The sequence below is a fragment of the uncultured Granulicatella sp. genome (genome assembly GCF_963521425.1).
GTDB lineage: Bacteria > Bacillota > Bacilli > Lactobacillales > Aerococcaceae > Granulicatella.
In genome coordinates this window covers 1-57,671 of record NZ_CAUQUN010000009.1, presented here as the reverse complement: position 1 = coordinate 57,671, position 57,671 = coordinate 1, and the positions used below count along the sequence as shown (strand labels likewise).

General features: G+C 31.1%; 50 protein-coding genes, 2 pseudogenes and 1 riboswitch (1 of these 53 running past the window's edge). Of the genes and pseudogenes, 44 read left to right on the top strand and 8 right to left on the bottom strand.

Annotation, left to right across the window (positions count from 1 at the left end; all coding sequences use genetic code 11):
* From RWO76_RS03790 to RWO76_RS03745, 10 genes are all read left to right on the top strand, one after another.
* Positions 1-1,278: the 3' portion of a nucleoside-diphosphate sugar epimerase/dehydratase gene (locus tag RWO76_RS03790; RefSeq protein WP_314354374.1), read on the top strand. Its footprint begins 528 nt before the window's first position; 1,278 of the gene's 1,806 nt are visible here — the last part of the coding sequence; its start codon lies beyond the left edge, outside the window; the stop codon is at positions 1,276-1,278.
* A gap of 61 nt (positions 1,279-1,339) precedes the next feature.
* Complete coding sequence (locus RWO76_RS03785) at positions 1,340-2,350, top strand: glycosyltransferase family 2 protein (RefSeq protein ID WP_314354373.1); 1,011 nt, start codon at positions 1,340-1,342, stop codon at positions 2,348-2,350.
* Positions 2,351-2,442: 92 nt separating this feature from the next.
* Positions 2,443-3,783, top strand: a complete 1,341-nt coding sequence (locus RWO76_RS03780) for an LCP family protein (RefSeq protein ID WP_314354372.1) — start codon at positions 2,443-2,445, stop codon at positions 3,781-3,783.
* 32 nt (positions 3,784-3,815) lie between these two features.
* Entirely contained in the window at positions 3,816-4,856 is a 1,041-nt protein-coding gene (locus RWO76_RS03775) for an LCP family protein (protein WP_314354371.1), read from the top strand.
* A 15-nt stretch (positions 4,857-4,871) separates the two neighbouring features.
* On the top strand, positions 4,872-5,579 hold the full coding sequence (locus tag RWO76_RS03770; protein ID WP_314354370.1) for a 2-C-methyl-D-erythritol 4-phosphate cytidylyltransferase: 708 nt from the start codon (positions 4,872-4,874) through the stop codon (positions 5,577-5,579).
* On the top strand, positions 5,580-6,608 hold the full coding sequence (locus tag RWO76_RS03765; RefSeq protein ID WP_314354369.1) for an alcohol dehydrogenase catalytic domain-containing protein: 1,029 nt from the start codon (positions 5,580-5,582) through the stop codon (positions 6,606-6,608).
* A 15-nt stretch (positions 6,609-6,623) separates the two neighbouring features.
* Complete coding sequence (locus tag RWO76_RS03760) at positions 6,624-7,457, top strand: phosphorylcholine transferase LicD (protein WP_314354368.1); 834 nt, start codon at positions 6,624-6,626, stop codon at positions 7,455-7,457.
* Positions 7,447-8,571, top strand: a complete 1,125-nt coding sequence (locus tag RWO76_RS03755; protein ID WP_314354367.1) for a glycosyltransferase — start codon at positions 7,447-7,449, stop codon at positions 8,569-8,571. Before RWO76_RS03760 ends, RWO76_RS03755 begins: the two co-directional genes overlap by 11 nt.
* Before the next feature lie 4 nt (positions 8,572-8,575).
* Positions 8,576-10,051, top strand: a complete 1,476-nt coding sequence (locus tag RWO76_RS03750; RefSeq protein WP_314354366.1) for an O-antigen polysaccharide polymerase Wzy family protein — start codon at positions 8,576-8,578, stop codon at positions 10,049-10,051.
* Positions 10,044-11,078 (top strand): prephenate dehydratase, encoded by a 1,035-nt coding sequence (locus RWO76_RS03745; protein WP_314354365.1) that lies wholly within the window; start codon positions 10,044-10,046, stop codon positions 11,076-11,078. Before RWO76_RS03750 ends, RWO76_RS03745 begins: the two co-directional genes overlap by 8 nt.
* A 195-nt stretch (positions 11,079-11,273) precedes the next feature.
* On the opposite strand, the gene RWO76_RS03740 is transcribed toward RWO76_RS03745, so the two are convergent.
* Both RWO76_RS03740 and RWO76_RS03735 read right to left on the bottom strand, forming a co-directional pair.
* A protein-coding gene (locus RWO76_RS03740) for an IS3 family transposase (protein WP_314354364.1) occupies positions 11,274-12,646 on the bottom strand; the annotation gives its coding sequence in 2 pieces (ribosomal slippage) (positions 11,274-12,205 and positions 12,205-12,646; 1,374 coding nt in all).
* Positions 12,647-12,717: 71 nt separating this feature from the next.
* A complete protein-coding gene (locus tag RWO76_RS03735) occupies positions 12,718-14,184 on the bottom strand; it encodes a M protein trans-acting positive regulator PRD domain-containing protein (RefSeq protein ID WP_314354363.1) in 1,467 nt (488 codons plus the stop codon).
* A 140-nt stretch (positions 14,185-14,324) separates the two neighbouring features.
* Between RWO76_RS03735 and RWO76_RS03730 the strand changes: the two genes are divergently transcribed.
* The 9 genes and pseudogenes from RWO76_RS03730 to RWO76_RS03690 all read left to right on the top strand — a co-directional run.
* On the top strand, positions 14,325-15,596 hold the full coding sequence (locus RWO76_RS03730) for an ABC transporter permease (RefSeq protein WP_314354362.1): 1,272 nt from the start codon (positions 14,325-14,327) through the stop codon (positions 15,594-15,596).
* Between the two features lie 10 nt (positions 15,597-15,606).
* Entirely contained in the window at positions 15,607-16,242 is a 636-nt protein-coding gene (locus RWO76_RS03725; RefSeq protein WP_314354361.1) for an ABC transporter ATP-binding protein, read from the top strand.
* 20 nt (positions 16,243-16,262) lie between these two features.
* On the top strand, positions 16,263-17,636 hold the full coding sequence (locus RWO76_RS03720; RefSeq protein WP_314354360.1) for an FtsX-like permease family protein: 1,374 nt from the start codon (positions 16,263-16,265) through the stop codon (positions 17,634-17,636).
* 183 nt (positions 17,637-17,819) lie between these two features.
* Positions 17,820-18,476 carry a response regulator transcription factor gene (locus RWO76_RS03715; protein WP_314354359.1) on the top strand — a complete coding sequence of 219 codons (657 nt, stop codon included), beginning with the start codon at positions 17,820-17,822 and terminating at the stop codon, positions 18,474-18,476.
* Positions 18,473-19,780: a HAMP domain-containing sensor histidine kinase gene (locus tag RWO76_RS03710; RefSeq protein ID WP_314354358.1), complete on the top strand. Its 1,308-nt coding sequence runs from the start codon at positions 18,473-18,475 to the stop codon at positions 19,778-19,780. The genes RWO76_RS03715 and RWO76_RS03710 overlap by 4 nt, the downstream gene beginning before the upstream one ends.
* Before the next feature lie 110 nt (positions 19,781-19,890).
* On the top strand, positions 19,891-22,506 hold the full coding sequence (locus RWO76_RS03705) for a helicase C-terminal domain-containing protein (RefSeq protein WP_314354357.1): 2,616 nt from the start codon (positions 19,891-19,893) through the stop codon (positions 22,504-22,506).
* A gap of 246 nt (positions 22,507-22,752) precedes the next feature.
* Positions 22,753-24,171 carry a glycogen synthase GlgA gene (gene glgA, locus RWO76_RS03700; protein ID WP_314354356.1) on the top strand — a complete coding sequence of 473 codons (1,419 nt, stop codon included), beginning with the start codon at positions 22,753-22,755 and terminating at the stop codon, positions 24,169-24,171.
* Positions 24,172-24,191: 20 nt separating this feature from the next.
* Positions 24,192-26,585, top strand: a complete 2,394-nt coding sequence (locus tag RWO76_RS03695) for a glycogen/starch/alpha-glucan phosphorylase (RefSeq protein ID WP_314354355.1) — start codon at positions 24,192-24,194, stop codon at positions 26,583-26,585.
* Positions 26,586-27,256: 671 nt separating this feature from the next.
* Positions 27,257-27,472 (top strand): annotated as a pseudogene (locus RWO76_RS03690) (transposase); the annotation flags it as partial.
* A 42-nt stretch (positions 27,473-27,514) separates the two neighbouring features.
* On the opposite strand, the gene RWO76_RS03685 reads toward RWO76_RS03690, so the two are convergent.
* Positions 27,515-30,019: a transglycosylase domain-containing protein gene (locus RWO76_RS03685; RefSeq protein ID WP_314354354.1), complete on the bottom strand. Its 2,505-nt coding sequence runs from the start codon at positions 30,017-30,019 to the stop codon at positions 27,515-27,517.
* A gap of 225 nt (positions 30,020-30,244) precedes the next feature.
* Here RWO76_RS03685 and rpsP point away from each other — a divergent pair, with 225 nt between their 5' ends.
* The 6 genes from rpsP (at position 30,245) to rplS (ending at position 33,027) form a co-directional block, all read left to right on the top strand.
* A complete protein-coding gene (gene rpsP / locus RWO76_RS03680) occupies positions 30,245-30,517 on the top strand; it encodes a 30S ribosomal protein S16 (protein ID WP_006702874.1) in 273 nt (90 codons plus the stop codon).
* 39 nt (positions 30,518-30,556) lie between these two features.
* On the top strand, positions 30,557-30,802 hold the full coding sequence (locus tag RWO76_RS03675) for a KH domain-containing protein (protein ID WP_314354353.1): 246 nt from the start codon (positions 30,557-30,559) through the stop codon (positions 30,800-30,802).
* Positions 30,803-30,939: 137 nt separating this feature from the next.
* Entirely contained in the window at positions 30,940-31,455 is a 516-nt protein-coding gene (gene rimM, locus RWO76_RS03670; protein ID WP_314354352.1) for a ribosome maturation factor RimM, read from the top strand.
* A 1-nt stretch (position 31,456) separates the two neighbouring features.
* Positions 31,457-32,218, top strand: coding sequence for a tRNA (guanosine(37)-N1)-methyltransferase TrmD (gene trmD / locus RWO76_RS03665; RefSeq protein ID WP_314354381.1), 762 nt, complete (start codon positions 31,457-31,459; stop codon positions 32,216-32,218).
* Between the two features lie 44 nt (positions 32,219-32,262).
* A complete protein-coding gene (locus RWO76_RS08815; protein ID WP_399543079.1) occupies positions 32,263-32,400 on the top strand; it encodes an ArsR family transcriptional regulator in 138 nt (45 codons plus the stop codon).
* Positions 32,401-32,679: 279 nt separating this feature from the next.
* Positions 32,680-33,027, top strand: coding sequence for a 50S ribosomal protein L19 (gene rplS, locus RWO76_RS03655; RefSeq protein WP_314354351.1), 348 nt, complete (start codon positions 32,680-32,682; stop codon positions 33,025-33,027).
* Positions 33,028-33,075: 48 nt separating this feature from the next.
* Here rplS and RWO76_RS03650 read toward each other — a convergent pair whose 3' ends face one another.
* The gene (locus RWO76_RS03650; RefSeq protein ID WP_314354350.1) at positions 33,076-33,339 is read right to left on the bottom strand and encodes an NINE protein; all 264 of its coding nucleotides are present in this window, start codon (positions 33,337-33,339) and stop codon (positions 33,076-33,078) included.
* Positions 33,340-33,463: 124 nt separating this feature from the next.
* Positions 33,464-34,288: a hypothetical protein gene (locus RWO76_RS03645; protein ID WP_314354349.1), complete on the bottom strand. Its 825-nt coding sequence runs from the start codon at positions 34,286-34,288 to the stop codon at positions 33,464-33,466.
* A 164-nt stretch (positions 34,289-34,452) separates the two neighbouring features.
* Positions 34,453-34,529: riboswitch (SMK box riboswitch) on the top strand.
* On the opposite strand from RWO76_RS03645, the gene metK reads away from it, so the two are divergent.
* Entirely contained in the window at positions 34,527-35,696 is a 1,170-nt protein-coding gene (gene metK, locus RWO76_RS03640; protein ID WP_314354348.1) for a methionine adenosyltransferase, read from the top strand. It overlaps the preceding riboswitch by 3 nt.
* Positions 35,697-35,739: 43 nt before the next feature.
* On the opposite strand, the gene RWO76_RS03635 is transcribed toward metK, so the two are convergent.
* Positions 35,740-35,883 (bottom strand): DUF4044 domain-containing protein, encoded by a 144-nt coding sequence (locus RWO76_RS03635; protein ID WP_314354347.1) that lies wholly within the window; start codon positions 35,881-35,883, stop codon positions 35,740-35,742.
* A 167-nt stretch (positions 35,884-36,050) separates the two neighbouring features.
* Here RWO76_RS03635 and gndA point away from each other — a divergent pair, with 167 nt between their 5' ends.
* Positions 36,051-37,484 (top strand): NADP-dependent phosphogluconate dehydrogenase, encoded by a 1,434-nt coding sequence (gene gndA, locus RWO76_RS03630; protein WP_314354346.1) that lies wholly within the window; start codon positions 36,051-36,053, stop codon positions 37,482-37,484.
* 433 nt (positions 37,485-37,917) lie between these two features.
* Here the strand turns inward: gndA and RWO76_RS03625 are convergent, their stop codons facing one another.
* Complete coding sequence (locus RWO76_RS03625; RefSeq protein ID WP_314354345.1) at positions 37,918-38,136, bottom strand: YjzD family protein; 219 nt, start codon at positions 38,134-38,136, stop codon at positions 37,918-37,920.
* Between the two features lie 135 nt (positions 38,137-38,271).
* On the opposite strand from RWO76_RS03625, the gene dnaE reads away from it, so the two are divergent.
* The 3 genes and pseudogenes from dnaE to pyk all read left to right on the top strand — a co-directional run.
* Positions 38,272-41,610, top strand: a complete 3,339-nt coding sequence (dnaE, locus tag RWO76_RS03620; protein ID WP_314354344.1) for a DNA polymerase III subunit alpha — start codon at positions 38,272-38,274, stop codon at positions 41,608-41,610.
* A gap of 102 nt (positions 41,611-41,712) precedes the next feature.
* Positions 41,713-42,678 carry a 6-phosphofructokinase gene (gene pfkA, locus RWO76_RS03615; protein ID WP_314354343.1) on the top strand — a complete coding sequence of 322 codons (966 nt, stop codon included), beginning with the start codon at positions 41,713-41,715 and terminating at the stop codon, positions 42,676-42,678.
* A gap of 17 nt (positions 42,679-42,695) precedes the next feature.
* Positions 42,696-44,105, top strand: a pseudogene (pyk, locus tag RWO76_RS03610) (pyruvate kinase); the annotation flags it as partial.
* Positions 44,106-44,485: 380 nt separating this feature from the next.
* Here the strand turns inward: pyk and lexA are convergent.
* Positions 44,486-45,109: a transcriptional repressor LexA gene (lexA, locus tag RWO76_RS03605; RefSeq protein WP_314354342.1), complete on the bottom strand. Its 624-nt coding sequence runs from the start codon at positions 45,107-45,109 to the stop codon at positions 44,486-44,488.
* 149 nt (positions 45,110-45,258) lie between these two features.
* Between lexA and RWO76_RS03600 the strand changes: the two genes are divergently transcribed.
* The 14 genes from RWO76_RS03600 to RWO76_RS03535 form a co-directional block, all read left to right on the top strand.
* The gene (locus RWO76_RS03600) at positions 45,259-45,507 is read left to right on the top strand and encodes a DUF896 family protein (protein ID WP_314354341.1); all 249 of its coding nucleotides are present in this window, start codon (positions 45,259-45,261) and stop codon (positions 45,505-45,507) included.
* Between the two features lie 54 nt (positions 45,508-45,561).
* Positions 45,562-47,562 carry a transketolase gene (gene tkt / locus RWO76_RS03595; protein WP_314354340.1) on the top strand — a complete coding sequence of 667 codons (2,001 nt, stop codon included), beginning with the start codon at positions 45,562-45,564 and terminating at the stop codon, positions 47,560-47,562.
* Between the two features lie 379 nt (positions 47,563-47,941).
* Positions 47,942-48,676, top strand: a complete 735-nt coding sequence (locus RWO76_RS03590) for a CpsB/CapC family capsule biosynthesis tyrosine phosphatase (RefSeq protein ID WP_314354339.1) — start codon at positions 47,942-47,944, stop codon at positions 48,674-48,676.
* Positions 48,677-48,754: 78 nt separating this feature from the next.
* Positions 48,755-49,336, top strand: coding sequence for a sugar transferase (locus RWO76_RS03585; RefSeq protein WP_314354338.1), 582 nt, complete (start codon positions 48,755-48,757; stop codon positions 49,334-49,336).
* A 25-nt stretch (positions 49,337-49,361) separates the two neighbouring features.
* Entirely contained in the window at positions 49,362-50,048 is a 687-nt protein-coding gene (locus tag RWO76_RS03580) for a chain-length determining protein (protein WP_314354337.1), read from the top strand.
* Positions 50,049-50,052: 4 nt separating this feature from the next.
* Positions 50,053-50,715, top strand: a complete 663-nt coding sequence (locus RWO76_RS03575; protein ID WP_314354336.1) for a CpsD/CapB family tyrosine-protein kinase — start codon at positions 50,053-50,055, stop codon at positions 50,713-50,715.
* Between the two features lie 39 nt (positions 50,716-50,754).
* Entirely contained in the window at positions 50,755-51,855 is a 1,101-nt protein-coding gene (locus tag RWO76_RS03570; protein WP_314354335.1) for an EpsG family protein, read from the top strand.
* Between the two features lie 14 nt (positions 51,856-51,869).
* Entirely contained in the window at positions 51,870-52,706 is an 837-nt protein-coding gene (locus RWO76_RS03565; protein WP_314354334.1) for a glycosyltransferase, read from the top strand.
* A gap of 34 nt (positions 52,707-52,740) precedes the next feature.
* Complete coding sequence (gene tagD / locus RWO76_RS03560; protein ID WP_314354333.1) at positions 52,741-53,136, top strand: glycerol-3-phosphate cytidylyltransferase; 396 nt, start codon at positions 52,741-52,743, stop codon at positions 53,134-53,136.
* A gap of 4 nt (positions 53,137-53,140) precedes the next feature.
* Positions 53,141-54,217: a glycosyltransferase gene (locus tag RWO76_RS03555; protein WP_314354332.1), complete on the top strand. Its 1,077-nt coding sequence runs from the start codon at positions 53,141-53,143 to the stop codon at positions 54,215-54,217.
* Position 54,218: 1 nt separating this feature from the next.
* On the top strand, positions 54,219-55,328 hold the full coding sequence (locus RWO76_RS03550) for a CDP-glycerol glycerophosphotransferase family protein (RefSeq protein WP_314354331.1): 1,110 nt from the start codon (positions 54,219-54,221) through the stop codon (positions 55,326-55,328).
* A 14-nt stretch (positions 55,329-55,342) separates the two neighbouring features.
* Positions 55,343-56,323 (top strand): glycosyltransferase family 2 protein, encoded by a 981-nt coding sequence (locus tag RWO76_RS03545; protein WP_314354330.1) that lies wholly within the window; start codon positions 55,343-55,345, stop codon positions 56,321-56,323.
* A gap of 25 nt (positions 56,324-56,348) precedes the next feature.
* Positions 56,349-57,356 (top strand): glycosyltransferase family 2 protein, encoded by a 1,008-nt coding sequence (locus RWO76_RS03540; RefSeq protein ID WP_314354380.1) that lies wholly within the window; start codon positions 56,349-56,351, stop codon positions 57,354-57,356.
* 55 nt (positions 57,357-57,411) lie between these two features.
* Positions 57,412-57,671 (top strand): glycosyltransferase (locus RWO76_RS03535; RefSeq protein ID WP_314354329.1); only part of this gene is annotated, 260 nt, incomplete at its 3' end.

The window sequence follows — 57,671 nt, the reverse complement described above, 5'->3', positions numbered from 1 at the left end:
AAACAAAGAAAAGATATTTACGGTGTTCGTATTTTAGGAACTACAAAAGATATCGAAAAAATTGTTCAACAAATGGGCATTACAAAAGTGGTTATTGCGATGCCTTCATTACCAAATAAAAAACTAAATGAAGTTTATGATTTAGCTCGTAAAACTGGAGCAGAATGTGTAATTCTTCCAAATATTGATGAAGTTATGTCCGGAAATTTACATGTACAACAATTAAGGAATGTTGAAATTGAAGATTTACTTGGACGAGATCCAGTTGAATTGGATCAAACGTTAATTGAAAAACAATTACGTGGAAAACGAATTTTAGTAACTGGAGCAGGTGGATCAATCGGTTCTGAAATTTGTAGACAAGTTTCTTCATTCCGTCCAAAAGAATTAATTATTTTAGGACATGGAGAAAATAGTATTTATCAATTAAATATGGAATTACTTGGAAAATATGCAGAACATTTTAGAATTACGCCTGTCATTGCGGATGTTCAAGATAGAAAACGTATTTTCGAAGTGATGGAAAAATACCGTCCAGATGTTGTGTATCATGCTGCTGCACATAAACATGTACCTCTAATGGAAATTAATCCAAGAGAAGCAGTAAAAAATAATATCTTAGGAACACGAAATGTTGCAGAAGCTGCTAATCATGCTAAAGTAAAAACATTTGTAATGATTTCTACGGATAAAGCTGTTAATCCACCAAATATTATGGGGGCAACAAAACGATTATGTGAAATGATTGTTCAAGATATGGCAACAAAGAGTGAATCAACGAAATATGTAGCCGTACGTTTCGGAAATGTATTAGGATCAAGAGGTTCTGTTATTCCATTATTTAAGAAACAAATTGCAAAAGGTGGGCCAATTACAGTAACTCATCCAGATATCGTTCGTTACTTTATGACGATTCCAGAAGCAGCACAATTAGTAATTCAAGCTGGATCTCTTGCACGTGGAGGAGAAATTTTCGTATTAGATATGGGCAAACCAGTTCGTATTGTTGATTTAGCGAAAAATCTAATCCGTTTATCAGGTTACAGTGAAGATGATATTGAAATTAAATTTACTGGATTACGTCCTGGTGAGAAAATGTATGAAGAGTTATTGAATGAGGGGGAAATTAATCCAAAACAAATTTTCCCTAAAATTCATATTGGAATTGCAGATAATTCAAAAATTGATCGTGTATATGACTTTATTGAAAAATTTGAAAATTATTCAGAACAAGAATTACATGATGAATTGATTGATATTGCGAATAAAAAGAAATAAAATAGAGAAGGCTGGAAAATGATCCAGCCTTCTTTTCATAAACACAGATTAAGGAGAAATTATGTTAGTTTCAGTATCAATTAGCGCTTATAACGAAGAAAATTATTTACCAGCAATTTTTGAAAGTTTAGTACATCAAACTTATCCACATAAACAAATTGAAATTATTTTAATTAATGCGATGTCAACAGACGGAACAAGAAAATTAATGAATGAATTTCAAGAAAAGTATCAACATGAATTTTATGCAATTAAGATTTTTGATAATCCAAAGAAAACATTAAATACAGGTTTAAATTTAGGGTTTAAACATTCCGATGGAGATTGTTATTTAAAAATTGATGCTCATTCTCATATTCCAGAAGATTTCATTGAAAATAATGTAGATGTGATTGAAAGAGGAGAAAGAGTTTGTGGGGGAAGAAGACCAACGATTGTTGAAACAGATGATGAGTTAGCAAAAACATTACATATTGTAGAAGAATCTGCATTAGGTAGTAGCATCGCTAATTATCGTAAAGGTGATAAGAGTCGATATGTCGATTCTGTATTCCAAGGTATGTATCATAAAGAAGTAATTGAAAAGGTTGGATATTTTGACGAAAAATTAGTTCGTACGGAAGATAATGAGTTTCATTATCGTATTCGTAAAAATGGATTTAAAATTTGGTATGATACTTCGATTGAATCTTTCCAATATATACGTCCAACCTACTCAAAAATGTTAAAACAAAAATATGGAAATGGTTATTGGATTGGATTAACAAGCCATGTTTGCCGTGAATGTTTATCTTTATTCCATTTTGTACCTGGGATTTTTGTAAGTACCTTATTAGCAACTATTTTAGTTGCAGGGATTTCAGTATTGCCATTCTTCCTATTAGTGAGTATTTATTTATTATCGATTATCGGATTATCGATTTTTGAAATTTCGACACATTCGTTTCATATCACTCGAATATTGATTCCAATTATGATGATTTCAGTTCATATTTTTTATGGAATAGGAACAATTCGTGGATGGATAGAAGGATTTTGGTGGAAGAAAACATATTATGAGAATAATGAGTAGAAATAATGTTAAAAAGTATTAAATCTTCACTCATGAAACAGAAAAATTATGATATAATAAATTGATTGTAAATATAAGAGAGGTTGAAAAAATTGAGCAGATTAGAAAATCATATTCATGAGAAAATTTTAAAAAATAAAAGAAAAAAATGGATAATTTTTATTATAATAATAGCCATCATTCTTTTAACAAGTATTGGACTCTTTATTCGTGCCAGATTGGCAAAAACTGAAAGTACAATACATCAAAAAGTAGAGACGGTTAATTTACGAGATAAAGAAATTCAGGATACAGATAGTTTTTCAGTGCTTTTATTAGGAATTGATAATGGTGCATATGGTCGTGGAACAGAAGTTGGTCGTAGTGATACGATGTTAATTGTAACGGTAAATGAAAAATTAGGAAAGACAACAATAGTAAGTATTCCGCGTGATTCATATACAGAAATAATTGGTTATGGAACAAATGATAAGATAAATCATGCTTATGCATTTGGAAAAGAAACTATGTCCATTAATAGTGTTCAAAATATGCTAAATATCCCAATAGATTATTATGTAACAGTTGATATGGGAGGATTAATAGGATTAGTTGATGCAGTAGGTGGATTAGATATTACTCCAATTTTAACTTTCACATATGAAGATGAATCATTTACTGAAGGAGTCGACAGACACGTAGATGGAGAAGCTGCTTTAAGATATGCAAGAATGCGTTATGATGATCCAGAAGGAGATATGGGACGTCAAAAACGTCAACAGTACGTGATTCAGAAATTATTAGAAAAATTATTAAATATTACTTCTGTAACACGCTATGAAGAAATTTTAAAAACTTTAGAAAAATCAGTTCGAACAAACTTTACTATAGATAAATTACTATCTATTAAAAATAATTATTCTAATGCACTAGCTAATTTTGAAAGTGATACAATTAGTGGATCTGGTACGATGATTGATGGCATATATTACTTTGTTGTTCCTGAGGAAGAAAAAATTCGTATTTCTAATGTTTTACGTGAAAGTCTAGAGTTAGAAAAAGTAGATACTCTAAAACATATTGAAACTAAGGAAAAACAAACAGTTCCTGATATTAAGAATCATCAACCGTCTAATTCTTCATTCTATCAAGAAGAAATTAAAGATAATTATGTTGAACCTGCATATGTACCACCGGTACAAAACACACAAAAAGCAGCTCCGGTAACTCCAGTAGTTCCAGTGACTCCAACACAATCAAATTCAACAACAACTGTTCAGAAAAATGATGATAAAAAAGTTGAAACTACAGTAAGTGCTCAAACTACTCAACCAACTACTGTAGCACCAACTAGAACTCAACAAAATTCTGCAGCAACAACACCTGCAACAAGTAATACAACAGTTGCTCCTAAGCAGGCTGCTCCTGAAGTGAAAAATAAAAATAATCAATAAGCAAAATATTTTAAAGAATTTGAGGAAATAAAATGGTAGAAAATACTGATTTTGGTCTTCGTTCTAAAAGAAGACAAAAAAAGAAAAAAGGTAAATTATTATTTACTTTTATATTAATTGCTGCATTATTAGTTGGAGCTTCAATAATTTTTGCAGATAAATTAAATTTATTTCATCATACGATTCATCAAATTACTCATGATGTTGGGAATCGTACAGAAGAAGAAGCAAATGAAATTATCGAAAATGCTAAACCAATTAATATTTTGTTATTAGGGATTGATAATGGTGCTTATGGAAGAACAGAAGAAGATGGTAGAAGTGACACTATGCTTTTATTAACTGCAAATCCTAGTGAAAAGAAAGCACAGTTATTAAGTATTCCTCGGGATACGTACACAGAAATTGTTGGCTTAAATACTTATGATAAAATCAATCATGCATATGCATATGGACATGCTAAAATGGCTATTAATTCTGTTGAGAAATTATTTGATACAACAATAGATTTTTATATGGAAATTAATATGTCAGGGTTAATGGAATTTGTAGATGCAGTAGGTGGGATTGAAGTAACAAGTCCTTTAACATTTACTTATGAAGAGCGTTCTTTTGTGGAAGGAAAAACGGAACTACTGGATGGAGAAAGTGCTTTACGTTTTGCAAGAATGCGTTATGATGATCCTGAAGGTGACTATGGACGTCAAAAACGTCAAAGAATAGTCATTGAACAATTAGTGGGAAAATTAATGTCTTTTAAATCAATTACGAATTTTGAAAAAATTATGAATGCTGTAAAAAATAATGTAAAAACAGATATTCCAATTGGAAAAATTATGGCATTAAAAAACACTTATGGACCATCGTTTGAACATTTAGAACAAGCTTTTATGGAAGAGCGTTCATTATTATTACCGAATTCTATTGGAGAAGAAATTTACTACTCTTATGCAACAGATGAAGAGTTACTAGAAAAATCAAATTTAATTCGTAAATATTTAGGACAAAAAACTGTGACAACTTATCCATTATTGCAACAAAGAGAGAACTTATTACATTTAACTACACCATAGAAAGAAGGAAAATAAATGATCTACGCTGGAATACTAGCTGGGGGAACAGGAACTCGTATGGGGATTCAAGATATGCCTAAACAGTTTTTAACATTAGGAAAAAAACCAATTATTATGCATACCGTTGAGAAATTCCTATTTGTTCCAGATATTGATATTATTTATGTAGCAGTTCATCCAAATTGGATGACTTATTTTGAAGATTTAATTCATAAATATGTTCCAACACAAAAAGAAAAAATTCGTGTTGTTTCTGGTGGAAAAGATAGAAACGATAGTATTATGAATATTATTCATGATATTCAAGAAAAATCTGATGAAACGACAGATGATATTTTAATTACTCATGATGCAGTTCGACCATTTGTTTCATATCGAATGATTCAAGAAAATATTGCTGCAATGAAAGAGTATGATGTAGCAGATACAGTAGTTCTTGCAAATGATACAATTGTTGAATCTGTAGATGGAAAAGTTATTTCATCTATTCCAAATCGTACACATATGTATCAAGGACAAACACCACAAACGTTTAAAATTCAAGCATTTGTAAATATTTATGAATCAATGGAAGAAGATGTGAAACAAATTTTAACAGATGCTTGTAAAGTATTTGTATTAAATAATACTCCTGTTGGATTAGTTCAAGGGGAATATTCAAATATTAAAATTACTACAGTAACGGATTTAAAAATTGCTGAAGCAATGTTGGGAGAGATCTAAGTGATTAATCGAGTATATCAATTGATTCGTCCGCATTATTTTTCTGTAAAATATGAAGACGTTGAAATGGAACAAGAAGATACAGTAGTTGTTCGACCAAATTATATTGCACTTTGCCATGCAGACCAACGATATTTTCAAGGAACACGACCACCTAAAATTTTACAAAAGAAATTGCCGATGGCGTTAATTCATGAATGTTGTGGGATTGTTGTTAGTGATGCTTCCGGAACGTATAAAGCTGGAGATAAGGTTGTCATGATTCCAAACCAACCTCCAAAAGAATTTGAAGAGGGAACAGAATTTTATGAAAACTATGTGACAGGTGGTTATTTCCGTTCAAGTGGACATGATGGATTTATGAGAGAATTTGTCACAATTCCTAAAAATCGTGTGGTTAAATATGAAACAATTCCATCAAAAGTAGCTGCGATTACAGAATTTGTTTCCGTTGGGATTCATGGAATTACAAGAATGAAACAAGTAGCACATTCAAGAAGAGATCGTATTGTGGTATGGGGTTCTGGAAGTCTAGCTTATGTTGTTGCAACTCTTGCAAAAGAGAAGTTTCCTAATTCAACGATTATTGTAGTTGGGAAAAATCATGATAAATTACGTTTGTTCTCTTTTGCAGATGAAGTGTATGATGTGAGTGAAATTGAAGATGGTTTCACGTTTGATCATGCTTTTGAATGTGTTGGTGGAACGGGAACTCAAGAAGCTTATCGAGATATTATTAAACATATTAAACCTCAAGGTGCAGTTGTCATGATGGGGGTTAGTGAATTTGAAGTTCCATTAAATACTAGGGATATTTTAGAAAAAGGATTAACTTGGGTCGGTAGTTCACGCTCAGGACGTGAAGATTTTGAAGGAGCGGTTCAAATGATGGAACGTCCTCAAGTACACTCAAGATTGAATTTAATTATTCATGAATCAAATAAAATTCAAGATATCCAAGACATTTATCATTTCTTTGAGGAAGATACTGTTACACCATTTAAGACAGTTGCAAAATGGGATATTTAATAATGAGGTGAAATCATGGAACCACTTCAAGAGAAGTGTTTAGAAATGGCAGAGTATTTCGTTCAATTTTGTAAAGAAAATGATTTACTTTGTTACTTATGTGGTGGAGGAGCAATTGGAACTCTACGACATAAAGGATTTATTCCTTGGGATGATGACTTAGATTTCTTCATGCCAAGAAAAGATTATGAAAAATTGGCTCAGTTATGGCCACAAAAAGCTGATAGTCGTTATCAGCTATCTAAAAGCAATGAAAATTATATTGATCGTAATTTATTTATTACGATAAGAGATACTCAAACGACATGTATCAAACCCTATCAACAAGATTTGGATATTCCACATGGATTAGCACTAGATGTGCTTCCATTAGATTATTATCCAGCTAATGAGCTATCACGAAAAAAACAAGTGATAGCTGCTTTAGTCTATTCATTATTTTGTGCCCAAACTATTCCAGAAAAGCATGGTGGGATTATGAAGTGGGGAAGTCAAGCTTTATTAAAGCTTATTCCTTCTAAAAAACTTCGTTATAAAATTTGGAAAAAAGCTGAAGCTGAAATGACAAAATATACAAAAGAAGAAAGTGATGGGATTACTGAACTTTGTTCTGGGCCATACTATATGAAGAAAAAGTATCCAATTTCAAGTTTTGAGGACGCTTTATGGCTTCCTTTTGAAGAAACGAAATTACCAATTCCAATTGGATATGATGCATATTTAAAAACTGCTTTTGGAGATTATATGACACCACCACCAGTAGAAAAACAAGTAGCTCATCATGATGCAGTTCTTGTAGATTTAGAGAAGAGCTATACACATTATAAAGGTGAATATTATGGCAGATAAGAAAAAAGTACTTTTTTTCATGTGGTCATTCTCATTAGGAGGAGGCGCTGAAAAAATTTTATCTACTATTGTATCAAATTTAGATTTAGATAAATATCAAATCGATATTTTAGAAATGGAACATTTTGATAAAGGATATGAAGCTGTTCCGGAAGGGGTACGAATTTTAAAACCGTACAAAAAGAAAAAATATGGACGATTAGTAGAAGCAATTTTATGGCGTTTAAGAATCTATTTCCCATATTTAGTTAGAAAATGGTTGATCAAAGATAACTATGATATTGAAGTATCCTTTACAATTATGAATCCAGCTTTTCCTTTTTCTAAAAGAAAAGAAGTAAAAAAAATTGCTTGGATTCATGGAAGTATCGAAGCATTTTTAGAAGAAAATCAAGCTCACTATCGTAATAACCATTTTAAACAATTAAGTAGTGCTGATAAAATTATTGCTATTTCTAAAAAAACAAGAGAATCGATTGAAACAGTTTATCCAATGTTTAAAAATAAAATTCAAACGATTTATAATGGGTATGATTTTACCTCTCTTTTGGAAAAATCACAAGAAGTTGCCCCAGTTACCTTGGAACAAAATAGCATTTGTGTCATAGGGCGTTTAGAAGATTTAAAAGGTACTGATCGTGTGTTAGAAGTCTTTAATACATTACAACAAGAATTGCCTGATGTTCATTTATACTATATTGGAAGTGGAGAGCAGGAAAAATTCTTAAAAGAAGAAGTAGAACGTCTTCAATTGCAGAATAAGGTTCATTTTCTAGGCTATCAAAAAAATCCTTATTCTATTTTGAAACAAGCTAAAGTTCTATTGTCATTATCGAAACAAGAAGGTTTTTCAGGAGCTGTTGTCGAAGCAGTGACTCTAGGAATTCCTTTTGTTTCTAGCAATGTAGGTGGATCAGAAGAACTATCTGCTGAAGGACAATTTGGAGAAGTTATTGAGTCTAATCAGGAAGCTATCAATGCTCTAAAGGGATATATTTCTGGAGATAAGAGAATTTCTGAATCCTATTCAAAATTTATTAAAATATTTACTGTTGAAAAACAGCTACAACAAATAGAGGATTTATTTCAATCATCTAAAGAAGAAAGGAGTTAGATAGATGCCGGATTCTTTAAGAAAACTTCATGCAGTAATCACAACTCTTTGCTATGGTATATCCATCGTTTTTTATTTGATTTATTTAAATAATCATCATTTAGAGACTTTATTATATACTGTTGTAATGGTTTTTATTGCTCATACGTTATTTTGTTTTCATCATTTAAAATATCAATTAATTCATGCCTTGTTTTATATGACAATTTTTATTTTTTTATTTTCAAGACCATTAATTGATTATTTAAGAATTGGAAGTTTTGAGACTTACCAACAAGACGCCTATGTATTTACTTTTAATATTATTTTAGTATCTTTACTAGGATTATGGTTAGGTGGAATGATAGGTGTTAGATATTTTATTCGGAAAAAAGAAAATCCTGTTGATGAAACTTCTTATAATCGATTAGTTTTACAAGTTCGAAGAGTTTCAATAGCGGTATTTTGGATAACATATCCTTTTTATGTATTAAGATTACTGGAACGCTTAATATTTAGATTACAAACTACATATTATGGCTATTATGCGAATTTTACAAGTAAATTACCATACTTTACTTATATATTGTCTGCCTTTATGTTTTATGCACTATGTGTCTATTTAGCAACGAAGCCTTCTAAAAAGTCATCTATATTTATACTTAGTTTATATGTTGCATCAAATCTTATTCATTTGGTAATAGGCACGAGAAATCCGTTTATTTTAAGTTTATTATTTGCTTTTGTTTATTTCTTTATGCGTCATTACTCTGATAAAAAAGAAATTTGGCTTGGACGTAGAGAAAAAATTGCATTAGGAGTTGGTACTCCCGTTTTAATGCTTGCGATGGGAGCCATGAACTATATTCGAGATGGAGCACAGTTGAAGTTCGATAGTATCTTTGCCTTATTAGTCGATTTTATTTATAAACAAGGAACGAGTTTTGGAGTTTTAGCGAGAGGTTATTTATATCGAAGTAGTTTACCTATACGAGAAATGAGAAATTTTACATTTGGTCCAATTATTGATTATTTTTATAGAGGAAATATTGGAATCAATTTATTAGGGACTACTGCTTTTAAAACTACAACGAATAGTATTGAACTGGCTTTAGAAAGTAATAGTTATGCCCATAATATTTCATATCTTGTTTTAAAACAGGAATATTTAGATGGTCATGGTATTGGAAGTAGTTATATGATGGAAATCTATACAGATTATGGTTTCATAGGATTATTTATTACAAGTTGTATTTTAGGGTTTATTTTTATTGCTTTAATAAATTCTGCTTATCGAAAAACATTACTTGGATTTACCATATCGTTACTAGTTCTTGGAAATTTATTTTTTATGGCGAGAAGTAGTTTCTCAGAAAGTTTTTTTAGTTTGTTTACTATGCAATTTTGGGTAGTCATAATTTTGATTTTTTTAATTTCTTATTTGATGAAGAAACCGATCTATCATACAACATTAGCAAAGGATGGTTATATACATGTTTGAAAATTATTCATTAGCTGATTTATTAGCTAATTTAAAGAAAAAGAAAAAATGGAATGCAATTGCAGTGATTGTCTTATTTCTCTTAATAGCATTACCAATGAGTTATAAAGCGATTACTTCAAAATCAGTTGTAAAAAATAGTACAAGTTACTCAAGTTATCTGATTTATAAAATTAATGCACCTGAAAAAGAATTTAATATAGAAGCAAATAATAATAAAAATCAATTTAGTTACTTCTATTCAAAATTAATTAGTTCAAATATGAATGGCGCGTATTTATTTAATGATTCAACGGATCAAGAAGTTTCAAAAATTGCTGGAGAAATCGCTAGTAATACGACTCAATTAAGAAATTCAGATACAGATTTTTGGGATAAGAAAATTATTGTAACTTCATTAGGTGATTATACAGGAGTATCAGTTAAAGCTCTAACAACAAGTCCAGCTTTAAATCAATTAATTGAGAGAAAAGTTGATGCTTTAATGAATAGTTATAAAGATGTATTCAAAGATGTTACAATTAATAAATTGGAAACAGTTAATTCTCAAGAAGTCGGTGGAAGTGAAACAACAGTATCAAATTTCAATCTTAAACAATTAGTATTAAGAAATGTTGTTGTTTTTATTTTAGCAGGATTCATTGTTGTCTTCATTAACTTTGTTTGGTATTTATTCAATCCAACAATGAATCGCGTAGGAGATTTTAAAAAATACGATATTCATCAAGTGTTTGAAATTGAAAATACAGAAGTATTACGCCAATTAATTCGCTATAAAAAAGAAAGTCTTGGAGAGTTTGCCGTTGTAACTTCAAGTAAAGTTATCGCAAAAGAATTGGAACAAAAAATTCAAGATGTTACGATTGAATATGTAGAAGCTTCTAATTTTGAAAGAATTTGTCAATTGGATGCATATTTATTCGTTGAAGAATTTGGTAAGACACGATATGTTGATTTCGAGAAAAAATTACAAGAATTGCATAATTTTGATAAAAAAATTATTGGTGTAGCTGTATTTCCACTATAAAGAAACATAAAAAGAAATTCCCCTGTCAGAATTACTGACTGAAGTGACCCCAAAAAGTTAGACTTTTTTTGAGACGACTTTAGTCGTCTCTTTTTGATTGATAAAATGTATGAATAACCCCCTAGGGGGTTCGCGCCAAAATTTTTGGCGCGTTTTTTTTTGATATATCATTAAACGTTCAAATAGATTTTGTAGTTAAGCAATACTAGCAGAGTTTGAATGATACATCCTGTATTTTACAGGACTCAGTCCGTTCAGTTTGATTTTTATACGTTTATTGTTGTAATAATCAATATAATTAATAATGGCTTTCTCTAATTCGTCAAGAGACTTAAATTCCTTTTCAAATCCATAAAACATTTCTGATTTCAAAATACCAAAGAAAGATTCCATCATACCGTTATCTGCACTGTTTCCTTTACGTGACATAGACGGCTTTATATCTTTACTTTCTAAAAATCGATGATAAGAATCATTCTGGTATTGCCAACCTTGGTCACTGTGGAGAATAGTATTTTCGTATTTGTCATCTGTAAATGCCTCGTTTAACATTACCTTTAGTTGATGTAAGTTAGGTGAACGAGAAAGATTGTACGCAATAATTTCACTGTTAAATCCATCTAAGACTGGTGATAAATATAGTTTCTGTTCACTACTTGGAATGGCAAACTCCGTTACATCTGTATAGCATTTTTCCATTGGTTTAGATCCTTCAAAATTACGTTGAATCAGATTATCTGATTTCTTTCCAACATCTCCTTGGTATGAATAATATTTGCGTTTACGACGAATACGGGCAATTAAACCAAGTACTTTCATTAAGCGTTGTACCTTCTTATGATTCACTTTAAAGCCACGATTTCTTAATTCTAAATGAATTCTACGGTAACCATAATTTTCCTTATGTTCGGTAAAAATGGCTTGTATTTCATCTTTAAGTTGTTGATTCTTATCTGGTTGGTTGATTTGTTTTAAATGATAATAGTATGTTGAACGAGCTAATTTAATCACCTTAAGAAGAATATCTAATGAAAACTCACTGATTAATTCTTGAACAATTTCAGTTTTTCTTCTTTCTCTTTTTCCTCCTTTTCCTCCTTCAATCGTAGTTCCCTCAACTTTTTTAGAACAGCAATTTCCGCCTTTAAGTATAGATTTTCTAATTCAAGACGTTCTAATTCTGTCATTTCTTCTTGTTTTTTCTTTGGCTTACGTCCCATTGAATTTGGTCTCCCTCTTGTTTTCTCAACAATAGTATACCCATTTTTCTTATATTGTGCTAGCCAATTCGAAAGTAAGCCACGATTCGGAAGTGCATACTCAATACATACACTTAATTGTGAACGACCTTCTAGAAGAACTTTATTCATTATTTCCTGCTTTAGTTTTGGTGAATAGTAACGATTTTTTTCTTTTTTAACAATTTCTATTCCATATTGATCAATTAATCGAACTAAGTATTTAATATTAGAATCGGCGATATTGTATTTCTTTGAAAGATTCTTTAAGCTTTCACCTTGTTTTCTTAGTTGATAAATTTCTATTTTATCTTCATAAGTTAATTTCATAAAAAACACCCCAAAAGTTAGATTTTTATGTCTAACTTTTGGGGTGCAGTACAGACAGGGGAATTTTTAGATTAAAATGAGTTGGAAAGTTTATTTAAATGGTTTACTAATTCCATAATCGTTAAATCATTATGGCAAATAAACTCTTTATTTAGGCCTTCAATGTAAAAGTTTGCAACAATAATGTCAAAATCAGTTTTATTTAAAATTTCAGTTGATAGATCAACCTTAGTCCAAGTTTCAAATATAAAGCGATTATTGCAATAATAAGAAAGAATATTCTTTAATGTAATTGGATGTGCATGGTCAAAATTACTAATAACTAATACTTTTACTGGTGGACGATTTAGTAATAATTGTACTGCAGTATCCTCACCATGAGTAAAAAGAGTATAGATTAAATGATTAATATGTTCAGGAGTATGAGTTCGGTTCATGGCTTTTAAATATTGAAGTAATTCTTCTTTCATTATTTCAAAAGCTTTAGAAAAATGTTTCTCAAAATTTAAAATTGTGCGTTGTTTTTGATTAAATAGTAGAGGGTCAGTAAAAATTTCCTGACGTTCTAAATGCACTGTATTATGCATATGCCAAATTAATTCATTACGATTATTGAAATGAATTTGCAGTTTATTTTCAATTTTTGTTAGCATTTGATCTAATAAATTACTTGAATTTTTAGCGTACGTATCTTCTCCTAAAGAATTAGAAAATTCTTCTGGGCTTAAAAATATGGTGTCTTGAATAAAAGAAATAAAGATTTGTGCTAGTAATTCTGGAGTCAAATTTAATTGAAATTTCTCTGAAAAATAAGCTAGTTTTTCTTCTATATCTGGTAACTGAGCAAATGGTGGGAATATTTCTTCAAAGAAATTCTCCGGAATAGGTACATAATGTTTATTTTTCACACGATAAATTCCAATCATAACCATCCATTTATACATATGGAATATCGCAAATCCCATTGGATAATTTGTTGGTGTATAAAAATATTTTGCAAATTCATCTAAATCATTTTCATTAAAGTCTATAAATGGCCAATACAAAAAATTATATCTCTCAGAAAAGTATTGAGCAAAAAAATAACGTATGTCAATTTCGTTTCCGGTAATTGAAACAGGTGATAACTGTATATTTATTTTAAACTTAGTTTCAATTGCCTTTTCCATTTTATTGACAATTCTATATAAATTAGTAGGAGTTGTATAAAAAGCATTACTAATTTCAGCGATACTTTCTCCTTCATGAAAAAAAATATATTCTAATAGAGTGAAATTTTGTGAGTTTGCAAAGAAATATCTATAGATATCTTCAATACTTGTTTCTTTAGCAGAATAAATTCGAATACCATTTGTGGAAGATTGGATATCAATATTTGGAAAAGCTTCTCTTAATTCAGCAATATCTTGTTTTAAAATACGCTCCGTACACATAAATTTCTCAGATAAAATCTTAATATGTGTCCATTTTCGAGTGGTAATTAAAAATTCCATTAATTCCAACTGTCTTTTTTCTTTGGAGGATAGTAATAGTCTCATATTGTCTCCTTACAATGTTTTTCATAAATGTATCATAGATAGTGAAAAAAATAAAGAATTCACTATTTACATTTCATATACATTTCATAAATGCTCTTTATAATAAGTTACAGATAAGAAATGAGAGAGGAGTTATTCCTTTGATAAAAAATGCAGTACTTTATGTTTTCAGAAAGAAAAAGAAAAGTATGATACTAATTATGATATTTAGTGTCATTTTATCTTGTATATTTGCTTGTATGAGGTTATTATCTACGACTTCCATAGTGCAGCAACAACTAAAACAAACGACCACTTCTTCATTTGAATTTAGAAAAAAAGATGGAACAAATTTTTCATTTAAACAAGTGGAAGAAATAAAAAAAGTTGCAGATAATGAGTCTTTAGAAAAACATTATCAAACAATTGCAAAATTAGAAAATCACTCAGTGGTAACTGGAGAAGAAAAAATTCAACGAGATGATATTGATGAAGACATGAAAAATGTTGTTTCGCTCAATTCTAGTAGCCAAGCGAATCGAGAAAAACTATTCTCAAGTGGAGTTTTCTCATTGTTAAAGGGAAAAATGATAGAAGCAACGGATGTTCATAAAATTATGATTCATGAAGAATTAGCTTCTAAAAATCAATTAAATCTTGGAGATACGATAACTCTTGATGTAATCCAACAAGAAACTGGAGAGAAGAAAAAAGTAGACTATGAAATTGTTGGAATTTTTTCTGGGAAAAAGCAAGAAACATATACAGGATTAACTTCTGATTTTAGTGAAAATACCGTTTTTACAGATTATGAATCATTTCGAAATGCATTTTCTAGTGGGGCGGAAGAAATTGTGACAGGATTAAATCTCTATGCTTCTTCTAGCGAAGAATTACTAAAAATGAAACAAGCAATAGAAGCTTTACCATTCAATTGGGAAGAGTTTGTAATCGAGGATCAAAAGCAAGATTTCGATGATATTTTAGAAAGTATTACAGGTCTTCAAAGTATGGTTCAGTGGATGACAGTAGGCATATTAATTGCTGGAGCGGTTGTTCTATCTTTAATGTTAATGCTAAGTGTTCGAGAAAGAATTTATGAAATTGGTATTTTATTATCGATTGGAATTCATAAAGCTTGGATTATTGGAAAATTCTTTGTTGAATTATTTTTATTGACGATTCCAGCTATTTTTGTTTCGCTTGGAGTAGGACCTATTATGGTGCATCAATTAATGAATGGATTTATATCGATGGATCAGGAACAATCTCCTTTAGGAAACATTATTTCAAAAGGAGCACAACAGGCAGTAATTAGCGTTTTTAGTCAAAGTTATGCATTATTAGCAATGGTGATTGTATTCTCACTTGCTGTAACATTAGGAATCTTTTTAATGAAAAAACCAAAAGAAATATTATCAAAAATGAGTTAGGAGAATGAACATGAGTGTATTATCAATGAATAAAGTGAGTTATCAATATAAGGAAGCACGTCAAAATGTGTTATCACAAATTGATCAAGAATTTGAAGCAGGAAAATTTTACGCGATTATTGGGAAATCGGGTTCTGGAAAATCAACATTATTATCTTTATTAGCAGCACTAGATAATCCAACAAGTGGAAAGATTTTATTTGAAGGAGAAGATATTCAAGAAAAAGGGGATAGTTATCATCGTAAACATCATATTTCCTTAGTATTCCAAAATTATAATTTAATTGATTATTTAACTCCGTTGGAAAATATTCGATTAGTTAATCCTACAGCTACAAAAGAAATTTTATTACAATTAGGATTGGAAGAAAGTCATGTAAATCGTAATGTTTTAAAATTATCAGGAGGACAACAACAAAGGGTAGCGATTGCTCGTGCGTTGGTTTCAGAGGCTCCAATTATTTTAGCGGATGAACCAACAGGAAATTTAGATGAACATACAGCTGGAGAAATTATTGATGTGCTTAAAGCATTAGCGAAAGAAAGACAAAAATGTGTTATTGTTGTCACACATAGTAAAGAAGTAGCAAATGCTGCAGATACTATATTAGAATTACGTGAAACAAAACTTCACGAAGTGAAATAAGTAGAGGGAGATAGAATAGGATGAAAAATGCATTTGCTTATATTTCAAGAAAAATCTTCAAATCATTCGTATTATTTGCTGTTGTACTATCCATGGCGACATTAAGTATGATTGGTTTATCAATGAAAGATGCAACAAATCAAGCTTCAAAAGAAGTATTTAAAAATATTACGAATAGTTTTTCAATGGAAATTAATCGTCGTGTGAATCAAGGAACACCTCGAGGTGGAGGAAACATTAAAGGAGAAGATATTAAAAAAATCTCTGAATCTCCAGATATTGAAGGAACTGTTAAACGTATTAATAGTGTAGCTGATTTAGCAGACTACGATATTATTGAAACAAAAGAAACTCAAGGAGTGTTAACACCTGATCGTATTAAGAAGTTTAAACGTGCGGTTATGTTAACTGGGGTTAACGATTCTGCGAAAGAAAATAAATTTGTTTCTGGCGCCTATCAATTGGTGGAAGGAAGTCCATTAGTAGAAAGCGATAAAAATAAAATTTTAATGCATAAAGATTTAGCTGAAAAAAATAACTTAAAAGTAGGCGATAAAATTACATTAAAATCAAATATTTATGATGCTGATAATGAAAAAGGCGCAAATGAAACAGTAGAAGTTGAAATTAAAGGACTGTTTGATGGTCATAATAAAACGAGAGTTACAGCAGCACAAGAATTATATGAAAATACTTTAGTAACCGATATTCATACAGCAGCTAAAGTTTATGGAAATACGGAAGATACAGCAGTGTATCAAGATGCGACATTTTTTGTAAAAGGAAATAAAAATCTTGATACAGTGATTAAAGATTTAGGGAAATTAGCGATTAATTGGAAATCTTATAATTTAGTGAAAAGTTCTTCTAACTTCCCAGCCCTACAACAATCAATTTCTGGGATGTATTCAATCGCAAATAAATTATTTATTGGATCTATTGCATTTGCAGGAATTACAGTAGCATTATTACTATTCTTATGGATGAATGCTCGTCAAAGAGAGATTGGTGTTCTATTATCGATTGGATTGTCAAAAATGGAAATCTTTGGACAATTTGTATGGGAGTTATTGTTCATTAGTTTACCAGCCTTTGTAGGTGCGACAGGAGTTGCTATTTTGACTGGAAAAACAGTTGGAAATCAATTGTTATCAAGTGTTACTTCAAGTATTACAAAGCAAATGGGAAAACAAGCAGCCTCAACGGGTCTAGGTGGCGGAGCTGAAGTAGATGGCTTTAATAAGACATTAACTTCGTTAGAAATGGTGATTCAACCAACAAATGTACTTTATGTAGTTGGTTTTATGATTGTGGTATTAGGCATTGCGTTAACCATTGCAAGTGTGAAGACATTTAGTAAAAATCCTAAAGAATTATTAATGGATGTGGAATAGAAGTTCAAACAAAGGGAGATAATGATGAACCTCTAGGAATCATAAACTGTAATCAAAAATGAAATAGATGAATAAAAGGAGCAGACATAGAATAAAAAAGATTCTAAGTCTGCTTATTTTTTATAAATGACAAGGACAGAAATAAGAAAATCATTTATAATTGAATAGAGAGGAGATGAACCTATGAGAATTTTAATGGTTGAAGATGAAGCACCAATTCGTGAAGGAGTCTGTGATTATTTAAGTGAATGTAATTATGAGATGATTGCTGCAAGTGATGGACAAGAAGCGATGGAATTATTTGATACTAATGAAGTTCATTTAGTGCTATTAGATATTCAATTACCGAAAAAAAATGGATTAGAAGTGCTAGAATATATTCGAAGAAAAAGTTCAATACCTGCATTAATGTTAACCGCTTTTAGTGATGAAGAATACCAATTAAAAGCTTTTAGTCAATTAGCAGATGGATATATTGAAAAACCATTTTCCTTACCTATTTTAAAAGCAAGAATTGATGCTTTAATGAAACGATATTATCCAGACACAGAAGTGTTTACGTATCAAAATACGAGTGTGAATTTCTCTAGTTATACAGCAACTCTTTCTGGTGAAAAAGTAGATATGAATGCTAAAGAAGTTGAAATTTTAAAATGTTTAGTTGATCATGAAGGACAAGCATTAAGTAGGCAACAAATTATTGATCAAGTTTGGAAAGAAACAGACGAAATTCCTTTTGATCGAGTGATTGATGTTTATATGAAGGAATTACGTAAAAAATTAGCATTAGATTGTATTATTACAATTCGTAATGTGGGATATAAATTGGAGAGACTATGAAATCATTAAAAATATTTCCAAAAATTTTAGCGACAACTTTTTTTATTTTAAGCATGTTAGTCATCGGTATTCATGTTTCGATTTATTTTATTTTTCCTAAGACTTATCTAGAAACGAAACAACAGGAGCTAAGTATCAAAGCAGACCAAATTTCGTCCAATTTAAACTTAAAAGAAGAAAGTCAAATTATGGATTTTGTGGACTTGTATTCTAAAGGAAATGATATTACTTTGATGGCAGGAGTAGGAACTGCTTCAAATGAAATTGAAATTAGTCAAGGAATACCAGCTGATTTTTCAAGTCATACAAATTCTTTAGTTATTGAAGAGCGACAAATTCAAACGAAAAATGGAGAAAATTTAAACTTACAATTTATTACAACGACTGATTTACAAAAAGAAGCTGTTTCTTTAAGTTGGAAATTTTTACCGTATACCTTGTTAGTATCCTTCGTGATGTCACTGATGATAGCTTGGATTTATGCAAAAATGTTAACGAAACAAGTTCAACAGATGAAAAAAATGATGAGAAAAATGAAACAATTAGATCGTCATGCTTTGTTAGAAGTTCAGTCGACCGATGAGATTGGTGAATTAAAATCACAAATTAATCAATTGTATATTAATTTATTACATGTGATTGATGATGTAGAAGAAAAGAATGAAATGATTCTTCAATTAGAAAAAATCAAATACGAATTTTTCCGTGGACGTTCACATGATTTAAAAACCCCTTTAGCGAGTTTAAAAATTATTTTAGAAAATATGAAATATCATGTTGGGAAATATAAAAATCGTGATTATTATATTGATGAATGTATTCAAATTGTCGATGGACTGACCGTTAAAGTAGTGGATTTATTAAGAGAATCTAAGGAAGCTCTAGGAGAAAAAGCAAAATGGATTTCTATAGAAGAAGAAATTCAAAAAGTGACTCAGGATCATCATTGGATTGCGATGAAGAGAAATTTAACGATTCATAGTCATATTGTTCCAAAGCAATTATTAATCGGACAGGAAGCTTTTAAAATGGTACTATCCAATATTTTTAGTAATGCGTATCAATATGCTAAAAGAGGATCTGTCATTCGAATAGTTTCGGATGAGAATTATTTCATAATTCAAAATGAAGTGAATGATGCCATAGAAGAAATGAATGACTTATTAGAAGAAAATCAAAAGAAAACGGGAATTGGTTTGTTAGTTGTTCAAAATTTATTAGAACATTATGGTTTTAGTTATCAGCTAGAAAAGGATAAAAAGCAAGTAACGGTTACAATAGAGTTTCCAAAAAATATGAAGTGAAAGAAGAAGTACATTTCCAAATAGAAGGAAGTGTACTTCTTTTTATGAGAATAGTTGCGTTTCCTTAAAAGAGTTAGTAAACTAATTTTATGAGAAAAGTAGGTGAGAGAATGAAAACGAGTTATGCAGTAGTCGATTTAGAAACAACAGGTCCTAAATTTGAAGAAGGTGGAAGGATTTTCCAATTTGGCTGTTCTATTATTGAACAGGGACAAATTGTTACTCAAGTAGATTTGTATATTAATCCAGAGACAACGATTCCTTATGAGATTCAACAATTAACAGGAGTCGATAAGAAAGAAGTGAAGCAAGCACCGTATTTTGATGAAATTGCCTCAACTATTTTTCAATTATTAGAAGGAAAAACATTTGTAGCGCATAATATTAGTTTTGATTATTCCTACTTAGTAGAAAGTTTTAGAGAATTAGCAGGAATTGAATGGAGTGCTCCCTGTGTAGATACTGTTCAATTAGCGCAAATTTGTTATCCGACGATTGAGAGTTATCGTCTGCAAGATTTAACGGAATTATTAGAGATTCCACATCAGCAAATTCATTCAGCAGGAAGCGATGCGTATGCAACTGCTCAATTGTTTTTAAACTGTTTAGAGGAATTAGAACAATTGCCTGCCCCTACTTTACAGCAAATGTCATTATTTGCGGATAGTTTAATGGCTGAAACAGGGCAAGTGATTCATGATTGTTGTCAAAATGCTTCATTATCTCCAAAAGAATTTATGTTTATAGAAGGATTTGCATTGAATCCTATTGTTGAAAAAGAGGAAGTTGAGAGTCAGCCACAAAAATGGAATGCATTGGAACTTTATCGTCAATTAGTAGAAAAACAGGTGATTGAATATCAACCTTTACAAGTTCAATTAATCGAATTTATGTTAGAACGATTGAATTACGGACATTCGATTAGTTGGGTAGAAGCGGAACCTGGACTGGGGAAAACGTTAGCCTATTTACTAGTATCTTTACAAGTACAGTCACAAAATCATCCGATATGGATTACAACTTCGACGATTTTACTACAACAACAATTAGTAGAACAGGAAATCAAACCATTAGAAGAAAGTTTAGGAATCTCACTTCCAATTGCAACTGTCAAAGGACAAGAGCATTATCTTTCATTGTCAGGACTAGCTGAAGTGTTAGAAAAATATGAACAATACCAAAATCAGAAAAGTGCTTTAACAGTGATTGGTTTATTAAAATGGTTAGCACATACAACTTCAGGAGATTTATCTGAATGTAATTCGTTATTTTACCATCGTGAAATATGGGAGAAAATTACTAGAAAAGAAAGACAGTTTTCTAAAATGGATTTCTATCGTAGAGCAATACGACATGCGAGAAATACTAAACTTGTTATTACAAACCAAGCGTTTTTAGTGCAATATTTAAAACAAGCTCCTCAAAGAGACCATTTTGATAAACCAATTGTGATAATGGATGAAGTACAACAATTGGAGCATGTTTTAGAAAGCCAAGAACAAAAATTATTGGAATTTGATGCATTATGGCAAATACAAATGGAGTGGAACGAATACCATTTAGAAAGTTATTTAGAAATGTCGAGTACTCAAGAGCACCAATCCAGACAAATCAATAGGAGATTACTTGAGATTTGTGACTTATATGAAGAATGGATGCAAATGATTCGAAAAGAAAGTTATCCTACTTCAGTGATATTGCTTTCTGCAGAAGAATGGGAGAAGAGTATTCATCATCAAACATTAGCAGCGGTAAAATCAGCTTGTATAGATTTGTTAAAACTAACATTTGATTTTAAAGGGAATGATGAACTGGTTCAAAAAACTCATGCTTGTTTACAAAAAATTGTACAAGAAATGGTTCTCTTATTAAAACAAGAAGAGGGATATGTAGCAGTTTCATATGTATTGAAAAAAGGACAATATAGTTTACAGCTAGAAAGTATGAAATCTGCTTTAAAAATGTGGAAAGAAATTCAACCCTATATTCATCAGTATATTGGGATTTCTGCAACCATTCCAATCTTCACGCCACTATTTCATTCAATAATAAAACAAGAAGATGGGTTATTTTTACCAAAAACTTATCAAAATTTCGAACATCATATATTTATCCCTACGGATTTACCAACTCCTTCTATCATTGTGACCCCTGAAAGAGTGGATTTATTGGCGAACCAATTAGTAGATATTTATCAAAGAAAACAAGGAAGATGCCTAGTATTAGTTCATTCAATTGAAATGCTAGAGGAATTGGAGCAAGTATTATTGGAACATCCAGATATTCCTTTATTAGTTCAACGAACCAATCAGTCGAGCAGAAAGGTTCAGCGGAAATTTCAACAACAAGAATCTGTCTTATTATTAGGCGTGTATAGTTTTTGGGAAGGCTTTGATAGTGGGGAGGTATCCATTGATCAATTAATTATTCCAAAATTACCTTTTCCAAATCCAACACAATTACAGCAAAGAGTCATTGCTGAGGAAATGAAATTACAAAATCGTCATTATTTCCAAGATTATGCCTTGGAAAAAATGTTACAACAATTTTATCAAGGGTTAGGAAGAATGAACCGTCCTCATCAAGAGAAGGCAGAAATATGGATTTTAGATACACGTTCTATCAATTCTCCTTATGCGAATCGAGTGATGCAATGTATTCCAAATCGAGTAAAGGTTTATTCTCAAACTTTTAGAAAATTAATTCATAAAACAATTAAAGAATAGAAAAACAAAAAACGGCAGTCAAAATGAAGTGATCCTAAAAAGTTAGATTTTTTATGTCTAACTTTTGGGATGCAGTAAAAACGGCTGTCGTTTTTATCGTTCATGTAAAGTTCATTAAAAAGTTAAAAACAAAACAATATTATAGTTTAATTTGTGATAAATAAGAGTATAATAGGAAATAATCAGTGAATTTTATTTCAAACTGATGAGAAGCAAGTTCCTATTAACCTAAAAAGGAGAATGATAATGAAAGTTCTATTTATCGCTGCAGAAGCATCCCCTTTTGTAAAAATTGGCGGATTAGGAGATGTGATTGGATCACTTCCTAAAGCATTAAAAGCCGAAGGAGTAGAAGCAAGAGTAGTGTTACCACTTTACTCAAGTATCAATCGTGAAAAATTTCCTTTACTATATAAAAAACATATTTTTGTGCAATTAGGCTGGAGACATGCTTATTGTGGTATTTTTGAGTGTAATATTGATGGAATTACTTATTATTTCATTGATAATGAACAGTATTTTAATCGCTCAATGGTTTATGGACAAGAAGATGATGGTGAACGTTTTGCATTCTTTTCAAAAGCTGCATTAGAAATTTTACCTCATATTGATTATCGACCTAATATTATTAATGCGAATGATTGGCATACAGCACTATCCATTATTTATTTAGATGATTTCAAATCACGAGGGATGGAATTTTATCAAGGAATACAAACAGTATTTTCAATTCATAATATTGAATTTCAAGGAAAATTTAATCCGTATATTATGGGAGATTTATTTGGATTAGATAATAAGTATTTTGACGCATTGATTTATAATGGTGATTTGAATTTATTAAAAGGAGCCATTCAATTAGCAAATCGTGTGAATACAGTCAGTCAAACTTATGCAAAAGAAATTTTAAATCCATATTTTTCATACGGTTTGGATAAAATTTTGCAAGTGGAGCAAGGAAAATTAGTAGGAATTGTGAATGGATTAGATACAGATACATTTAATCCAGAAACTGATGTTCATTTAGAAAAAAATTATTCGTTGTCCTCTATTACTAAAAAAGTAGAAAATAAATTAGCCTTTCAAAGACAAATGGACTTAGAAGAAAATCCTCATAAGATGATGGTAGGAATGGTTACAAGATTAACGCATCAAAAAGGAATTGATTTAGTATTAGATGTAGCAGACCAATTGCTAGACTTAGGGATTCAATTGGTGGTTTTAGGAACAGGTGATGCACACTATGAATCAGCCTTACGCTCATTAGAATATCGTAGACATGATGTTGTTAGAAGTTTAATCATGTTCTCAAGTGAAATGTCTTCGAAAGTCTATGCTTCTTGTGATGCCTTTTTAATGCCTTCTAAGACTGAACCATGTGGGTTATCACAACTAATTTCTATGCGTTATGGAACAGTTCCAATTGTTCATCGTGTAGGTGGATTATACGATACTGTTCAACCATTTGATGGAGTTCATGGAACAGGATTTACATTTGAAAGTTTTAATTCTGGAGATTTATTAGATGCAGTAAGACGGACAAAAGAAGTTTATGATTACCAAAAAGAAAACTGGGCTTCGATTGTATCTCAAGCAATGAGTAAAGATGTTAGTTGGAATCAGTCCGCGAAGCAATATGTTTCATTATATCAATCAATTTTATAAAAAGGGTTAAGGTGATTTTTGTGAATTCATTAAATTTTCAACAACGTATGGAACAAACATTACAAATTCAATTTGGTGTAACCATAGATCATGCTAGTAAACGTCAAGTATACGAAGCAATGATGAGAAGTGTTCGTGAGATTTTATCTCAAAAGAAATTCGGATATGAACAAGAATTGAAAAAACGTAGAGTGAAACGTGCGTATTATATGTCTATGGAATTTCTAGTTGGAAGAACTTTAAGAAATAATTTATTTAATTTAGGAATTGAACATGAAATTGAAACATATTTAAGTAAACATCATATTTCTTTAGAGGAAATTTATCAAATTGAACCTGATCCAGGGCTTGGAAATGGTGGTTTAGGTCGTCTAGCTTCTTGTTATTTAGATGCACTAACAAGTCAAAATTATCCAGTAACAGGATTTTCAATTTTATATGAATATGGGATTTTCAAACAAGTCATTAATAATGGATGGCAACAAGAGTTTCCGGACCATTGGTTAGATTTAGGAAAATATGGCTTAGTTTATCGTAGTGATGAAGAAGTAGAAGTTCGTTTCTATGGAAATATTAAAGAAGAAATGACACCAGAAGGATTCCGTGTGACTCATGAAAATTATACGGCTATTCAAGCTGAACCATATGATTTATTAATTTCAGGGTATGATACTGATACAGTTAATACACTACGATTATGGGAAGCAAAAGCCAAAACAGGATTTAATATGAAATTATTTGAACGTGGAGAATATTCTCGATCTTCAGAAGCAGAAGCGATTGCATCTTCTATTTCTAAATTATTATATCCAGCTGATAGTACAAGAGAAGGAAAAGAATTACGTATTAAACAACAATATTTCTTCATTAGTGCATCTCTACAACAATTAGTAAAAAATCATTATCATGAATTTGGAACATTAGAAAACTTCTATGAATATAATGCTCTACACATTAATGATACTCACCCAGCTATGGCAGTAGCAGAATTTATGAGATTATTAATTGATGAATATCATTACTCTTGGGAAAAATCCTGGGAAATTACAACGAAAACATTTGCTTATACGAATCATACCATTATGTCTGAAGCGTTGGAAAAATGGGCAGTGGATTTATTCCAACCAATTCTTCCAAGAATTTATTCTATTATAGAAGAAATTAATCGTCGCTTCTGTCAATGGGTGATTGATATGGGCTATGAAATGACATTACCCGAAACAGCTATTATTTATGATGGTATGATTAAGATGGCGAACTTATCTATTGTGGGTAGCCATTATGTCAATGGGGTATCGAAATTGCACAGTGATATTTTAGTGGACTCTACTTTCCGTGCCTTTTACTCTTTATATCCGGATAAATTTGGCAATGTGACAAATGGTATTGCTCATAGAAGATGGTTAGGACAAGCAAATCCTGAGTTAACGAATTATTTAGAATCATTAATTGGTATTGATTTTGTAAAAGATTTATCTAAAATTTCTAAATTATTAGAGTATAAAGAGGATGAGAAAGTTCTATATGCATTAAAGAATATTAAACATCAGAAGAAACAACAATTAGCAGCTTATATTCAAGATACATTAGGAATTACGGTAAATCCAAATTCTATTTTTGATGTACAAGTGAAGAGACTTCATGAATATAAACGTCAATTATTAAATGCTTTGCATATTGTTTATTTATATCAAGCCATTAAATATCAAGGATTAAGACCAACTCCAAGAACCTTTATTTTTGCTGCTAAAGCTTCATCAGGTTATGATATGGCAAAAAATATTATTAAATTTATCCATTCAATCTCTCAATTAATTGAATGTGATGAATTAGTAAGAGAATATATTAAAGTAGTCTTTATTCCAGATTACAAAGTAAGTCTTGCAGAAATTATTTTACCTGCAGCAGATGTCAGTGAACAAATTTCTCAAGCAGGTAAAGAGGCAAGTGGTACTGGTAATATGAAATTGATGTTAAATGGAGCCATTACATTAGGAACATTAGACGGTGCCAATGTTGAAATTTTAGAAGCGGTTGGTGAAGAAAATATTGTTATTTTCGGATTAAAAACAGAAGAAGTAAATCAATTAGTTGCAGAAGGGTATAAACCTTGGGAATGGTATAATCGTTCTGAAAGAGTGAAACAAACACTTGATTTTATTCGTACGATGACTGTTGGAGGTATGAATTTTAATTTCTTAGTAGATTATTTATTAAATGATGACCCATTTATGTGTTTAGCAGATTTTGAATCTTATATTCATGCGCAACAACAAATTGAAGTAGCTTATAATGATGAAAAACAATGGCAAAAGATGAGTTTAGTGAATACTGCAAAAGCTGGTATTTTCTCAGCAGATCGTGCTGTAAAAGAATATGCGGATAGAATTTGGCATATTCACCAAGTGAAATAGGCGAAATGGACTTCTTTGAAGTACCAATAGACGTCAGCAGATTCAAAAAGCGGTTCTATAATTTATAGGGTTGATGGAGAAAATCCACCAACCCTATTTTAGTGTATATAAAAAGGACTTCATTCCTTATATAAAAATCGTTCAAAATATTTAAGATATGACTACTATACAAGAAGTTTTGTTACAAATAAAAGATAAAAATGTAAAATGGGAAAATACTATGGAGGAAGTGGATTTAAAAAAGAATAAAATTAAAGTCAAAGGTTGCGAAACAGTTTATCATTAAAAAATGAATGTTTCCATTTATACTGTTTTTAGAGTTGTCAATGAAACGGCTAAATATTTTAGAATTAGTCCTTTAAACAAGTTGCCTGAACATATGTCTTGGGATAAATTTAAATACGTGTTAAAGTTACTGGAAACTCATATTAAAAACTCGAGATGAATCCATTCTTATTACTATAACTATTACAGATTATTTGATTGATTAACAAATTCTTAAGGTATTGTAGATTATTTTATTATAAGAAGTATCTTGAATTAAGCTAGGATAAGAAATAGCACATCAATTAAGAGAAGCTTTTAAGAAGAGAAATTTCATTGAATTCAAAGAAGAATTAATGAGTGTACAACCAAAATATCTGTCTGATGGATTAAATCGTGTTCTATAAACATTTAAGAAATTTTTACCGTATATTCAATATACATGTGAGTATCCATCACTTTCAAATGGAACTATTGAAGGGATTAACAACAAGATAAAAGTACTTAAAAGAAATGCCTTTGGCTACAGCAGTTTTACTCATTTTAGAAATAGAATTCTACTAATGTCTAAACTATTTACTCCAACAACTAAAAAAGGAATTAAGCAACCTGACGCTGCTTAATTCCTTCACTAAAATTGTTTCATCAATTCTATTTAAAAAGCTTTAATTTCTTGATTTTGTTGTCTGTGTAGAAGAAGTTGGTTTCTGTTCTTCAGAAGTCAATTTTTTCTTATCCTCTTCTTGTTTTGCTTTCTTTTTCTCAAGTTCTTCAACACTTAGGCCATTCCAATATCTATCTAATTCATTATTAGTAGCTCCAATAGCAAAATGATAAGTTGGATCAATTGGTCCAAAATCCTTTTTAAATAAGTCAGTTGTTGTGTTTCCATTAATAAAATAACTTTTTCCATTATAAGTGGCTGTTCCTGATTTTGTTCCAGTTGCTGATACAACAGAGTCTTGATAAACAGATGAAGGTTGATCGAATTTTGCATTTTGGTTAAATAAATTTGGTTTTGCATTGTATACAGCATTCATGAGGAGTGTCCAATTTCTTAAACTTCTCATTGTTGGATGTCCATAACCGTCAGCTTCCGTAATAGAGTATCGAGCACTATAAAAATTATCATATCCAATCCATGAACCAAGTGTTACCTCTGGAGTATATCCAACAAACCAATTATCTACTTCAAATTCAGAAGTTCCAGTTTTACCTGCTATATCTGCATTAAAATTCAAGTTTGCTTTAATATTATAGAAATATGTTGCAGAAGCAACCTTACGCAAAATATCGGTTGTTAAATAAGCAGTTGCTGGAGAGAAGACTTCACTAGTGACATCTTCATGCTGATATACGGCTTTTCCATGAATATCTTCAATTTTTTCAATTAAATATGCTTCGTGATGTACACCACCGTTTGCTAGAGTAGAAAAAGCACTTGTTTGTTCCATTACAGTAGGTCCAGTTTTTGTACCACCAATGGACAAGGCAATATTTTGATATTCTTCTTCACCAATTCCTTTTATTCCCATTTTCTTTAAATATTCCCCAGCATTTATTCCTTTAGAAAGCATTGTTTGGAAAATTTTAATAGTTGGATTATTTAAAGAAAATTCTAATGAATGACGAGCTGTTAAGAAATTATTAGAAATTTTATTTCCATAATTGGTAGGTTCCCAATAGGTTCCATTTTGCTGTAAAATACTAATTTTTGTGTCTGGAATAATACTAGCTGGATAAATAATATTATTTTCCATTGCTGGAGCATAAACAAGTAGAGGTTTAATCGTTGAACCAGGAGATCGATGTGTTGTAAAAGCATGGTCTACTTGGTTAACTTGGAAATCTCTGCCTGCAACAAATCCTAAAATTCTTCCAGTCTTATTTTCGATTAATACAGCACCATTTTGTGCCATATCAGTTTGTTTTTTTGATTCTCCTGTATTTTGATCGATATAAGGGGTTTGGTAAGTTGGTCCAATTTTACTTCCGTTAGCAGCAGTAGAATCTTGCATGGCTTCATAAATACCTTTGTCAATAGTAGAAGTGATTTTGTAACCACCTGTAGCTAATTCACCATTTGCACGATCGTAATATCGATTGAACAATTCTGTATCTTTTTTTAATTGATCATAAGTTAAATGATCTTTTTCAGCCATCTTTTTCATTAAAATTTTTGTAGCTTCACGATTGACTGCTTGATATAAATATGATTGGCGTTGTGTTGAAATTTCTTCAGGCGCTAAGAAGTCTTGAGTAATATTATAAGCTAACGCATCTTCATATTGTTGTTTTGTAATTTTCTTTTCACGATACATACTGAATAAAACAGTTTTCATACGAGTAAGCCCAGCAGAAACATCCTCTTTAAGGGTAGCGTAGTTCGTGTAGGGAGTATATGAAATTGGATTTTGGGGCATCCCTACTAAGTATGCTGCTTGAGGTAATGTTAAGTCTTTTGCAGATACTCCAAACACTCCTTGTGCAGCCTCTTCAATCCCTGAAATATTTAATCCATTATGGTTTCGTCCGAAAGGAGAAACATTTAAGTAAGCTTCTAAAATTTGTTCTTTTGAAAAATATTTTTCTAAACGAAGAGCGTATAAAATTTCATTAGCTTTACGTTTAAAAGTTACTTCACTTGTTAAAATTTGTTGCTTGATTAATTGTTGAGTTAAGGTAGACCCACCAGAAACTCCTGCATTAGAAGATACTGCTTCTTGGAGAAGTGCACGGACTAGAGCTTTAGGAACAATTCCATTATGCTGATAGAAATAACTATCTTCTGTCGCAACAATTCCATCTTTTACAAACGGAGAAATGTTATCTAGTGTAGTTACTAAACGAACTTCATCGCTTGTAACATCAGAAATCTTTTCTCCATTTTGATAGTAAAAACTAGAAACTAAGTTTAAATTCGTAATCGCATCTGACATTTCTTCTTGGGTTAATGGTTTTTCATTGGCCGTCAAGCTTGCAAAATATCCTAATCCAATTCCTGTTCCAAAAATTCCTAATAATATAAATCCACATAAAAGAATGAATAATAAATTTTTAATCACAGAAAAACTGACATTGAAAATAAATCGTAAGTGCTTTTGCAAAGGTTGATTCCAAAAAGCCAAGAATTCTTTGAAAAATTCTCGAATGTTATTCGGATTTAGCATATTTTCAACTCTTTTCTTTTTAAGTATAATATCAGCCATATTATAACAAATAATCTATTAAAACGCTAATTTCTTAATGAAATAAGGCATTTTAAAGAGAAAAGAAGTAGATATTAAATCTTTAAAATAAAAAAAGTTAGGGTGTAAAGAAAAAATACTTTACAACTGATTTCTTTTCTGATAATATATCTAACTGTGAGATGAAAACATGGAGGTGTAAAAATAATGGCAGTTAAAATTCGTTTAAAACGTATGGGATCTAAGAAAAATCCTTTCTACCGTGTAGTAGTTGCAGATTCACGTTCTCCACGTGATGGACGTTTCATTGAAACAGTTGGTACTTACAACCCAGTTGCAAACCCAGCACAAGTTTCAATCAACGAAGAATTAGCATTAAAATGGTTAGCTAACGGAGCTCAACCTTCAGATACTGTTCGTAACTTATTATCACAACAAGGTATCATGAAGAAATTCCACGAATCAAAGTTTTCTAAGTAATTTTTCTCATCGAGATAATTCGGTAAAGAGGTGAAAAGAATGCCTGATATTCGTGAATTAATTTTAGCGATTGTTCAACCATTGGTTGATTTTCCTGATGATGTAACCATTGAAGTTTCAGAATCAGATGAGTTTTTAGAATACACATTACGTGTGAATTCTGAAGATATTGGACGTGTAATTGGAAAACAAGGACGTGTTGCTCGTGCAATTCGTACAATTGTTTATAGTGTTCGCACTAGAAACCAAAAACGTGTTCGCTTAAGCATTGAAAACAATGACTAGAAAAAAGTTCAACAATTTCTATTAGGAGTTGTTGAACTTTTTGTTTATAAGTTTCATTAAAAATGGATTTTGTTTGCAATTTTGTTCAATTCTCACGTATGATAACAGTAATGAATTGTGAGGAGGAAGTAGAAGAGATGTCACAATATTTTAAAGTAGGAAAAATTGTAAATACACAAGGATTGAAAGGGGAAGTTCGTGTAATTTCTACAACGGATTTCGCAGAAGATCGTTATCAAAAAGGAGTAGAATTAGCCTTATTTAGAGATGGAGAATTTGAAAAATTATTGACGGTAAAAAGTCATAGACGTCATAAAAATTTCGATTTATTAACATTTGAAAATCATCCTCGAATTGAAGATGTTGAAGGATATAGAGATTGTTTATTAAAAGTTTCTAGTGATGCTCTAGACGAATTAGAAGATGATGAATTATATTATCATGAAGTGGTTGGTTTAGAGATTATTACAGATGAAGGAGAACATTTAGGAAAAGTATCTGAAATTTTATCTCCAGGTTCAAATGATGTATGGGTTGTAAAACAAAAAGGGAAGAAAGATTTATTAATTCCATTTATTGAACCTGTTGTTTATAAAATCGATAAAGAAAATAAACAAGCATTTATTCATGTTTTAGAAGGGTTGTTTGACTAAAATGAGAATTGATGTCTTAACATTATTCCCTGAAATGTTTGCTCCAATGGAACAATCGATGATGAAGAGAGCTATTGAGAAAGAAAAAATTACATTTGATACCATTGATTTTAGAGACTTTGCATTTCATAAGCACAATCGAGTAGATGATTATGTTTTTGGTGGAGGAGCTGGTTTATTATTAAAAGTTGAACCGATTGACCGTGCATTAAAAGATTTAGAACAGAGAACTCCGGAAACTAAAAAGAGAGTGATTTTACTAGATCCAGCAGGGAAGAAATTTAGCCAATCTGATGCAGAAGAATTAGCAAAGGAAGAACATTTAGTTTTTATTTGCGGTCATTACGAAGGATATGATGAACGTATTCGAACGCTCGTAACAGATGAATATTCTATTGGAGACTTTGTGTTAACGGGTGGAGAATTAGGAGCTATGGTGATGATTGATGCGACGGTTCGATTAATTCCAGATGTATTAGGAAATTACGAATCAGCTATTGGGGATTCACATTCGATGGGATTATTAGAGCATCCTCAGTATACTCGTCCACGAGAATATGGAGGAATGCAAGTCCCAGAAGTATTATTTAGTGGAAATCATGCAAAAATTGTTACATGGCAGAAAAAAGAATCCTTAAGAAGAACGTATCAAAGAAGACCCGATTTATTAGAAAGTTATTCATTAGATAAAGAAGAAGAAAAGTTACTACAAGAAATTATTCAAGAAGAGAGTAGGAATTATGAATCAGAAACAATCGAATAATGATCCAATACAAGTTCAAAAAATATTTCAAGAAACAGATTTTATTGTTACAGATAAGTCAATTATTTAAAGTTTTTGGAGATGTCACTCGTTTAAAGATTATTACTTTGTTATATGAAAAAGACGAAATGACAGTGGAAGAAATTGTTACTTGTATGGAAATGGAACAATCTGCGATTTGATATCAACTACATAAATTAAAAATAAATCATATAGTCAAATCAAGAAAAGTTGGGAAATATGTTTTGTATTCCTTAGATGATTCTCATGTATTATCTGTGTATCGGATGGCTTTAGAACATTCAAAAGAAAATTTAAAAAAAGTAAAGTAAAAATCCTTTACAAGTATTCATTTCTGTGATAAACTCACAAAAGTGGATAGGAGACTATCCATAAAGAACGATATTCCGCTGATTGGACATTCGGCCAATTCATGAATGTTTGTTGGAAGGAGAAAAAACATGAGCAAATTAATCGATAGCTTAACACAAGAACAATTACGTTCTGATATTCCTGCATTTCGTCCTGGTGACACTGTACGTGTTCACGCTAAGGTAGTTGAAGGAACTCGTGAGCGTATCCAAATCTTCGAAGGTGTTGTTATTAAACGTCGTGGTGCTGGTATCAGCGAAACTTATACAGTACGTAAAGTTTCTAACGGTGTTGGTGTTGAACGTACATTCCCAGTACATACTCCACGTGTAGCACAAATCGAAGTAGTTCGTTACGGTAAAGTTCGTCGTGCTAAATTATATTACTTACGTAACTTACGTGGTAAAGCAGCGCGTATCCAAGAACGTCGTCGTTAATAGAAAGATAAAACCCCTTGAGAAATCAAGGGGTTTCTTTTATAGATTTTAATTGTATGGAATAAAAATATCTCCATATTCATTTGTTGGTTTAAAAATTGTTGAAATAAATCTAAAGAATGCAATAATAGAAGGAATAAATGTCCAAGAAAATAGGATTGAAAGAATTCCTTTTAAATTTTTTCCTTCATAAAAATAATGAATTCCAAAGCCTCCTAAAAAAAACATTAGTACTAATAAAATTACTTTATTAACATATCTACCAGGAATGTATTCTCGATTATTATTAGAATCATAATAATAGTTTGCCATATTGAGTTCACCTCACTTATATTTTTAGTTATCGTAACATAAAGTCAATACACAAGCAATGATGATTGTTTAAATAAAAGAGATGAAAAAAATCGCTCCATCAAATATAGATGAAGCGATTTTTTTAAAATTGATAAAAGATACCAATTAAAATTGTTAATAATGTTGCGTACCAATAAAAGTAGGTGCTAATTCTACTTGGTTTAGCAGTTTTCTTTAAAAGAATATGGTATAGAATAGGAACTATTCCACTAATTCCAATAAGAATTAAAGCAAACAACGAGAAATGTGTTCCTATTACATAAAAACTAATTGGATAAGCAAAAAGCCAACATAGGTTAAATATAAATGATAAGAATAGGCTCCAAACAGGAAATTCTAATTTTTCAGAATGATGACGCTCATTTGCCTTTTGTTTAAATTGAATAATACTAATTCCAAAAATTGCATAGCATAAAAATACTTGGAAAATGCTGTTTGTAATTTGTTGTGTAATCAAGTAATACATTAAAAAGTTAGCTACTGTAAATTTGGCTAAGCTATTTAAAAGAACATGATACGCATATGCAGGATGATTTGATTGTAAATGGAAAACCCAACTATGATTTACTCCGACAACTAAAGCTGCGATAATTCCAATTCGAATTCCAAAAGTTTGTACAAAATAAACAATTGGTAGTAGTAATAAGAAATTCGTAAAGAGTAGTACAACGGATTGTCCACGTTTTGGAATTTTATAAAATTTAGAATACATCATTTCTTGTAAGTTAATAATAAACAAGAAAAAATATAGTACGAGTACCCCAGAAAGTGGGATAGCATTTGTTTTAATGGCTAGCAAAAAACCTAAAAATGAATAACTGATAGGAGCTAAAAATAAACTCCATAATGGATTTGTCAGTTGCTTCATATAAGGTATTTCTGGATGTACCATAGAATTTACGGACATATAAATTACCTCGATAATACTTTTTTATTTTCATGATAGGTAAATTAATCTAGCTTGTCAAGCAATATTTAAACGATTTCATGACATTTTCACAAAATAAATGTATAAAAAAGAGAAATAATACTAGGAATTTTAAAAAATAATGCTATAATGGTTGAGTCTTAAAAAAATATGATATTCCCGAGAGGATACACAATGTGTAGATGCCTTGTAACCGGAATTGAATGGGGGAAAAACAATGGAAAAAATTTTATTTACATCGGAGTCAGTTACAGAAGGACATCCCGATAAAATCGCAGACCAAATTAGTGATGGAATACTAGATGCTATTTTAGCTCAAGATCCAACTGCTCGTGTTGCCTGCGAAACAGTCGTTAATACAGGTTTAGTCGTATTAGTAGGTGAAATTACAACAACAGCTACAGTCGATTATCAACAAATTGCTAGAGATACCATTCGTAAAATTGGTTATGCTGATCGTAAGTATGGCTATGATGCGGATAGTGTTGCTGTTATGGTTTCTTTAGATAAACAATCACCTGACATTGCAATGGGGGTTAATGATGCTTTAGAAACTCGTGGACAACAAGAAGAGTTTGGTGCAGGAGACCAAGGTTTAATGTTTGGATTTGCAACAAATGAAACAGATACTTACTTACCAATGCCAATTTACTTAAGTCATCAACTAGCTTATCAATTAGCAAAAGTTCGTAAAGAAAAAAAATTAGATTATTTAGGTCCAGATGGTAAAGTTCAAGTAACTGTTGAATATACAACAGATCATAAAGTAAAACGTATTGATACGATTGTCGTGAGTTCACAACATGATGAAGAAATTTCTCAAGAACAAATTCATCGTGATATTTTAGAGTATGTTGTTAAACCAGTTGTACCAAGTGAATTATTAGATGATGAAACACGTTATTTCATTAATCCAACAGGAAAATTCGTAATTGGTGGACCGGTTGGAGATTCTGGATTAACAGGACGTAAAATTATCGTAGATACTTACGGTGGATATGCTCGTCATGGTGGTGGAGCATTCTCAGGAAAAGATGCAACAAAAGTTGACCGTTCTGCAAGTTATGCTGCTCGTTATATTGCTAAAAACGTAGTAGCTGCAGGTTTAGCAGATAAATGTGAAATCCAATTAGCTTATGCAATTGGGGTAGCTCAACCAGTATCTATTTCTGTGGATACTTTTGGAACAAATCATGTTTCAGAAGAAAAATTAATTGCAGCGATTCGTAAAGTGTTCAAGTTAACTCCAAAAGGAATTATTGAAACATTACAATTACGTAGACCAATTTACCAACAAACTGCTGCTTATGGACACTTTGGACGTAAAGATGTAGATTTACCATGGGAACAATTAGATAAAGTAGAAGCTTTAAAAGCTGAGTTCTAATAAAAAAACGATTATAACATTTCAGTTATAATCGTTTTTTTTACTATTTATAATTGATAACAGTCATTGCAAATTGGAATACAATTACGCCTAGTGTTGCTAATAACATAAACCATACAACTACACGAGTAATTTTTTCCATTGTTGAAAGATTACGTTTTTGTTTTTTTCTAGGTTTTCTTGACACTACTATCTCTCCTTTATTTCAAATCATTGTTAGTTTACATGAATTGTAGGAAATACTCAAGTAGTATAGTAAATGAAAATTTTCTTTAAGTGCAAATAGCTTTCCTAATATTGTAAATTTTGGTATGATGTGTAAGTAAATTAAATTGATTATTGGAGGAATTTTAAATGTCAAAACAACAAATTGGTGTCGTTGGTATGGCAGTAATGGGTCGTAATTTAGCTTTAAATATTGAAAGTCGTGGATATTCGGTTTCAATTTTTAATCGTTCATCTTCGAAAACAGATGAAGTGATTGCATTACATCCTGACAAAAAATTAGTTCCAACTTATACAGTGGAAGAGTTTGTAAATTCATTAGAGAAACCAAGAAGAATTTTATTAATGGTTAAAGCTGGTGAAGCAACAGATAAAACTATTCAAAGTTTATTACCACATTTAGATAAAGGAGATATCTTAATTGATGGGGGAAATACATTTTTCCAAGATACAATCCGTCGTAATGAAATGTTAGCAAACTCAGGTATTAACTTTATCGGTACTGGAGTTTCTGGTGGTGAAGAAGGAGCATTAAAAGGTCCTGCTATTATGCCTGGTGGACAAAAAGATGCGTATGATTTAGTAGCACCAATCTTAGAAGAAATTGCTGCTAAAGCTGATGATGGTGCACCATGTGTGACTTATGTAGGTCCAAATGGAGCAGGTCATTATGTAAAAATGGTTCATAACGGAATTGAATATGGTGATATGCAATTAATTGCTGAAAGTTATGATATTTTACGTCGTGTTGGTGGATTAACAGTTGAAGAAACTGCTGAAGTATTCAAATCATGGAATACTGGCGAATTAGATAGCTACTTAATTGAAATTACTGCTGATATTTTAACGAAAAAAGATCCTGAAACAGGTAAACCAATGGTTGAAGTGATTTTGGATACTGCTGGAAATAAAGGGACAGGTAAATGGACTTCTCAAAGTGCGTTAGATTTAGGTGTTCCACTTCCATTAATTACTGAATCTGTATTTGCACGTTATATTTCTACATTAAAAGAAGAACGTGAAGTAGCAAGTAAAGAATTGTCTCCAATTAAAGTTCCTGAATTATCAAATACTGAAAAACAAGCATTAATCGAATCAGTTCGTAAAGGATTGTATTTCTCAAAAATTATGAGTTATGCACAAGGATTCGCTCAAATGCGTGTTGCTAGTGAAGAGTTTGATTGGAACTTAAATTATGGGGAAATTGCGAAAATTTTCCGTGCTGGATGTATTATTCGTGCTCAATTCTTACAAAAAATCACAGATGCATTTGAACGTGATCCAGAATTGAAAAACTTATTATTAGATAAATACTTCTTATATGTAACAGAATCTTATCAAGAAGCAGTTCGTGAAGTAGTTGTAACAGCTGTTCAAGCAGGAATTCCTGTTCCAACATTCTCAAGTGCATTAGCTTACTATGATTCATATCGTTCAGAAGTATTACCAGCTAACTTAATTCAAGCGCAACGTGACTACTTTGGTGCGCACACTTATAATCGTGTGGATAAACCAGGTGTCTTCCACTTTGAATGGGCGCAAGAACGTGAGATCGAACAATAATAACCATAATTTTAATAAGACTAGTCTATAGTAGCCAGGACGCAAGCAGCCAGCGAAGCTGTCTCATTACTAAATTTTGAGCCTATGGTCTCGAAATTTCCTGTACTAGAAGCCAAGAGGCTTCTAGTACTTGGGCTACTATGGATAGTCTTTTCTGTTTTGTCCATTCATTAATGTTGAGACAGTTAGAAGCATATTTTATCTGTTTAGCTATTCATTTATGAAGAAGACGTTTTACATAAGGCTAATCTGTTGTAGCTTAGGACGGTAGCAGCCCCTTTGGGTCTCATGCCTAAATTTCGAGCATCGGTCTCGAAATTTCCTGTACTAGAAGCCACTTGGCTTCTAGTACTTCAGCTACTATGGGAAGTCTTTTTGGTTTAGTCATTCATTTATCTTTAAATAAAAAAAGCATCTCCTCGAGATGCTTTTTTTATTGATGTGATTGTGGTGCAGTTTTGGTTGGTTTCATGAAGACATGTTGGATTAAAACAATTCCACAAGAAATTAATATGCCAACGACTACTGCATTTGTAAAGTTATATGGAGATTGTGCTAATGCAGAACCTAAATAATAGGTTACTTGACTTAAGATAAATCCCCAAACAAAAGTTACGAGGTATTTCATTTCGACACCTTCTTTCATTTTCATTATAGTCAATCCTTCTAATTCATACAAGTAAAATTTCTTTGAATCAAATTGTTTAAAAAACAACATCACAATATTTGTACAAAATTCTATTCAACCGTTATAATAAATGAGAAGAAATGATAGAGAGGAATCATTATGACATTTACGATTTTACAAGTTACTAGTGGCTATAGCTTATTGAAAAGTACCATTGATTTATATAAATATGTAATGACTGCTAAGACATTAGGGTATGAAAAATTATCTCTAACTGATGAAGGTGTCTTACATGGTGCAATTGAATTTTATAATTTATGTCGTAGCCAAAATATTGAACCTATTATTGGCTGTGTATTCCAATATAAGCAATGGAGAAATGCAGAAGCTTTTTCATCTATGGTTGTTTACGCAAAAGATGAAATTGGTTATCAAACATTAATCGAATTATCGACTCAATATCAAAAATCCAAATTTGTTTCAAAAGATATGGAAAAAATCATAAAAGAAGCTTCTGAGCATTTACAAATAGTATTCCCACAAGAAAATAGTGAATGGGCATTGGAATGTTTAAATGGAAAAGTAGCTTTTCAACGTTGGTTGTTTGAAGCGGAAGAGCGTTATTGTTCAAATATTCATCTAGGAATTGAATCCAACAAAGTTTTACCAATTTCTTTAGAAGAATTAGAAGTATGGGCGAAAGATTTTTCAATGAAACTTCTTCCTTTTGTTAAAACCTTCTATTTAAAAGCTGAGGATGATTTTAGTTATCGAGTATTAAAAGCTATTGGAGATGGTGAAACACTAAGTACAACTCAAGCAGAAGTGAGTGGACAATACTATTTACAAGATGAGAAGGTATTAACGCAACATTGGTCGAGTGTATTAGAAGGGAAATTAGTCCGTCAATTACAAGTATTTGTTGATGCTATTAAATGGGAACTTCCAAAGAATGAACTATTGCTTCCAAAATTTCAAACACCAGAAGGCAAATTAAGTCAGGAATATTTACAAGAAATTTGTCAGCAATCTTTAAAAGATAAAGAATTAGTAAAAGACGAGTATAAATCGCGCTTGAATTATGAATTATCCATCATTCACCAAATGGGTTTTAACGATTATTTCTTAATTGTATGGGATATTATGAAATATGCTCATGAAGCAGGCATTCAAACAGGTCCTGGACGTGGATCAGCAGCAGGTTCATTAGTATCTTATTTATTGAATATTACTAAAGTTGATCCAATTGAGTATCAATTATTATTTGAACGTTTCTTAAATCCAGAACGATATACAATGCCCGATATCGATTTAGATTTTCCGGATAATCGAAGAGAAGCTATATTAGAATATGTTCGAAAAAAATATGGGGAAAATCATGTTGCACAAATTGCTACATTTGGAACTTTTGGAAGTAAACAAGCATTGAGAGATGTTTGTCGTGTGTTAGGGCTGACCACGGTTCAAGCGGGAGAGTGGTCTAAAGCTATTCCAAATCAATTGGGAATTAATTTGAAAAGTGCTTATGAACAGTCAAAAGGTTTACAAACATTAGTTTCGAGAAGTCCAAAGAATAAATTGATTTTTGAGACAGCCTGTCGAATTGAAGGATTGCCTCGACATTTATCTACCCATGCTGCTGGTGTAGTACTATATGATAAGCCATTAACGGATGTTGTTCCTTTAATCTATAAAGACCAACAAATGCCGATAACGCAATATACAATGAAATATGTCGAACAAATTGGATTATTAAAAATGGACTTTTTAGGGTTAACGAATTTATCTATTTTACATGATTCAATTGAATTAACAAAATCAATTTATCAACAAGACATTATTTTAAATGAGATTCCATTAGATGATGAGAAGACTCTAGAATTATTTCAAGAAGCGGATACAAATGGAATATTCCAATTTGAATCAGACGGTATCCGTCGAGTATTAAAAAAGCTTCGGCCAACGAATTTAGAAGATATTGCTGCTGTGAATGCTTTATATCGACCTGGTCCAATGGAGCAAATTGATACCTTTATTAAACGGAAGCATGGACAAGAAGTTGTGAAATATCCTCATCCAATTTTAGAGTCTATTCTCCAATCGACATATGGAGTCATGGTTTATCAAGAACAAGTTATGCAAGTAACTTCTCAAATGGCAGGATTTACATTGGGACAAGCAGATATTTTGAGACGTGCCATCGGTAAAAAAGACGGCAAAGTGATAGAACAAGAAAAAGCTCATTTTATTGAAGGAGCAATTGGAAAAGGGATTGATGTAGAAAGTGCAACAGAAGTGTACCAATATATCGAGAGATTTGCTAATTATGGTTTTAACCGTTCACACGCATTTGCGTATTCATTATTAGCGTATCAATTAGCTTATTTTAAGACTCATTATCCACGTGCTTTTTATACTGCTATTTTAAGATTTGTTGGAGATCGTTCTCCAAAATTACAAACCTATTTTATAGAAGCAAAACAAAGAGGTATTTCGATTAAAAATCCTTCGATTAATACTAGTGTGGACGATTATACTGCAACAATAGATGGAATATTTATTGGATTAAATGCCATAAAAGGATTAAGAAGAGATTTTATTCAAGAAATTCTTACTCAACGTAAACAAAATGGCCCATTTAACGACTTTATGGATTTTGCTTTTAGAATTGGTAAAAGATTTTGTAAAAAAGAAGTATTAGAAGCTTTAATTGATGCAGGAGCTTTTGATGAATTAGGAAAAAATCGAGCGACATTACGAGCAAGTATTGATGCTGTAATTGAAAGTGTAAAATTTCATGGAAGTAATCTCTCTTTAGAATTAAGTGAAGAGATGTATCCAAAATATTTTGAAGAAGAAGATAGTAATATTATTGAAAAAATTGAACGAGAAATTACTGTATTAGGATTTCCAGTTTCCTCTTTTCCAACAGAACCTTATGAAATTTTATATAAGGAACAAAAAGCGAATCGTATTTCTGGAATTTATGAATCAAAACAAGTTTCAGTATTGGGAATCTTAAAAAATATTCGTAAGATTCGTACGAAAAAAGGTGAACCAATGGCGTTTGGAACGATTCAAGATGAAACTGGTGAAATGGAGTTTGTTGTCTTTTCTGAGGTATATCCAATAGTTTTCTCATTATTAGAAGAGAATCAATTAGTATTATTAAAAGGAAAAACTAGAAAGAATCTTCAATCGAAATGGCAAGTGCAAGTTCAACAAGTATTAAGCTTATTTGAAGTGGAAGGACTAGCACAGGCAACTTCAATTAAATGTTATATTAAAATTACTGAAAAATTACAAAATAAAGAAGTATTCGACAAAATTAAGAATGTAGTAATAAATAATCCGGGAGATACAACCGTTCTATTATACATTGAAAGTAAAGATCAGGTTCTTAAAATGAATTTTAATTCAGGATTAGAAGTCGATTTTGAGACCATAAAAGCCCTTTCTTCAATTGTTGGAGAAGAAAATGTAAAAATTATAAAATAAAAACCTTTTCATTAATGAAAAGAAAAGACATTTTTAAATAAAAGTGTTAAAATAGGTTAAGAAATTGGATGAGTTCCAAAAAAATAATAAGAGGTGAATAGCTTGAAACGTATTGCTGTTTTAACAAGTGGTGGAGATGCACCAGGTATGAATGCTGCAGTTCGTGCCATCGTTCGTAAAGGAATTTATGAAGGATTTGAAGTCTATGGTATTAACTATGGATTTGCAGGATTAGTTGCAGGAGACATCCGCAAAATGGAGGCTTCTGATGTGGGAGATATGATTGGCCGTGGGGGTACTTTCTTATATTCTGCACGTTATCCTGAGTTTGCTCACCGTGAAGGTCAAGAAAAAGGGATTGAACAATTGAAAAAATTCGGTATCGAAGGTTTAGTTGTTATCGGTGGAGACGGAAGTTACCAAGGAGCTGTAGCTTTAACAAAATTAGGATTCCCAACAATTGGAGTTCCTGGAACAATTGACAATGATATTCCAGGCACTGATTATACAATTGGTTTTGATACAGCGATTAATACTGTATTAGAAGCAGTTGACCGCTTAAGAGATACTGCAACAAGTCACGTACGTACATTTATTGTTGAAGTTATGGGACGTAACGCAGGAGATATTGCTCTATGGACTGGTATTGGTAGTGGTGCAGAACAAATTTTAATTCCTGAACAAGACTTCGATATTGCGGAAGTAGCAAAAGAATTAAAACGTGGTCGCTTAAATGGGAAAAAACATACAATTATTCTTTTAGCTGAAGGGGTAATGAGTGGCGATGAGTTTGCTAAGAAATTATGGGAATATGATGAAGACTTCCATACTCGTGTAACAGTATTAGGGCATGTTCAACGTGGTGGTTCTCCTACTGCGCGTGACCGTGTTTTAGCAAGTCGTTTAGGTGCAAAAGCTATTGACCTATTAAAAGAAGGCGTTGGCGGAGTTTGCGTTGGTGTTCGTGGTGAAAAAGTTGTTTATAGTGACATCGTAGAAACATTAGCAAATGGAAAACATGTACCGAACTTAGAATTATATCAATTAAATAAAGAAATTTCATTTTAATAAAGGAGTAGTTGTTTATGAAAAAAACTAAAATTGTATGTACGATTGGACCAGCAAGTGAATCAATTGAAAAATTAACAGCATTAGCTGAAGCAGGTATGAACGTATCACGTTTAAATTTCTCACATGGTGACCATGAAGAACATTTAGCACGTATTAATAATATCAAAAAAGTACGTCAAGAAACTGGTAAAATGATTGCTATCTTATTAGATACAAAAGGACCAGAAATTCGTACACATGATATGGAAGGTGGAGCTTTAGAATTCTTCACTGGAGATGTATTACGTATTTCTATGACTCAAGTTTTAGGGACAAAAGAAAAAATTTCTATTACTTACCCAGAATTAATTAACGATGTTAAAGTTGGATCTACAATTCTAATCGATGATGGTTTAGTAGGTTTAACAGTTACTGAAATTGACCATTCAAATGGAGAAATCGTAACAGTAGTAAACAACAGCGGTGTTGTTAAAAACAAAAAAGGTGTAAACGTTCCAGGCGTAAGCACTAAATTACCAGGAATCACTGAAAAAGATAGAGCAGATATTATCTTCGGTATTGAAAATGATATTGACTATATCGCAGCAAGTTTCGTTCGTCGTGCTTCTGATGTTCAAGAAATCAGAGATCTATTAGAAGAATACAATGCAACTCATATTCAAATTATTCCAAAAATTGAAAACCAAGAAGGTATTGATAATATTGATGAAATCTTAGCATTATCTGACGGTTTAATGGTTGCCCGTGGAGACATGGGTGTTGAAATTCCTGCAGAGGAAGTTCCAATTGTTCAAAAAGCTTTAATTAAGAAATGTAATGCTTGTGGTAAACCAGTTATCACTGCAACTCAAATGTTAGATTCGATGCAACGTAACCCACGTCCAACTCGTGCGGAAGCAGGGGACGTAGCGAACGCTATCTTTGATGGTACAGATGCAGTTATGTTATCTGGGGAATCAGCAGCAGGGGACTACCCAGTAGAAGCTGTTAAAACAATGGCAAGTATTTGTGTACGTACTGAACGTGAATTACGTGGACAAGATAAATTTAAATTAAAAACTTATGATGCAACTGATGTAGCTGAAGCAATTGCTCGTTCTGTAGCTCATACAGCTAAAAACTTAGAAATCAATACAATCGTTGCAGCAACTCAATCAGGGCATACTCCAAAAATGATTTCTAAATATCGTCCAAGTGCGAATATCATGGCTATTACATATACTGAACGTCAACAACGTAGTTTAGCATTAGTATGGGGTGTTCAACCTTATGTAATTGATAGACCAGCATCAACTGATGAAATGTTCAAACTTGCAAATGATATCGTATTAGAAAAAGGATTTGCTGAAAAAGGAGACTTATTAATTCTTACAGCAGGTCTTAAAGTTGGAGAAACAGGTTCAACAAATATGTTGAAAGTCCAAAAAACATTTTAATAATTCGAAATAGACCTTTCTATATAGTAGTAAAGGACGGCAGCAGCCTCGCGAAGCGAGTCTCATGCCTAAATTTCGAGACTAAGGTCTCGAAATTTCCTAGCAAAAGTTGCCAATGTGGCAACTTTTGCGTTTACTACTATGAAAGGTCTTTTCTATTTTGACGGATAATTACGGGAGAGCGTTTGGGAATGGACCTTTCTATATAGTAGTAAAGGACGCCAGTAGCCACTTGAAGATGTCTCTTGTGCTTACTAGTATGAAAGTTCTTTTCTGTTTTTTACACTTTGTATGAATAAAGAAAAAATTTTTGCGTAAATAAAAAAACTCTTCGTTATAAAAACAAAGAGTTTTTTATTGATATATTATTAAAAAATTCGATTACGATAGAGGCTGACTACTTTTCCTAAGATGGTTACATTAGGTAAAATAATTGGATCGAGTTGATCATTTTCTGGCTCTAAGCGAATATGGTCAGATTCTCTATAAAATCTTTTACAAGTAGCAGTATCTTCTTCGGTCATGGCAATAACAATTTCACCGTTGGAAGCAGTCGATTGTTTTCGTACAATAACAGAATCGCCATCGAAAATTCCAGCGTTAATCATGCTGTCACCTTTAATTGTTAACATGAATAAATCTTCTGCATCCTGTTGTAAATCTGGTGGAATTGGAAAGAATCCATTAGCTTCTTCGATAGCTAATATAGGTGAGCCAGCTGTAACAGTTCCTAACATCGGAATAGCAGTAGCAGTAGCACCGATTGCTTTTAGACCAATTTGTGTTAATTCAATTGCTCTAGGTTTGCTAGGATCTCGTTGAATGTATCCATTTTTTTCTAAACGAGAAAGGTGGCCGTGTACAGTTGAGGTAGAAGAGAGTCCAACGGCATTACAGATTTCTCGAACAGTTGGTGGATAACCATGTTCTTTAACTTCTTCATATATAAAACGTAGGACATCAATTTGTTTCGAATCTTTAACATTTGACATTGAATCACCTTCTTTATATCTTTTTACGTTATCATAGCATAAAACGAAAGTTTAATCAAACAAATGTTCGTATTTTGAAATATTTTCTTTTTAGGCAAATAATGGTATGATAAAAGGGTAATTATAAAATTGTAGAAAGGATGTCTATTATGTTAGATCCTAAGAAAATTGAGAGAATTAATGAATTAGCTCGTAAGAAAAAAACAGAAGGGTTAACTCCTTCAGAACAAAATGAACAATTGTTATTACGTCAAGAATATTTAGAAGCGTTTCGTGGAGGAATGAGAAATCATATTGAAGGGTTAAAAGTTGTTGATGAAGAAGGTAATGATGTAACTCCTGAAAAATTAAAACAAATTCAAAGAGAAAAAGGATTACATAATCGTAACGAAGAATAATTTTTCGCTATAATATAGAATGAATAAAATAATGATTTGAATAGGAGTGTTAATATGTTTGATAAAGTAGATCAATTAGCAGTAGATACGATTCGTACAATGAGTGTGGATGCCATTCAAGCCGCAAATTCTGGGCATCCAGGGTTACCAATTGGTGCTGCTCCAATGGCTTATGTATTATGGTCAAAATATTTAAAAGTAAATCCAAAACAATCTAAGTGGGTCGATCGAGATCGCTTTGTTTTATCAGGCGGACATGGGTCAGCACTCTTATATTCATTATTACATTTATCTGGGTATCAAGTTTCAATTGAAGATGTAAAAAATTTCCGTCAATTTAATAGTAAAACTCCAGGTCACCCAGAAGTTGGTCATACAGATGGTGTAGAAGCAACAACTGGCCCTTTAGGTCAAGGATTCGCCAATGGAGTAGGAATGGCAATGGCTGAAGCACATCTTGCTGCAACTTATAATCGTCCAGGATTTCCAATTGTAGATCACCATACTTATGTCATGTGTGGGGATGGAGATTTAATGGAAGGTATTTCTTATGAAGCAACTTCATTAGCAGGTACTTTGAAATTAAATAAATTAATTGTATTATACGATTCAAATGATATTACATTAGATGGCGAATTATCAAAATCATTCAATGAAAGTGTTAAAGATCGATTTATTGCTCAAGGATGGAATTATATTCGTGTTGAAGATGGAAATGACTTAGATGAAATTGCAGAAGCAATTGAAGAAGCACAAGGTGAAACTGAGAAACCGACTTTAATTGAAGTGAAAACGATTATTGGATACGGTGCTCCGAATCAAGGAACAAATAAAATTCATGGAACTCCTTTAGGTGAAGAAGGCATTAAAATCATGAAACAAAATTATGGATGGAATTATGCTCCATTTGAAGTTCCGGAAGAAGTAGCTCATCGTTTTGATAAATTATTAGTGCAAACAGGTGAACATGATTACCAAGAATGGCAAGAATTATTCGAAGCATATCGTAAAGAATATCCTGAATTAGCGAAACAATTTGAAGATGCTTTTTCTGGAAAAGTTGAAGTGGATTGGAACGAAATTTTACCAAAATATGAATTTGGTAGCCCGGCAAAAGCATCTCGTGTAACAAGTCAAGAAGTGATTCAAGAATTAGGAAAACATATTCCATCGTTCTGGGGAGGATCAGCTGACTTATCTTCTTCAAATAATACAATGAATAAAGCAGATACTGACTTTGAAGCTAGTAATTATGCTGGACGCAATATTTGGTTTGGTGTACGCGAATTTTCAATGGGTGCAGCATTAAATGGTATTTTATTACATGGTGGAACAAGAGGATATATTGGTACATTCTTTGTATTTGCCGATTATGTGAAACCAGCAATGCGTGTAGCTGCTCTTTCTAATTTACCAACAATTTATGTTTATACGCATGATTCAATTGCGGTAGGGGAAGATGGCCCAACTCATGAACCAATTGAACAATTAGCAGCATTCCGTGCAACCCCAAATACAAATCTATTTAGACCTGCGGATGGAAATGAAGTAGCTGCTGCTTGGAAAACAGCTTTAGAAGATACAACTAGACCATCATTATTAGTTTTATCAAGACAAAATCTTCCAGTATTGGAGCATTCTTTAGAATTAGCTTTTGATGGAGTTAATAAAGGCGCCTATGTTGTGAGCTCACAAGAAGGGGAAGTTCCAGAAGGAATTTTGATTGCAACAGGATCTGAAGTAAGTTTAGCTGTCGAAGCTCAAAAAGTTTTAAGAGAAATAGGTCATGATGTTTCAGTAGTGTCAATGCCAGCGATGAATCGTTTTGAAGAACAATCAAAAGAATATCAAGAGTCTGTATTACCAAGTTCAGTTCGCAAACGTGTTGCCATTGAAATGGGTGCAAGTCTAGGATGGTATCGTTATGTAGGATTCGATGGTGAGCTAGTAACGATTGATAAATTCGGGGCATCTGGTAATGGAAATACTGTTATGAAAGAATATGGATTTACAGTAGAAAATATAGTGGCAACTTATTTATCATTAATTTCATAAAAGAATAGGAATGGACTTCTCTGACGTTGTAGATAACGACGTCAGGGAAGTTTTTTGTATAAAGATGATAAAATCCGAATGGAAAGAATTATTCTTACAAAAACAGGATTTAAATTTTTTTTTATGAAAAATTAACAATTTTTTTTTTAATTTCTAAGTATTTAAAGTATTAATATTACTTTATTTGTTCTATAATGAACATGGGGAGGAACAAATTTTTGCATGAAAGTATATTTGCTAGAATCAAAATTTAAAAAGCTTCTTTAGAAACAGTTCCATAGATTTTCTATGATATATTAGTAATTTCTATATGATGAAAGTTGATAAAAATTTACAATTAATATAAGATGGAATGAAAGAAATTTTAGGGGGATATAATTTGATCGATATTCATTCGCATATTATTTTTGGAGTCGATGACGGGCCACAAACAATTGAAGAGAGTAGAAGTCTTTTAATGGATGCTTATAATCAAGGGGTACGTACGATTGTTGCAACTTCACATCGTAGAATAGGAATGTTTGAAACACCTGAAGATATAATAGAAAAGAATTTTAAAAGTGTTCAAAAACTTTCTAAAGAAGTAGCGTCAGATTTAACGGTATTATATGGGGCAGAGATTTATTATTCTAGTGAATTAATGGATAAATTAGAAAAAAAGATAATTCCCAGTATAAATGGAAGCTCTTATGTGCTAATAGAGTTTAGTCAAAATGCAAAATTATGGGAGATTAAAACAGGTTTAACAAATATTTTAAGAATGGGATTTATTCCAGTTATTGCTCATGTAGAACGATATCAATCTTTTGAAAATAATGAAAATTATTTAAAAGAATTGATTCATATGGGTTGTTATGTTCAAATAAATAGCTCAAGTGTGTTAAAAGCAAAATGGTTTAATGATAAAAATAGATTGTTTAAGAAAAGAGCAAAGTATTATTTGGATAAAGACTTAGTACATTGTGTTGCGAGTGACATGCATCATCTATCAAAGAGGCCCCCTTATATGAAAGAAGCGTTTGAAATCATTTCTCATAAATATGGGCTAAAGAAAGCAAATGAGTTATTTGTAGAAAATCCTATTCGAATAATTACTAATCAAATGATAGAATAAATTTAAATATTTTACGGACAGTATCGATGAGATGTTAATCATTTTAAAAGTCGTAAGATTACTATGAAAGAGGAAATTATGTGTACTTATAGAATTATAAAAAGAGGGTTTGATTTCTTTATTAGTATAGTATTATTAATACCAGTTATGTTACTTTGTAGTATTAGTGCTTTATTTATCATATTAGAAACAAGAGGAAATCCTTTGTATATACAAGAAAGAGTTGGATTAAACGGCAAAAGATTTAATATTTATAAGCTAAGAACGATGTATTCAAATGCCGAAAAAGATGGTTATCAATGGGCAATGAAAAATGATGTTCGTATCACAAAAGTGGGTCATTTTCTTCGAAAAAGTCGAATTGATGAATTACCTCAATTAATGAATATTATTAAAGGCGATATGGCTATTATAGGACCACGTCCAGAAAGACCTGAATTTATTGAGGAATTTTTAAAAGATATTCCAGATTTTAATGATCGTATAATCATAAAACCTGGAATTACAGGTTGGGCACAAGTTAATGGTGGGTATGAATTATCCCCAAAAGAAAAGTTAAAATATGATAAATATTATATAGAACATGAAAGCTTAAATTTAGATATTTTAATTTATATAAAAACAGTACAAGTTGTTTTTACTGGAGATGGATCTAGGTAAAATAATCAGTAGAGGAGAACAGTGAATGAATCTTTTTAATAATATGACAAGATTTTATAGTCTTATTAAGTCAAAATTTATTTTTTTAATAAGCTTTATACTTTTAGGAGTTGGTAGTGTTACATTATATACCATTGTAGCTATTAAACCAGTTTATAGTGTGTCATCTACTCTTATTGTGAAAAATATGAGTACAGAAAAAAATGATTCTCAAGTAATAGAATCTTTAAACTTGTTTCAAAGACAGGCGAAAACTTATTTAGAAATTGCAGCATTACCAACTGTAAAGGAAGCAACCAATCAAGCATTAGAACTTTCTCCTGAAGAATCATCTAAAATTAAGGGTGTTAAACTAACGAATGATTCAGGCTCACAATTAATGACTTTAACAATACGAGCTACAGATAGAGAGTTAGCTGTTAATTATATTAAACAATATGTAAAACAATATAAAAAATTTACGGCAGAAAAGTTTGGTCGTGATGATTTAGAAGTAGTGAGTGAGGCATTAGGAAGTTCAAAACCTGTTTTTCCAATTTTATGGAAAAATATGTTCATATCTGTAATAGTTTTTGCATTTATTGCTTTTAATATGATATTTTTCCGTTATATTTTAAGTGACGCCATTGATTCTTCTGAAGATTTGGAAGAATTAACAGGTGTTCCAACTTTAGGAATGATTCCTGAAATAGAGAAAAAAGGAAGAAGGTAGAAATATGCATATTGAAGTCATTCATAATAGTAAATCGATTGCATCAGAATCTTTCAGAACTTTACGAAGTAATATTCAATTTTCAAATTTTGGACAAAGTATTCAAACAATTGTTGTGACGAGTTCCAATCCTAATGAGGGAAAGAGTGAAGTCAGTATTAATCTTGCAGCTTCATTGGCCCAACAAGGGAAAAAAGTTTTGTTAATAGATGCAGATATGAGAAAACCTACTCAACATAAAAATATTGGAGTTATGAATACAGAAGGTTTAAGTAAATTCTTATTACGTGAAACAGGTGCAGAAGCTATTCATCGATTAGATATACTTGATGTAAAATTCGATGTTTTAACTTCAGGACCTGTTCCCCCAAATCCATCAGAAATGTTAGCTAGTTTTGCGATGGAACAAAGTATCAAAGCATTTGTAGAGCATTATGATTATGTCATTATTGATACACCACCTTTATTAGCAGCTACTGATGCACAAGTATTGGCGAGAATTGCTGATGCAACTTTATTAGTAGTGGATCCTAAACAAAGTAAACGTAGACAAATTGTAGAAGCTAAGAAAAGATTGGATAATGTTGGAGCTAGACTATTAGGAACAGTGATGAACAAATTAAAATTATCAGAAGGTAATAATTATTATTACTATTACAAATATTAGTTAGTGGAAAAGATAAGAAGCACTAGGAAAGGAGTCTAAATGATTATTTATATTTTAATGTTTATGTACCTTACCTTTCTGGCGTTCTTATCTTTTTATTTTGAAGAGAGAAAAAGAGAAATAAACTTTTTCATTTTTCCAACATTTATGTTCTTCTTACTATTTGATGGTTTAAGAAAATCAAGTGTAGGAGGAGATTTGAGTGTTTATGTGTCCATTTTTGAACAAAACGCTCTAAAACTTCCGGAACTTTCTAAAATCTTTAAATCTCGATTTGAACTAGGATATGTTTTTAGTAATCAACTTATTCGTAGTTTGACTGAAAATTACTCAATATTACTCTTTGTATTTGCATTCTTAACTTTATGGATATGGTTTTATGTATTACATAAGTATTCTAAAAATGTTTATATGAGCTTAATCATTTATTTAAGCTCTTTAGGAATGTTTTTATATTCTTTATCCAATATTCGACAAGGACTAGCAGTAGCATTTGGATTTTTAGGATTTTATTTTTTATCAGAAGAAAAGAAAATAAGAGGGATTCTTTTTGTATTATTGGCGCCACTATTTCATACTTCAGGAATTATTTGTATTCTATTTATCTTTATTAGGAAAATAAGATTAAGTGTGACATATTATCCAGCTATTATGTTAGGGTTTATAGCTTTATTTCCATTTGTAAAATTAATTACGATTGCTATCATTAAATATTTTCCACAATATAATTCTTATCTAGAATCATCCTGGTTTTTAGATAGTAATAAGTGGGCTCCTGTATTACTAACAATTTTATATGTATTCATGTTTATCATTGGGGAGATTATTTTAAATAAGCAAACATTAACAAAGGTTGAAGAATCCATTAGAACGTTGTTTTTAGCTTATTTAGTGTTAACAGCTATGACATTACAAACAAGTCTAATTGGTCGATTTGCGCATTACTTTTCTCCATTTGTAGCATTGTATATTCCAATGATGTTATCCAAAATTTCACAAAGAAAAATAAAATGGATTTTGTTTTATGGGATTATTTTAGTTTATTTAATGATGCTTTTAGTACTGATTTATTATAAAACAGACTGGTATCATGTAGTTCCTTACCGTTCTGTTATTACAGATTGGTTGTTAGGTAATTAGATAGAGGTGTAGGTATGGAGTTTTCCGTTTTAGTAACAGTGTATAAGAAAGAAAATCCTGAAAATTTAAGAAAATGTTTATTAAGTTCTTATAAGCAGACGGTACAACCAAAAGAAATTATTTTAGTTTGTGATGGGGAATTAACAGAAACATTAACTGAAGAGATTGAACGCTTAAAAAAAGAAATTCCTATTTTATCAGTTTATCAATTACCTAAAAATTTAGGCTCAGGACCAACATCACGTTTTGGAGTAAATCGCTGTAAAACAGAATTCATTGCTCGAATTGATAGTGATGATTATTGTGTGGAAACAAGATTTGAGAAGCAATTGAACGCTTTTAAGGCTAATCCTAATTTGATTATGGTTGGTTCGAATATATTAGAAAAAAATACAGAATTTACCGCTTTGAAGAAAGTGCCAGAAACAACTGCAGAAATTCGACAATATTCGAAAATGAGAAATCCTTTTAATAATCCTTCGAGTATGATGAAAAAAGAGTATATTTTAAAATCTGGAAATTATCGGGAATTTCGTTATTTAGAAGACTACGATTTGACGATGAGATTATTACATGATAATCCAACTAAAGATTTTTATAATATTCAAGAACCTTTAGTCGTGATGCAAACTAATGATTCTAGTTATTTACGAAGAGGCGGGCTTTTGTATGTGAAGACAGATTTTATTCTGCAGTTAGATTTTTATCGTCGAGGGGATATAAATTTGTTGGAATTTTTGAGAAATCTTTTTCTTCGAAATTTTGTACGAATTTTGCCTAATAAAGTTCGAAAATGGATTTACAAGAAAAAAATGAGAGATGAAGTAGAAAAAATTCCAACTATTAAATAAGAATTTCTCATAAAATTGAGGTGAATTGAAAGAAATGAAAAGAGTTATTACATATGGGACGTTTGACTTACTACACTATGGTCATATTAATCTATTAAAACGTGCAAAAGCATTAGGAGATTATTTAATTGTTGGATTATCTACGAATGAATTTAATCAAAAAGAAAAAAATAAAGATTGTTATTTTGATTATGACAAGAGAAAATCTCTTTTAGAGGCAATTAGATATGTCGACCTTGTTATTCCAGAAGAAAATTGGAAACAAAAAGTTTCTGATATTAAGAAGTATCATGCAGATGTCTTTGTTATTGGAGATGACTGGAAAGGAAAGTTTGATCATTTAGAAGAATTAGGAATCGAAGTTGTTTATTTGTCAAGAACGGAAGAAATTTCCACTTCTAAAATAAAAAAAGACTTAAATCAAGGGTGATAGGATGAAATATCATGTTTTCCATGTAACAGGTGGAGTGAGAAATACGATGAGTGGGGTACAAAGTTTTATAAAAAATCACATTCAAGAAGATGATGCTGAATTTGATTATATGGTTGGAGAATCTAATGGAGAGCCTTATTTTCCTTTTAATCAATATTTAGATGAAAAACAATTCAAACGCATCGTATTTCCAGAATTGAAGATTAGTAAAATGTTCCAATATGTAAGAGAATGCCAAAAGTTTTATGAGAATTATCCAATCGATATTTTACATATTCATAATCCTATTACTGCCTTTATACATAATTATTATGCACGAAAAAATGGTGTTCGTGTAAGAATTTATCATAATCATAGTAGTCAGTTTTCCGATCATTGGTTAAAAAGTATTCGAAATCGATTTTTAGTGTTTTTAGCATTAAAAAATGCAACGCATCGTATTTCATGTGGTAAATTAGCAGGAACTAAAATTTTTGGAAATCAATCATTTCAAATTGTTCCAAATGCTATTCAGATAGAAAAATTTAAATTTTCATCAGACTATAGAAATGAAATTCGAGAAGAGTTTCATATTCCTAACAATCAAAAAGTAGTTGGAATGGTGGGGATTTTAAATCCGTTTAAAAATCAAAAATTTTTAATTGAAATTGCAAAGGATTTACCACAAGTAACATTTCTATTTGTTGGAGAAGGTCCGGATCGTTTAATGTTAGAAGAACAAAGTAAAGAATTAGAAAATGTTATTTTTACGGGTCGTAGAAATGATGTACATAAATTTTATTCAGCGTTTGATATTTTTGCATTTCCATCCCTTTATGAAGGTTTTCCAATGGTGCTAGTGGAGGCACAATGCTCTGGAGTCAATATTATTATGAATGAAACGATTGATTCCACAACGCAACTGAATCAGAACATTTGTACAGCTTTACCTTTAAAGAAGGATGAATGGATGAATTATATTGAAAAAGCACCCGTTTTAAATCAAAACCGTCCGTTAGAGGAAGCGTTAAAACCGTTCAATATAGATGAAAATAGAGAATACTTGAAAGTAATTTATAAGCAAGGTTTGGAGAAATGATATGAATCATTATTTAAAAACAGTTTTGTTTAAATTCAAAATGATAACTTCAAAAATGAATATGATTATTCCAAAGAAAAATAAGAGGATTGTTTTATATTCCAATTGGGGCTTCAGAGATAATCTTAGAACACTCTATCAATATTTAGTGAATAATGGCTATCAAGAAGAATATGACATTATTTGTGCGTCAAATGATTTTTATCATCTAGAAAAAGATAAGAACGTGAAGTATGTTTCGATTTATCGAGGACTCTATTATTTTTTAACGTCAAAATACTTTTTCTATTCATTTGGAAAGTATCCTATTAAGCCTGCACCAAATCAGATGGTGGTGAATTTATGGCATGGAATGCCTTTAAAAAAAATTGGGAACCTTGAAGAGGGACTAGAGAACGTTGACTATAACTTTTTTACAAAATTAGTATCGTCTTCAGATTACTTTACACCAATTATGAAAGCTGCTTTTAATGCTACTGAGGAACAAATGTTATTAGTAGGAAATATTCGTAATGATGAATTATTTAAAGAAAAACAAGATAAGAGAATTATTTGGATGCCAACTTACCGAAATTCCAAAAATTATCATGACAGTCAGGATGCGCTGATATTTTCACTTAAAGAAGATGATTTCTCAAAAATAGAACAATTATTATCAGAATATGGTTATCAATTATATATTAAATTGCATCCTTTAGAAGAATCTCGCCTTCAAGTGCAAATGAATCACTCAAACATTCATCTATTAACAGAAGAGATTATTAGTGAGCAGTATGGGACTTTATATACCTTTTTAGGGACTACTAGCGCATTAATTACCGATTACTCTTCAGTATTTTTAGATTATTATTTATTAAATAGACCAGTAGCATTTACTATTAATGATTACGAAGAATATAAGGACAAACGTGGTTTTGTATTTGAAGATGTTAAGAGTCTTATGGTTGGGAGTGTCATTCGTGATTCACACGATTTATTAGAGTTCCTAGAGAGTGTCATGAAATCTGAAGATAGTTACATTGAAGAAAGAACAAAAGTAAATGATAAAGTCAATGCCATTCAAAAAGATTTTACAAAGACCCTTTTGAATGAAATTGGATTAAAAAAATAAGGTTAGGATAAAAAATGATTAGCGTAATTATTCCCGTTTATAATGTAGAAAATTATTTAGAAGAATGCTTAAACAGTGTTCAAAATCAAACATACACCAATATTGAAGTACTATTAGTAAATGACGGTTCTACAGATAACTCTAAACAGATTTGTGAACGTTATTGTCAAGAGGATCGTCGTTTTCTTTTAATTACTCAAGAAAATCAAGGATTAAGTGCTGCAAGAAATAAAGGGGTAGAAATATCAACTGGAGAGTATATTGTATTTGTAGATAGTGATGATATTATTAAAACAAACTATTTAGAAAAGTTAATGCAATACATGACTGAGGATGTAGATATTGTAGAGTGTATATTTACAGTAAAGAAAATGGAATTTTTGGATGAAAATATTGAGACAACAACCATTATTTTTGAAGGAGATTCAAATGAGTCAGTTAAGTTTTTCCCGCATCATACGCTAAATGTTAATGCAGTTACTAAACTGTACAGAAGAGAGATTGTTGAAGCAGTTCCATATATAGAAGGTGTATTTTATGAAGATGTTTATAGTGGAATAGGGATGTTAAAATATATTCGAAAAATGATTAAAATTGACTATGTAGGATATTATTATCGAGTACGTTTAGGTAGTATAATGCACCGAGAATTTTCACCAAAAAATCTAGATATATTTACTGTTTGTGATAAATTAATAGAATTATATGCTGATAGAGAAGATCTTCTTCCTTATGTTGGTAGTTTTTTAGTTCATTTGGCTACGATGCATTATCACAGTTATGTAAAAAAAGGGAATCCATATAGAGAATTCTATAATCAAAAATTAGCTGAGTATGTAACATTAACAAAGAAAAATCCAGAGTTAGCTAGAGCATCACGTTTGATTAAGCTCTATAACTTTTGCCCCAAATATTATAATTCAATTGTATTCCCAATCTATTATGCAATTTGGAAATTCAAAAATGGCATTAAAGAAGTAAAGGTAGATGAATAAAAATAAATGTGAAGGAAATTATTTTATGATTAGTGTAATTGTACCGGTTTATAATGTGGAAGAATACCTAGAAGAATGTCTAGAAAGTATTCAATATCAAACTTATACAGATATTGAAGTCATCTTAGTAAACGATGGTTCAACGGACAGCTCAACAGAGATTTGCGAACGATTTTGCCAGGCAGATAGTCGCTTTAGATTGATTAATCAAGAAAATAAAGGTCAAAGTGCAGCCAGAAATCGTGGGGTTAAAGAATCCATTGGCGAATACCTCATGTTTGTCGATAGTGATGATGTTATCAATAAAAACGTGTTAGAAGTACTACTTCCTTACATGAAGACGGATGTAGATATCGTAGAATGTAGAATGACAAGAAATAAAGAAGAGTTCTATCTTAATAAGATTTCTACAATTGTATTCGAAGGAAACGCTAAAGAAGCAATTCTTAATTGTATTGAGTTTAAAGAAGTGAAGTTTTGTCCCGTTACAAAATTATATACAAGAGAAATTGTTGAAAAGATTCCATTTTTAGAAGGATATATTTATGAAGATGTCTTTACAGGAATAAATTATTTAAAACATATTCGAAAAATAGTAATTGTTGATTATATCGGTTATTACTATCGTGTTCGTCCCAATAGTACTATGACAAAATCCTTTAATGAAAAAGATTTAGATATTTTTAAAGTGGGAAATCAGTTAATAGATTCTTTTAAAGATGATGAAAATATGCTTCCGTACATTGGTTATTTTATGTTTTATCTTGGTCATGGACACTATTTAAAAGATGGGATTAATACGAAGAGTCCGTATGTTGATTTATATGAAGATTTTATTCAAAACGCTGCTTTTATAGCAAAGCAATCCAAGGAAGTTGTCCAGAAATATCGTTTATTGAGACTGTACTTATTTGCTCCAAAATATTATACAACTTTTACTCATCCTATTTATATAAGTTTGCAAAAGAGATGGATTGCTGCTAAAAAAGTAATAAATCATCTAAACGATAAATTACATATAAGAAAAAATTGAGTATTTAAATAAGTAGGATAATACAATAAATTTAAAAGGAAATGTTAGAAAGAATATGATTAGTATAATAGTACCAGTTTATAATGTAGAAAATTATCTGGAAGAATGTCTAGAGAGTATAAGGCAGCAAACTTTCACAGATTTTGAAGTTATTTTAGTGAATGATGGATCTACTGATGGTTCAAAAGAAATATGTGAACGATATTGTGAACTAGATAGTCGTTTTCGTTTAATAAATCAAGAAAATCAAGGACAAAGTGTTGCAAGAAATAGAGGCGTTGCTGAGTCTACAGGAGAATTCATCGTTTTTATTGA

Excerpts from the sequence above, each read along its gene's own strand:
- tagD (WP_314354333.1), top strand. The coding sequence starts at position 52,741 with ATGAAAAGAGTTATTACATATGGGACGTTTGACTTACTACACTATGGT.
- lexA (WP_314354342.1), bottom strand. The coding sequence starts at position 45,109 with ATGTCAAATGTTAAAGATTCGAAACAAATTGATGTCCTACGTTTTATA.
- RWO76_RS03650 (WP_314354350.1), bottom strand. The coding sequence starts at position 33,339 with ATGGCAAACTATTATTATGATTCTAATAATAATCGAGAATACATTCCT.
- RWO76_RS03735 (WP_314354363.1), bottom strand. The coding sequence starts at position 14,184 with ATGAGACTATTACTATCCTCCAAAGAAAAAAGACAGTTGGAATTAATG.
- dnaE (WP_314354344.1), top strand. The coding sequence starts at position 38,272 with ATGACATTTACGATTTTACAAGTTACTAGTGGCTATAGCTTATTGAAA.
- RWO76_RS03705 (WP_314354357.1), top strand. The coding sequence starts at position 19,891 with ATGAAAACGAGTTATGCAGTAGTCGATTTAGAAACAACAGGTCCTAAA.
- gndA (WP_314354346.1), top strand. The coding sequence starts at position 36,051 with ATGTCAAAACAACAAATTGGTGTCGTTGGTATGGCAGTAATGGGTCGT.
- RWO76_RS03775 (WP_314354371.1), top strand. The coding sequence starts at position 3,816 with ATGGTAGAAAATACTGATTTTGGTCTTCGTTCTAAAAGAAGACAAAAA.
- RWO76_RS03685 (WP_314354354.1), bottom strand. The coding sequence starts at position 30,019 with ATGCTAAATCCGAATAACATTCGAGAATTTTTCAAAGAATTCTTGGCT.
- RWO76_RS03760 (WP_314354368.1), top strand. The coding sequence starts at position 6,624 with ATGGAACCACTTCAAGAGAAGTGTTTAGAAATGGCAGAGTATTTCGTT.
- RWO76_RS03710 (WP_314354358.1), top strand. The coding sequence starts at position 18,473 with ATGAAATCATTAAAAATATTTCCAAAAATTTTAGCGACAACTTTTTTT.
- RWO76_RS03675 (WP_314354353.1), top strand. The coding sequence starts at position 30,557 with ATGCCTGATATTCGTGAATTAATTTTAGCGATTGTTCAACCATTGGTT.
- RWO76_RS03625 (WP_314354345.1), bottom strand. The coding sequence starts at position 38,136 with ATGAAAATGAAAGAAGGTGTCGAAATGAAATACCTCGTAACTTTTGTT.
- RWO76_RS03600 (WP_314354341.1), top strand. The coding sequence starts at position 45,259 with ATGTTAGATCCTAAGAAAATTGAGAGAATTAATGAATTAGCTCGTAAG.
- RWO76_RS03540 (WP_314354380.1), top strand. The coding sequence starts at position 56,349 with ATGATTAGTGTAATTGTACCGGTTTATAATGTGGAAGAATACCTAGAA.
- RWO76_RS03575 (WP_314354336.1), top strand. The coding sequence starts at position 50,053 with ATGCATATTGAAGTCATTCATAATAGTAAATCGATTGCATCAGAATCT.
- RWO76_RS03545 (WP_314354330.1), top strand. The coding sequence starts at position 55,343 with ATGATTAGCGTAATTATTCCCGTTTATAATGTAGAAAATTATTTAGAA.
- RWO76_RS03770 (WP_314354370.1), top strand. The coding sequence starts at position 4,872 with ATGATCTACGCTGGAATACTAGCTGGGGGAACAGGAACTCGTATGGGG.
- RWO76_RS03645 (WP_314354349.1), bottom strand. The coding sequence starts at position 34,288 with ATGTCCGTAAATTCTATGGTACATCCAGAAATACCTTATATGAAGCAA.
- RWO76_RS03570 (WP_314354335.1), top strand. The coding sequence starts at position 50,755 with ATGATTATTTATATTTTAATGTTTATGTACCTTACCTTTCTGGCGTTC.
- tkt (WP_314354340.1), top strand. The coding sequence starts at position 45,562 with ATGTTTGATAAAGTAGATCAATTAGCAGTAGATACGATTCGTACAATG.
- RWO76_RS03755 (WP_314354367.1), top strand. The coding sequence starts at position 7,447 with ATGGCAGATAAGAAAAAAGTACTTTTTTTCATGTGGTCATTCTCATTA.
- metK (WP_314354348.1), top strand. The coding sequence starts at position 34,527 with ATGGAAAAAATTTTATTTACATCGGAGTCAGTTACAGAAGGACATCCC.
- RWO76_RS03550 (WP_314354331.1), top strand. The coding sequence starts at position 54,219 with ATGAATCATTATTTAAAAACAGTTTTGTTTAAATTCAAAATGATAACT.
- RWO76_RS03720 (WP_314354360.1), top strand. The coding sequence starts at position 16,263 with ATGAAAAATGCATTTGCTTATATTTCAAGAAAAATCTTCAAATCATTC.
- RWO76_RS03745 (WP_314354365.1), top strand. The coding sequence starts at position 10,044 with ATGTTTGAAAATTATTCATTAGCTGATTTATTAGCTAATTTAAAGAAA.
- rimM (WP_314354352.1), top strand. The coding sequence starts at position 30,940 with ATGTCACAATATTTTAAAGTAGGAAAAATTGTAAATACACAAGGATTG.
- glgA (WP_314354356.1), top strand. The coding sequence starts at position 22,753 with ATGAAAGTTCTATTTATCGCTGCAGAAGCATCCCCTTTTGTAAAAATT.
- RWO76_RS03580 (WP_314354337.1), top strand. The coding sequence starts at position 49,362 with ATGAATCTTTTTAATAATATGACAAGATTTTATAGTCTTATTAAGTCA.
- RWO76_RS03785 (WP_314354373.1), top strand. The coding sequence starts at position 1,340 with ATGTTAGTTTCAGTATCAATTAGCGCTTATAACGAAGAAAATTATTTA.
- RWO76_RS03565 (WP_314354334.1), top strand. The coding sequence starts at position 51,870 with ATGGAGTTTTCCGTTTTAGTAACAGTGTATAAGAAAGAAAATCCTGAA.
- rplS (WP_314354351.1), top strand. The coding sequence starts at position 32,680 with ATGAGCAAATTAATCGATAGCTTAACACAAGAACAATTACGTTCTGAT.
- RWO76_RS03750 (WP_314354366.1), top strand. The coding sequence starts at position 8,576 with ATGCCGGATTCTTTAAGAAAACTTCATGCAGTAATCACAACTCTTTGC.
- rpsP (WP_006702874.1), top strand. The coding sequence starts at position 30,245 with ATGGCAGTTAAAATTCGTTTAAAACGTATGGGATCTAAGAAAAATCCT.
- RWO76_RS03555 (WP_314354332.1), top strand. The coding sequence starts at position 53,141 with ATGAAATATCATGTTTTCCATGTAACAGGTGGAGTGAGAAATACGATG.
- RWO76_RS03725 (WP_314354361.1), top strand. The coding sequence starts at position 15,607 with ATGAGTGTATTATCAATGAATAAAGTGAGTTATCAATATAAGGAAGCA.
- RWO76_RS03715 (WP_314354359.1), top strand. The coding sequence starts at position 17,820 with ATGAGAATTTTAATGGTTGAAGATGAAGCACCAATTCGTGAAGGAGTC.
- trmD (WP_314354381.1), top strand. The coding sequence starts at position 31,457 with ATGAGAATTGATGTCTTAACATTATTCCCTGAAATGTTTGCTCCAATG.
- RWO76_RS03585 (WP_314354338.1), top strand. The coding sequence starts at position 48,755 with ATGTGTACTTATAGAATTATAAAAAGAGGGTTTGATTTCTTTATTAGT.